This is a genomic window from Pseudomonas sp. MF06569 (assembly GCF_059862735.1).
Genome location: NZ_JCBCUZ010000007.1, coordinates 1 through 54081, shown reverse-complemented (window position 1 = coordinate 54081; position 54081 = coordinate 1). Strand labels below are relative to the sequence as shown.

Annotated in this window: 61 protein-coding genes, 1 tRNA gene and 1 pseudogene (1 of these 63 only partly in view); 35 read left to right on the top strand and 28 right to left on the bottom strand. The window is 57.2% G+C overall.

Features of this window, described 5'->3' with window-relative positions; all coding sequences use genetic code 11:
- Positions 1 to 112, top strand: partial view of a PP2C family protein-serine/threonine phosphatase gene (locus AC19YQ_RS09345; protein ID WP_500594984.1) — the 3' end only. The gene continues 617 nt to the left of window position 1, outside the view; 112 of the gene's 729 nt are visible here — the last part of the coding sequence; its start codon lies off the left edge, out of view; the stop codon is at positions 110 to 112.
- Entirely contained in the window at positions 109 to 1113 is a 1005-nt protein-coding gene (locus AC19YQ_RS09340; protein WP_500594983.1) for a serine/threonine-protein kinase, read from the top strand. The genes AC19YQ_RS09345 and AC19YQ_RS09340 overlap by 4 nt, the downstream gene beginning before the upstream one ends.
- Before the next feature lie 39 nt (positions 1114 to 1152).
- On the opposite strand, the gene AC19YQ_RS09335 is transcribed toward AC19YQ_RS09340, so the two are convergent.
- Positions 1153 to 1314 carry a DUF2986 domain-containing protein gene (locus tag AC19YQ_RS09335; protein WP_133076105.1) on the bottom strand — a complete coding sequence of 54 codons (162 nt, stop codon included), beginning with the start codon at positions 1312 to 1314 and terminating at the stop codon, positions 1153 to 1155.
- A gap of 524 nt (positions 1315 to 1838) precedes the next feature.
- Here AC19YQ_RS09335 and AC19YQ_RS09330 point away from each other — a divergent pair.
- Positions 1839 to 2927, top strand: a complete 1089-nt coding sequence (locus AC19YQ_RS09330; protein ID WP_219261060.1) for a YkvI family membrane protein — start codon at positions 1839 to 1841, stop codon at positions 2925 to 2927.
- A 61-nt stretch (positions 2928 to 2988) separates the two neighbouring features.
- Here AC19YQ_RS09330 and AC19YQ_RS09325 read toward each other — a convergent pair whose 3' ends face one another.
- Entirely contained in the window at positions 2989 to 4326 is a 1338-nt protein-coding gene (locus AC19YQ_RS09325; protein WP_500594982.1) for an MFS transporter, read from the bottom strand.
- A 126-nt stretch (positions 4327 to 4452) separates the two neighbouring features.
- Positions 4453 to 5349: a DMT family transporter gene (locus tag AC19YQ_RS09320; protein ID WP_219261061.1), complete on the bottom strand. Its 897-nt coding sequence runs from the start codon at positions 5347 to 5349 to the stop codon at positions 4453 to 4455.
- Between the two features lie 97 nt (positions 5350 to 5446).
- Between AC19YQ_RS09320 and AC19YQ_RS09315 the strand changes: the two genes are divergently transcribed.
- On the top strand, positions 5447 to 6778 hold the full coding sequence (locus tag AC19YQ_RS09315) for an aminotransferase-like domain-containing protein (RefSeq protein WP_500594981.1): 1332 nt from the start codon (positions 5447 to 5449) through the stop codon (positions 6776 to 6778).
- A 26-nt stretch (positions 6779 to 6804) separates the two neighbouring features.
- Here the strand turns inward: AC19YQ_RS09315 and AC19YQ_RS09310 are convergent, their stop codons facing one another.
- Entirely contained in the window at positions 6805 to 7242 is a 438-nt protein-coding gene (locus AC19YQ_RS09310) for an Lrp/AsnC family transcriptional regulator (RefSeq protein ID WP_133076111.1), read from the bottom strand.
- A 132-nt stretch (positions 7243 to 7374) separates the two neighbouring features.
- Here AC19YQ_RS09310 and AC19YQ_RS09305 point away from each other — a divergent pair, with 132 nt between their 5' ends.
- A complete protein-coding gene (locus tag AC19YQ_RS09305) occupies positions 7375 to 8268 on the top strand; it encodes a DMT family transporter (protein WP_339475180.1) in 894 nt (297 codons plus the stop codon).
- A gap of 62 nt (positions 8269 to 8330) precedes the next feature.
- Here the strand turns inward: AC19YQ_RS09305 and AC19YQ_RS09300 are convergent, their stop codons facing one another.
- Positions 8331 to 8822 (bottom strand): hypothetical protein, encoded by a 492-nt coding sequence (locus AC19YQ_RS09300; protein WP_500594980.1) that lies wholly within the window; start codon positions 8820 to 8822, stop codon positions 8331 to 8333.
- A gap of 252 nt (positions 8823 to 9074) precedes the next feature.
- On the opposite strand from AC19YQ_RS09300, the gene AC19YQ_RS09295 reads away from it, so the two are divergent.
- The 5 genes from AC19YQ_RS09295 to AC19YQ_RS09275 are packed head-to-tail and all read left to right on the top strand — an operon-like array spanning position 9075 to position 13800.
- A complete protein-coding gene (locus AC19YQ_RS09295) occupies positions 9075 to 10655 on the top strand; it encodes an ABC transporter substrate-binding protein (RefSeq protein ID WP_500594979.1) in 1581 nt (526 codons plus the stop codon).
- The gene (locus tag AC19YQ_RS09290) at positions 10640 to 11623 is read left to right on the top strand and encodes an ABC transporter permease (protein WP_500594978.1); all 984 of its coding nucleotides are present in this window, start codon (positions 10640 to 10642) and stop codon (positions 11621 to 11623) included. The genes AC19YQ_RS09295 and AC19YQ_RS09290 overlap by 16 nt, the downstream gene beginning before the upstream one ends.
- Positions 11620 to 12426 (top strand): ABC transporter permease, encoded by an 807-nt coding sequence (locus AC19YQ_RS09285; protein ID WP_500594977.1) that lies wholly within the window; start codon positions 11620 to 11622, stop codon positions 12424 to 12426. The genes AC19YQ_RS09290 and AC19YQ_RS09285 overlap by 4 nt, the downstream gene beginning before the upstream one ends.
- The gene (locus AC19YQ_RS09280; protein ID WP_500594976.1) at positions 12426 to 13217 is read left to right on the top strand and encodes an ATP-binding cassette domain-containing protein; all 792 of its coding nucleotides are present in this window, start codon (positions 12426 to 12428) and stop codon (positions 13215 to 13217) included. The genes AC19YQ_RS09285 and AC19YQ_RS09280 overlap by 1 nt, the downstream gene beginning before the upstream one ends.
- Positions 13210 to 13800, top strand: coding sequence for an ATP-binding cassette domain-containing protein (locus AC19YQ_RS09275; RefSeq protein ID WP_500594975.1), 591 nt, complete (start codon positions 13210 to 13212; stop codon positions 13798 to 13800). Before AC19YQ_RS09280 ends, AC19YQ_RS09275 begins: the two co-directional genes overlap by 8 nt.
- A gap of 104 nt (positions 13801 to 13904) precedes the next feature.
- Here AC19YQ_RS09275 and AC19YQ_RS09270 read toward each other — a convergent pair whose 3' ends face one another.
- The 7 genes from AC19YQ_RS09270 to AC19YQ_RS09240 all read right to left on the bottom strand — a co-directional run bounded on the left by AC19YQ_RS09270 (position 13905) and on the right by AC19YQ_RS09240 (position 21270).
- Positions 13905 to 14237 (bottom strand): DUF6388 family protein, encoded by a 333-nt coding sequence (locus AC19YQ_RS09270; protein WP_133076121.1) that lies wholly within the window; start codon positions 14235 to 14237, stop codon positions 13905 to 13907.
- A gap of 43 nt (positions 14238 to 14280) precedes the next feature.
- On the bottom strand, positions 14281 to 14541 hold the full coding sequence (locus tag AC19YQ_RS09265; protein ID WP_339475193.1) for a helix-turn-helix domain-containing protein: 261 nt from the start codon (positions 14539 to 14541) through the stop codon (positions 14281 to 14283).
- 158 nt (positions 14542 to 14699) lie between these two features.
- Positions 14700 to 16082, bottom strand: coding sequence for a nucleobase:cation symporter-2 family protein (locus tag AC19YQ_RS09260; RefSeq protein ID WP_133076123.1), 1383 nt, complete (start codon positions 16080 to 16082; stop codon positions 14700 to 14702).
- 214 nt (positions 16083 to 16296) lie between these two features.
- A complete protein-coding gene (lpdA, locus tag AC19YQ_RS09255) occupies positions 16297 to 17685 on the bottom strand; it encodes a dihydrolipoyl dehydrogenase (protein WP_500594974.1) in 1389 nt (462 codons plus the stop codon).
- Between the two features lie 2 nt (positions 17686 to 17687).
- Positions 17688 to 18977: a dihydrolipoamide acetyltransferase family protein gene (locus AC19YQ_RS09250; RefSeq protein ID WP_500594973.1), complete on the bottom strand. Its 1290-nt coding sequence runs from the start codon at positions 18975 to 18977 to the stop codon at positions 17688 to 17690.
- The gene (locus AC19YQ_RS09245; RefSeq protein WP_019826497.1) at positions 18978 to 20033 is read right to left on the bottom strand and encodes an alpha-ketoacid dehydrogenase subunit beta; all 1056 of its coding nucleotides are present in this window, start codon (positions 20031 to 20033) and stop codon (positions 18978 to 18980) included. It lies immediately after the preceding gene.
- Positions 20034 to 20037: 4 nt separating this feature from the next.
- On the bottom strand, positions 20038 to 21270 hold the full coding sequence (locus AC19YQ_RS09240) for a 3-methyl-2-oxobutanoate dehydrogenase (2-methylpropanoyl-transferring) subunit alpha (protein ID WP_133076128.1): 1233 nt from the start codon (positions 21268 to 21270) through the stop codon (positions 20038 to 20040).
- Positions 21271 to 21476: 206 nt separating this feature from the next.
- Between AC19YQ_RS09240 and bkdR the strand changes: the two genes are divergently transcribed.
- Positions 21477 to 21965, top strand: a complete 489-nt coding sequence (bkdR, locus tag AC19YQ_RS09235; RefSeq protein ID WP_500594972.1) for a Bkd operon transcriptional regulator BkdR — start codon at positions 21477 to 21479, stop codon at positions 21963 to 21965.
- Position 21966: 1 nt separating this feature from the next.
- On the opposite strand, the gene AC19YQ_RS09230 is transcribed toward bkdR, so the two are convergent.
- Entirely contained in the window at positions 21967 to 22512 is a 546-nt protein-coding gene (locus tag AC19YQ_RS09230) for a histidine phosphatase family protein (RefSeq protein ID WP_500594971.1), read from the bottom strand.
- Positions 22513 to 22629: 117 nt separating this feature from the next.
- Between AC19YQ_RS09230 and copC the strand changes: the two genes are divergently transcribed.
- The gene (gene copC / locus AC19YQ_RS09225) at positions 22630 to 23004 is read left to right on the top strand and encodes a copper homeostasis periplasmic binding protein CopC (RefSeq protein WP_219261068.1); all 375 of its coding nucleotides are present in this window, start codon (positions 22630 to 22632) and stop codon (positions 23002 to 23004) included.
- A 4-nt stretch (positions 23005 to 23008) separates the two neighbouring features.
- Complete coding sequence (gene copD, locus AC19YQ_RS09220) at positions 23009 to 23860, top strand: copper homeostasis membrane protein CopD (protein ID WP_500595054.1); 852 nt, start codon at positions 23009 to 23011, stop codon at positions 23858 to 23860.
- Positions 23861 to 24240: 380 nt separating this feature from the next.
- On the opposite strand, the gene lpxO is transcribed toward copD, so the two are convergent.
- From lpxO to AC19YQ_RS09180, 8 genes are all read right to left on the bottom strand, one after another.
- Positions 24241 to 25140 carry a lipid A hydroxylase LpxO gene (gene lpxO / locus AC19YQ_RS09215; protein ID WP_500594970.1) on the bottom strand — a complete coding sequence of 300 codons (900 nt, stop codon included), beginning with the start codon at positions 25138 to 25140 and terminating at the stop codon, positions 24241 to 24243.
- A 168-nt stretch (positions 25141 to 25308) separates the two neighbouring features.
- On the bottom strand, positions 25309 to 26262 hold the full coding sequence (locus AC19YQ_RS09210; protein WP_500594969.1) for a PfkB family carbohydrate kinase: 954 nt from the start codon (positions 26260 to 26262) through the stop codon (positions 25309 to 25311).
- Positions 26255 to 27718, bottom strand: a complete 1464-nt coding sequence (locus tag AC19YQ_RS09205; protein ID WP_500594968.1) for a purine-cytosine permease family protein — start codon at positions 27716 to 27718, stop codon at positions 26255 to 26257. Before AC19YQ_RS09205 ends, AC19YQ_RS09210 begins: the two co-directional genes overlap by 8 nt.
- Positions 27719 to 27814: 96 nt before the next feature.
- A complete protein-coding gene (locus AC19YQ_RS09200) occupies positions 27815 to 28819 on the bottom strand; it encodes an ADP-ribosylglycohydrolase family protein (protein ID WP_339475213.1) in 1005 nt (334 codons plus the stop codon).
- Positions 28816 to 29529, bottom strand: a complete 714-nt coding sequence (locus tag AC19YQ_RS09195) for a GntR family transcriptional regulator (protein ID WP_133076139.1) — start codon at positions 29527 to 29529, stop codon at positions 28816 to 28818. Before AC19YQ_RS09195 ends, AC19YQ_RS09200 begins: the two co-directional genes overlap by 4 nt.
- Positions 29530 to 29687: 158 nt before the next feature.
- Positions 29688 to 30377, bottom strand: a complete 690-nt coding sequence (locus tag AC19YQ_RS09190) for an endonuclease (protein ID WP_133076141.1) — start codon at positions 30375 to 30377, stop codon at positions 29688 to 29690.
- Between the two features lie 4 nt (positions 30378 to 30381).
- On the bottom strand, positions 30382 to 30633 hold the full coding sequence (locus AC19YQ_RS09185; RefSeq protein ID WP_133076142.1) for a DUF1654 domain-containing protein: 252 nt from the start codon (positions 30631 to 30633) through the stop codon (positions 30382 to 30384).
- A 174-nt stretch (positions 30634 to 30807) separates the two neighbouring features.
- On the bottom strand, positions 30808 to 31890 hold the full coding sequence (locus AC19YQ_RS09180) for an asparaginase (protein WP_133076143.1): 1083 nt from the start codon (positions 31888 to 31890) through the stop codon (positions 30808 to 30810).
- A 440-nt stretch (positions 31891 to 32330) separates the two neighbouring features.
- On the opposite strand from AC19YQ_RS09180, the gene AC19YQ_RS09175 reads away from it, so the two are divergent.
- From AC19YQ_RS09175 to AC19YQ_RS09145, 7 genes are read left to right on the top strand one after another with little or no spacing between them, the layout of a single operon-like run.
- On the top strand, positions 32331 to 33284 hold the full coding sequence (locus AC19YQ_RS09175) for a sugar ABC transporter substrate-binding protein (RefSeq protein WP_500594967.1): 954 nt from the start codon (positions 32331 to 32333) through the stop codon (positions 33282 to 33284).
- A 55-nt stretch (positions 33285 to 33339) separates the two neighbouring features.
- Positions 33340 to 34896 (top strand): sugar ABC transporter ATP-binding protein, encoded by a 1557-nt coding sequence (locus tag AC19YQ_RS09170; protein WP_500594966.1) that lies wholly within the window; start codon positions 33340 to 33342, stop codon positions 34894 to 34896.
- Positions 34893 to 35870, top strand: a complete 978-nt coding sequence (locus tag AC19YQ_RS09165; RefSeq protein WP_133076146.1) for an ABC transporter permease — start codon at positions 34893 to 34895, stop codon at positions 35868 to 35870. Before AC19YQ_RS09170 ends, AC19YQ_RS09165 begins: the two co-directional genes overlap by 4 nt.
- A gap of 3 nt (positions 35871 to 35873) precedes the next feature.
- Positions 35874 to 36908, top strand: a complete 1035-nt coding sequence (locus AC19YQ_RS09160) for a LacI family DNA-binding transcriptional regulator (protein WP_326397696.1) — start codon at positions 35874 to 35876, stop codon at positions 36906 to 36908.
- 10 nt (positions 36909 to 36918) lie between these two features.
- Complete coding sequence (rbsK, locus tag AC19YQ_RS09155) at positions 36919 to 37839, top strand: ribokinase (protein WP_133076148.1); 921 nt, start codon at positions 36919 to 36921, stop codon at positions 37837 to 37839.
- Positions 37836 to 38240, top strand: a complete 405-nt coding sequence (rbsD, locus tag AC19YQ_RS09150; RefSeq protein ID WP_133076149.1) for a D-ribose pyranase — start codon at positions 37836 to 37838, stop codon at positions 38238 to 38240. The genes rbsK and rbsD overlap by 4 nt, the downstream gene beginning before the upstream one ends.
- A gap of 23 nt (positions 38241 to 38263) precedes the next feature.
- Entirely contained in the window at positions 38264 to 39292 is a 1029-nt protein-coding gene (locus AC19YQ_RS09145) for a nucleoside hydrolase (RefSeq protein WP_339475227.1), read from the top strand.
- Between the two features lie 17 nt (positions 39293 to 39309).
- Here AC19YQ_RS09145 and AC19YQ_RS09140 read toward each other — a convergent pair whose 3' ends face one another.
- Complete coding sequence (locus tag AC19YQ_RS09140) at positions 39310 to 39510, bottom strand: hypothetical protein (protein WP_019829192.1); 201 nt, start codon at positions 39508 to 39510, stop codon at positions 39310 to 39312.
- Between the two features lie 165 nt (positions 39511 to 39675).
- On the opposite strand from AC19YQ_RS09140, the gene AC19YQ_RS09135 reads away from it, so the two are divergent.
- Both AC19YQ_RS09135 and AC19YQ_RS09130 read left to right on the top strand, forming a co-directional pair.
- Positions 39676 to 39981, top strand: coding sequence for a hypothetical protein (locus AC19YQ_RS09135; protein WP_133076151.1), 306 nt, complete (start codon positions 39676 to 39678; stop codon positions 39979 to 39981).
- 161 nt (positions 39982 to 40142) lie between these two features.
- A complete protein-coding gene (locus AC19YQ_RS09130) occupies positions 40143 to 40451 on the top strand; it encodes an I78 family peptidase inhibitor (RefSeq protein ID WP_133076152.1) in 309 nt (102 codons plus the stop codon).
- A 73-nt stretch (positions 40452 to 40524) separates the two neighbouring features.
- On the opposite strand, the gene AC19YQ_RS09125 is transcribed toward AC19YQ_RS09130, so the two are convergent.
- Entirely contained in the window at positions 40525 to 40737 is a 213-nt protein-coding gene (locus AC19YQ_RS09125; RefSeq protein ID WP_003179963.1) for a cold-shock protein, read from the bottom strand.
- A gap of 293 nt (positions 40738 to 41030) precedes the next feature.
- Positions 41031 to 41333, bottom strand: coding sequence for a hypothetical protein (locus AC19YQ_RS09120; RefSeq protein ID WP_500594965.1), 303 nt, complete (start codon positions 41331 to 41333; stop codon positions 41031 to 41033).
- Between the two features lie 364 nt (positions 41334 to 41697).
- Here AC19YQ_RS09120 and thrS point away from each other — a divergent pair, with 364 nt between their 5' ends.
- The 9 genes from thrS to AC19YQ_RS09075 all read left to right on the top strand — a co-directional run bounded on the left by thrS (position 41698) and on the right by AC19YQ_RS09075 (position 49140).
- A complete protein-coding gene (gene thrS / locus AC19YQ_RS09115; RefSeq protein WP_133076154.1) occupies positions 41698 to 43620 on the top strand; it encodes a threonine--tRNA ligase in 1923 nt (640 codons plus the stop codon).
- Entirely contained in the window at positions 43620 to 44171 is a 552-nt protein-coding gene (infC, locus tag AC19YQ_RS09110) for a translation initiation factor IF-3 (protein WP_171970586.1), read from the top strand. The genes thrS and infC overlap by 1 nt, the downstream gene beginning before the upstream one ends.
- A 59-nt stretch (positions 44172 to 44230) precedes the next feature.
- A complete protein-coding gene (gene rpmI / locus AC19YQ_RS09105) occupies positions 44231 to 44425 on the top strand; it encodes a 50S ribosomal protein L35 (protein WP_003442181.1) in 195 nt (64 codons plus the stop codon).
- Positions 44426 to 44453: 28 nt separating this feature from the next.
- Entirely contained in the window at positions 44454 to 44810 is a 357-nt protein-coding gene (gene rplT / locus AC19YQ_RS09100) for a 50S ribosomal protein L20 (protein WP_003442184.1), read from the top strand.
- Between the two features lie 109 nt (positions 44811 to 44919).
- On the top strand, positions 44920 to 45936 hold the full coding sequence (gene pheS / locus AC19YQ_RS09095; RefSeq protein ID WP_019829200.1) for a phenylalanine--tRNA ligase subunit alpha: 1017 nt from the start codon (positions 44920 to 44922) through the stop codon (positions 45934 to 45936).
- 26 nt (positions 45937 to 45962) lie between these two features.
- Positions 45963 to 48341, top strand: a complete 2379-nt coding sequence (pheT, locus tag AC19YQ_RS09090; RefSeq protein ID WP_500594964.1) for a phenylalanine--tRNA ligase subunit beta — start codon at positions 45963 to 45965, stop codon at positions 48339 to 48341.
- Positions 48342 to 48344: 3 nt separating this feature from the next.
- Entirely contained in the window at positions 48345 to 48647 is a 303-nt protein-coding gene (gene ihfA / locus AC19YQ_RS09085; RefSeq protein WP_002553164.1) for an integration host factor subunit alpha, read from the top strand.
- The gene (locus AC19YQ_RS09080; protein WP_019829202.1) at positions 48628 to 48984 is read left to right on the top strand and encodes a MerR family transcriptional regulator; all 357 of its coding nucleotides are present in this window, start codon (positions 48628 to 48630) and stop codon (positions 48982 to 48984) included. The genes ihfA and AC19YQ_RS09080 overlap by 20 nt, the downstream gene beginning before the upstream one ends.
- A 79-nt stretch (positions 48985 to 49063) precedes the next feature.
- Positions 49064 to 49140 (top strand) — tRNA-Pro (locus AC19YQ_RS09075).
- Between the two features lie 69 nt (positions 49141 to 49209).
- On the opposite strand, the pseudogene AC19YQ_RS09070 reads toward AC19YQ_RS09075, so the two are convergent.
- Positions 49210 to 50091, bottom strand: a pseudogene (locus tag AC19YQ_RS09070) (tyrosine-type recombinase/integrase); the annotation flags it as partial.
- 71 nt (positions 50092 to 50162) lie between these two features.
- The gene (locus AC19YQ_RS09065) at positions 50163 to 50435 is read right to left on the bottom strand and encodes a helix-turn-helix transcriptional regulator (RefSeq protein ID WP_500594963.1); all 273 of its coding nucleotides are present in this window, start codon (positions 50433 to 50435) and stop codon (positions 50163 to 50165) included.
- A gap of 109 nt (positions 50436 to 50544) precedes the next feature.
- On the opposite strand from AC19YQ_RS09065, the gene AC19YQ_RS09060 reads away from it, so the two are divergent.
- The 3 genes from AC19YQ_RS09060 to AC19YQ_RS09050 all read left to right on the top strand — a co-directional run bounded on the left by AC19YQ_RS09060 (position 50545) and on the right by AC19YQ_RS09050 (position 51535).
- Positions 50545 to 50775 (top strand): hypothetical protein, encoded by a 231-nt coding sequence (locus AC19YQ_RS09060; protein WP_500594962.1) that lies wholly within the window; start codon positions 50545 to 50547, stop codon positions 50773 to 50775.
- A 185-nt stretch (positions 50776 to 50960) separates the two neighbouring features.
- Positions 50961 to 51278, top strand: coding sequence for a hypothetical protein (locus AC19YQ_RS09055; protein WP_401368282.1), 318 nt, complete (start codon positions 50961 to 50963; stop codon positions 51276 to 51278).
- Positions 51275 to 51535, top strand: a complete 261-nt coding sequence (locus AC19YQ_RS09050; RefSeq protein ID WP_500594961.1) for a hypothetical protein — start codon at positions 51275 to 51277, stop codon at positions 51533 to 51535. The genes AC19YQ_RS09055 and AC19YQ_RS09050 overlap by 4 nt, the downstream gene beginning before the upstream one ends.
- Before the next feature lie 148 nt (positions 51536 to 51683).
- On the opposite strand, the gene AC19YQ_RS09045 is transcribed toward AC19YQ_RS09050, so the two are convergent.
- The gene (locus AC19YQ_RS09045) at positions 51684 to 52130 is read right to left on the bottom strand and encodes a hypothetical protein (protein ID WP_500594960.1); all 447 of its coding nucleotides are present in this window, start codon (positions 52128 to 52130) and stop codon (positions 51684 to 51686) included.
- Between the two features lie 550 nt (positions 52131 to 52680).
- Here AC19YQ_RS09045 and AC19YQ_RS09040 point away from each other — a divergent pair.
- A complete protein-coding gene (locus AC19YQ_RS09040; protein WP_500594959.1) occupies positions 52681 to 53016 on the top strand; it encodes a hypothetical protein in 336 nt (111 codons plus the stop codon).
- A 395-nt stretch (positions 53017 to 53411) separates the two neighbouring features.
- Here AC19YQ_RS09040 and AC19YQ_RS09035 read toward each other — a convergent pair whose 3' ends face one another.
- Complete coding sequence (locus AC19YQ_RS09035; protein ID WP_500594958.1) at positions 53412 to 53915, bottom strand: hypothetical protein; 504 nt, start codon at positions 53913 to 53915, stop codon at positions 53412 to 53414.
- Positions 53916 to 54081 lie beyond the last annotated feature (166 nt).

Here is a 54081-nt window from a genome sequence, read left to right as displayed (position 1 = left end):
CGGCAATGCCTTGAGCCTCACCGCCCCGCAAGTTGCGCTGGAGCGATTGTTTGACGGCGCATTGCGGGGCTCGGCTCGGGACAACCTGACAGCTGTAGTGATCCGCCAATGACGGAACACATGCAACCGATCAGCGACCTGCTGGAGAGCGAAGAGCAGGGCAGCAGGCTGACCTGCTTTGCGTTCGCGAAATCGTACAACGCTGACGCTGCGCTGGCGCCAACCAAGGCCAGTACCGGTGAACTACCCGAGGTGCTGGCAGGCCGTTACCGCATCGAGCGTCTGCTCGGTGCCGGCGGTATGGGCGCTGTTTACCGTGCACGGGACTTGCTGAGAGAACAGTTCGGCGATCCCGACCCTTACGTCGCGCTGAAAGTGCTCAGCGAAGAATTTGCCGAGTCGCCGGACGCCAGCGCGCTGCTCTACAACGAGTTCGCCCTGACCCGGTGCCTGCGCCACGACAACGTACTGCGTTTGTACACCTTTGAAGTGGACACGGACTGCCAACGAGCATTTGTCACCATGGAATTCATGCGTGGCCTGACCCTGGATAACTTGCTCTGCGATCGCCCCCTGGGCCTGCCGTGGAAGGAGTTGCACGACATCGTGCTGCCGTTGCTCGATGCATTGGCCTACTCCCATGCCCGCGGCGTGCTGCATGGTGATATGCAGCCGAGCAACGTGATGCTCAGCGAAGAAGGCGTGCGGCTGTTTGACTTCGGACTCGGCCAGGCGCAGAAGGGCATCCTCCCCGGTCTGCCGCACTTGAGCCGCGAGCGCTTCAATGGCTGGACGCCGGGCTATGCGGCCCCGGAACTACTAGAGGGCCAAGCGCTGTCGGCCAGTGCCGATGTGTACGGCGTGGCCTGCGTGATCTACGAGCTGGCGCAGGGCAAGCACCCTTTTCGCCGAGTTCCCTCGAATCACGCCCGCAATCAGCATCTGGAGCGCGAGCTACAAGCGCCTGAGAACATGCCGAAACACTGCTGGTCAGCCCTGCGAACGGCGCTGGCTTTCGATGTGGCAGATCGAACGATCACTGCCAAGCAATTGCGTGATGCTTTCTCTGTCAATTCATCCTGGCTGCAGCGCTTGATTCATTGGCGCAACTGATCTCTATGGGCGCTTGGCAGAGTCAGCGTTTGAAATCCGTCAGCTCTCGGATGAGGTGATCGGGTCCTGGCTGGTCTCGGCAGCCAGCTTCAGCCGGTCAGCTTTGCTGATGTACTTGACCTTGTTTTTCGGTGCCAGCTTGGCACTGGCTTTCTTGGCGTGAGCCTTCAATAGCTGCGTTATTTTCTTGCGACGGTTCATGTCTTCTACTCGGCGTGTAAGTGCTGTTCCACACGGGCGTTGATGGACGCTATGGAGCGGCGTTCTGTAACGACAATTGTCAGTTATTTTTGCAAGGAACGCTCAGTAAATGACGCGTATTTTTTCACTTGGCTTGATTCGAGGGATGGCAGGCCTTAGGCCTCACGCTGCGAGAGTGCGCGCCTGGGGATTTTTGTCGAAATTGGCTAAGTGTTTGATTTGTAAAAGCATACTTGTTTCATAATGTTTCGAGTGTTTTTGCGGTCATTTTCGCCATGTTCTGTATTTATGTGCTGTAAGTTCATGGTTTTTGCGGATTTTGCTCCGTATTTTGTGACTTATATGGTGAAAAGAACTGCTCAACACTTCCTATACTGCGCTCGGCGTCTGCGTACCTGCACCGTTCGAAAAAGCACGATGTTTTTTTGAGCAGCCATGGAGATAGTCGCTCTGCGGAAAGGATAGGGCATTAATGGCCTCACTTTTCCCGTGCACCTAATAAGTCTAAGAATGAGAAAAGTGTAATGAATAAACAGTCGGTCCAGATTGCTCTTGCATACATGTCTGTCGTCATTGGCGGTGGCTTCGCTTCCGGGCAGGAGGTGCTACAGTTTTTCACCGGCTATGGGTTGATAGGCATCGTAGGCACTCTGGTGAGCGGTTTGATGTTCGCATTCCTCGGCATGCAGATCGCTCGATTGAGTTCGAAGATGCAAGCGAACTCCCACAAAGAAGTTCTCTACATCCTGTTTGGCGCTCGTCTGGGGTGGGTTGTTGATGTCGTGCTGTCCTTCTTCCTGTACGGCGTCGGAGTGGTGATGCTGGCGGGTAGCGGTTCGATCTTTGCCCAGCAATACGACCTGTCTCCATTGTTTGGCGGTGCACTGATGGCTGTACTGGTGATCGCTACCCTGTGCATGAACGTCAAACGCATCATTGATTTGATCAGCGCGGTGATGCCTTTCCTGCTGGCGATGGTGTTGATCATCACCACCTACTCGATTTTCAGCTACAACGCCCCGATCGAGACTCTCGATGCAGTGGCCCGCGAAAACAACGAGACGGTCACTGGCAACTGGTTTGTCGGCGCATTGTTGTACGCATCGTTCAATATCGCCGTTGGCTTCCCGATGCTGGCTGTGATTGGCGGCATGACCAAGCAGCCCAAGGCTGCTGCACTCGGCGGCGTACTCGGCGGCCTGGGGTTGGGTGCGCTGATCCTGCTGTTGAATATCGGCCTGTTTGCCAACATCAACCAGTTGCAGGGCATTGAAATGCCATCCCTGGCACTGGCGGGGCGCATCTCGCCAATCCTTTCGGTGGTGATGTCGGTGGCGCTGGTATGTATGGTCTACAGCACGGCGGTGGGGATGTTCTTTGCGTTCAGCGCACGTTTCTCCAAGCCTGAAACGAGTCGCTTCAAAATGATCAGTGCAGTGACGGTGTGCGTGGGGCTGGGCCTGAGCCTGGGCGGCTTCAGCAAGTTGGTAGGCACTGTCTACCCGCTGCTGGGCTACGTCGGTTTCGCCCTGATCCTCGCCATCTGTTTCAACTGGGTGCGTGGTCGTTCCATTGCCAAGGCGCAAAAAGCCGCCCTGGACGCCGTGTCCTGATCTTGCTGGCGCCGAGCCCAGCCTCGGCGCCATCCCTTCTCAGTCCTGTTCTTCCAATCCTTCAGATCGTTGCCGCCGCCGAGCTCCCTTTTTCCGGCGTGGCAACATCATGCAGTGAAATCCGCGAGGTCTCGGGTAATGCCAGGCCGCCAGCCAGAGCCAGCAGTGCCACTGCCATCAGGTAAAACGCAGGCGACAGATTGCTGCCCGTGGAGCTGATCAGCCATGTGGCTACCAGCGGAGCCGTGCCACCGAAGAGGGTGTAGGCCATGTTGTAGGTGATTGCCGACGCGGTGTAGCGAGTGCGTGTCGGGAAGGTTTCCGAGAGCAACGCGGCGGTGACCACGCCACACAACACAGCACCTATGGCCAGGAGCATCACGCCGATGATGGACGCTGTGAACCCTCCGGAGCTGGCCATCATGAACGAAGGGTACACCGCGACGATCAGCAGCACGCATGCCGTCACCACTGTAGCCCGACGCCCGACCCGGTCCGAATAGAGCCCGGCCAGCGGGCATATTGCAGCGGCGAAGATCAGCGCTATCAGCGACACCAGCAAGGCGGTTGCTCGACTCAACCCTCCTGCCACCTGCAGGTAGGTCGCGAAGTAGGTGGTGAACATGTAAAAAGACAGCGCCGTCAGTGACACAAAGGCCCCCAGACAGCAGATGGCCGAGCCATGGTTGCGCAAGGTTTCCTTGAGAGGGGAGTGGGCAATCTCATGTTCCTCGGTCACTGCCTGGAACGCCGGTGTTTCGTCCAGCCTCCAGCGCATGTAAAGCCCCACCAGGCCCAGGGGGGCGGCAATCAGGAACGGCAGGCGCCAGCCCCAGCTGCCCATGGCCTCGGCCGATAATGAAGCCTCAAGTGCGTAGGCCACCACGGCCGCGGCGGCAAAAGCGGAAAATGTCGACACGGGAAGAAAGCTGCCGTACCAGGCCCTTTTATCGTTGGGCGCGTGCTCCATCAGGTAGGCACAGGCTCCCGCATATTCGCCCCCTGCAGAAAACCCTTGGGCGCAACGGATCAGGGTCAGAAGAATCGGCGCTGCAACCCCGATAGCGGCATAAGTAGGCAGCACTCCGATCAAGGTCGTAGCACCGGCCATCAGCAGAATGGTCATGGCGAGTGTGCGCTTGCGCCCGATTCTGTCACCCAGCATGCCGAAGAAAATCCCTCCCAGTGGCCTGAATGCGAAGGCCACGGCAAACACCGCAAACGTCTTGAGCAGCGCGGCACTGGTATCGCCACTGGGGAAAAACTGCTGGGCGATGGTGGTGGCCAGAAAGCCATACACGGCGAAGTCGAACCATTCGACGAAATTACCGATGGTGGCGGCGGCGATTACTTTTCTCAGCGTTTTCGGGCTGACCTGCTCTGTGGATACGCTCGTCATGCTGAACCTCGACCTGTCATCAGTAAGTCGTGATTATCGAGGCAGCGGTTGATGTGATTCGCTCCAAAAGTGTCATCGGCATAGTCAGCACCGACTGATCCGCGGATTAACGCCGTGTGCTACAGGCTACCGGGCAAACTTTTTGGCACCTGCCACGCACAGAATCACCGCCGCGGTGACGCCAAACATGCCCATGCTGACGCTCTCGTGCAGCAACGTGGCCGCCAGTGCCAACCCGAAAAAAGGCTGCAGGAGCTGTAGTTGCCCAACCGCTGCGATCCCGCCCTGGGCCAGCCCGCGGTACCAGAATATGAAGCCGATCAGCATGCTGAATACCGAGATGTAAGCCAGGCCAAACCAGGCCGGAGGGCTGATGCCGGCGAATGAAGACGGGGCGCACAGCCATGCCAGTGGAGCCATGATGGGCAGCGATAGCACCAACGCCCATGAAATTACCTGCCAGCCGCCCAGCGTGCGGGACAGTTTTGCGCCTTCGGCATAACCCAGGCCACAGATCAGGACGGCCAGGAGCATCAGGATGTCGCCTTCGGGAGCCGCTGTCAGGCCCTGGGACAGGGCATAAGCCACCACGAACGCACTGCCCAGGATGGAAAAAACCCAGAACGCAGGCCTTGGACTCTCCCCGCCGCGGACGACGGCGAAGGCTGCCGTGGAGAGAGGCAGCAGGCCGAGAAAAACAATGGTGTGGGCCGACGTCACATGCTGCAAAGCCAGTGCGGTCAACAAGGGAAAGCCGACGACAACGCCGGTTGCCACGAGTAACAGCGGGACCAGATGGCTTCGTTGCGGCCGCCGTGCCTTGAGCAACCCCAGCATGGCCAACGCAATCACACCGGCAATGCTGGCGCGGGCCAGGGTCAGAAACACCGGATCAAACGCCTGCACCGCCACCTTGGTCGCGGGCAGTGAAGCACTGAAAATGACCACGCCAATAAACCCGTTGATCCAGCCGCTCAGGTTTTTTTCAGCACTGGGGTTTTGCAGCTTGGAGGTACGTTCCATCGAGTCTCACGCTCACGGCTAATCGCGGGATTGCATGCAGCACATCCTAGGGCTGATGATTAATGACAATCAAAATATTGTCATGGATACAAGTTCGATGTCTCGATCCCGGTACAAGTCGCTGGTCGACGCGTTTGCAGTTGATATTCGCTCAGGGCGTTTGCCTCCAGGCACGCGGCTGCCTACGCACCGCCAGTTGGCGGCCAGTGAAGGCCTGGCGCTGGTTACGGCCAGCCGGGTGTATGCCGAGCTTGAGGCCATGGGGCTGGTCAGTGGCGAAACCGGGCGTGGCACGTTCGTCAGGGAAACCTCGCTGCCACCCGGCCACGGCATTGACCAGCCCGATGTGACTGCCGGGATGCTGGACCTCAACTACAACTACCCCTCATTGCCGGGCCAGGCCGATATGCTGCGCACCGCGCTGCGTCAGCTTGCGTTATCCGGTGATCTTGAGTCGTTGCTGCGCTACCAGCCCCATGGCGGGCGTCTGCATGAGCGGGCGTCGGTGGCGCGGCATCTGGCCATGAGCGGCCTGAACGTACCTGCCGAACAGGTGCTGATCGTCAATGGCGCGCAACACGGATTGACCGTCGTCCTGATGGCCTTGCTACAACCTGGGGATGTCATCGCAGTCGACGGGTTGACTTATCCGGGCTTCAAGGCACTGGCCCTTGCCCTGCATCTTGAAATACTGCCGATACCGACAACAGAAAACGGGCCCGATCTGGATGCCCTTGCAAAGCTCTGCTGCAGCCGCTCGGTGCGTGCGATCTACAGCATGCCCACCTTGCATAACCCGTTGGGCTGGGTGATGGGCCTTGAGCAGCGCGAGCAGTTGGTAGCGATCGCCCGCAAGCATGACCTGCATATCATTGAAGACGCTGCCTACGCTTTTTTAGTCGAAAACCCACCTACGCCCCTGGCCGAGCTGGCACCTGAAAGGACGGTCTACGTTTCCGGGTTTTCCAAAAGTGTGGCGGCGGGCCTGCGGGTTGGATTTATCGTTGCGCCCGCAAAAAAAGTCGGTGTGCTGGAGCGAATCATCAGGGTGACCGCCTGGAATGCCCCCGGCGTGATGACCGCAATCACCAGCGCCTGGCTTGACGATGGCACCGTAAGCCGCCTGGAGGCGCAAAAGCGCAAGGACGCACAATCAAGGCAGCTTATCGCTGATGAACTACTGGCCGGGCTGCATACAATTCGTCATCCATCTTCCTACTTTGTCTGGCTACCCCTGTCGGAGGACGCCAGGGCGGATCAGGTGGTTGCGGCGTTGCTGCGTGAGCAGGTATCGGTCTCGACCGCCCAGCCGTTTGCCACCTCAGCTCATGTGCCCCATGCGATCCGGCTGGCGCTGGGCTCGGTGGACATGAATTCACTGCGAGAGGGCCTGGCCAAAGTGAAATGGGTGGTTCAAGCCCATGCTTAGGGCGGGCAGGGCCTCAACCGGGAAGTTCACGCCATGGGCGGCAAGCGGCGTTTGACCGGGCTTTTCTTGATAATTGACGTATTGGTTTCGGCATAGGCATTCAGGCCATCGAGCAGACTGTCCAACTGCTCGATTGAACGCACATGCAAACGAGCGATAAAACAGTCATCCCCCGTGACCTTGTCGCATTCAGTGAACTGAGGGGTGTTCTGGATCTGGCGCTCCACCTCCTGCAACTGGCCGGGTAGCGGTCGAATGCGGATGATGGCCTGGAGCTGATAGCCGAAGGCCTTGGGATCAACGTTCACGGTATAACCGGTGATGACTTTGCGCTCCTCCAGCTTGTGTATTCGCTGCGCAACACTGGGTGACGACAGGCCGCTGATGCTGGCAAGGGTTTTAAGGGAGCAGCGGGAGTCTTCCATCAAGGCGCTGATCAATAGCTGATCTATCTCGTCATTCATTTTTTGCTCCTTAGGCAAAACCAGCAGAATGCCTCAACACTAAAGGCAAACAGGTTGATTTGCCTTTTCTGGATTATGGAGCTGCGTGCGTCGAGATTGCCATACTGGTTTCCTACTTTGAAGGAGGCAAACATGGACAAAACAACGCAGCGCGGTTCGCTGGAAATGGTCGCTGCCATGCTGATTTCCGGCACCATCGGCTGGCTGGTCCTGCTCTCCGGGCAAGCGGTACTGGACGTCGTGTTCTGGCGCTGTGTATTCGGTGCGGCAACGTTGCTGGTGATTTGTGCGCTGATGGGTTTCCTGCGTCCCGGCATATTGAATCGTCATAGTTTTCTACTGATTGTGTTGAGCGGGGTAGCCATCGTCGCCAATTGGGTGCTGTTGTTTGCCTCCTACTCACGGGCCTCCATCGCCATTGGCACTGCTGTCTACAACGTCCAGCCGTTCATTTTGCTTGGCCTGGCGGCGTTGTTTCTCGGCGAAAAAATCACCCTGCAAAAACTGGCCTGGCTTGGGGTGTCTTTCGCAGGAATGCTGGCCATCGTCAGCGCCCATCACGGGCAAGGGGAGAGCGGAACGCAATACTTGCTGGGGATTGCCCTGGCGTTGAGTGCGGCGCTGATGTATGCCGTGGCCGTATTGATCATCAAGCGTCTGCGAGGCGTGCCCCCGCACCTGATCGCCTTGATCCAGGTCAGCACCGGAGTCCTGCTGCTGGCACCGATGGCCAACTTTACGGAACTGCCCACGGGCACACAGGCCTGGAGCACATTGCTGACGCTGGGCGTCGTCCACACCGGGCTTATGTACGTACTTCTCTACGGCGCAATCCAGAAACTGCCCACGGCATTGATCGGAGCCCTGAGCTTTATCTATCCCATCGCCGCGATATTTGTGGACTGGTTTGCCTTTGGCCATCGCCTGGAACTTCTGCAATGGATCGGGGTTGGCGCGATTCTGGTCGCTGCTGCCGGGATTCAATTGGGGTGGCGAGTGGGAGGGCGCAGGGTGGTGAATGGATGATTAGCGGCGGTCTACGCGTGCTTGGCCACTACCCTTGTGGCCAAGTACTCGTCAAATCTGGCTTAAATCCCCGACCGACTCATCGGGCTGATCATCCGCACTCCCAAGCTGAGCGCTTGCGTCACCAGTGCTCTGAGGTCAGCGGTGTTTTCGTCCTTGATGCACTGCGCCAGTTTCTCGCCAAGGGTCGGGGCGCAGTCGGTGCCTTCAGGGTAGGCGCGCAAGATCAATAGCCCGCTGTTGGTCAGTACGACTTCGTAAAACGCCACGCCGGACATGCCGTCAAAGTGGATGTAGCCGATATCGGCCAGCCATTTGACGGTGGCCAGGAACAGGTTTTCTTCCTTTTCCAGGGCTTCGCGGTCGCGGTCGCCCATGGTTTTGTAATCGATAAAGCTCTCTGCAGTGAGGGTGATCGGCAAGGGGAAGTTGCGGTAAAGATGGCCCAGGATCAAACCAGTATAGCAGTCGAACAGTTCAATGTTGTTGGACGGCAGGGCGTTGATCGAGTGGACGTTTTTATCTTTGAGGTGACCGGCTAATCCTTTGAACATGCGAACCTCTGTCAGTTGAGTCTGTTTACCGTGACTGAATAATCTTCCCCATTGGTATAGCACAGTCACACGGCTGGAACCTGACCTGGGGCAATTGTTACAAAGTGATGCCGGCAGGCCGGAAAAACCCTAAAAAATCAGATGGATAACTGGCTATTTAGAGTCAGACTGCTATTACTGTTGGGCGCGATGACGTGCGTATAGCCGCTTTTCAGGCTGTCTGGGCGAGCCTATTTCTGATCGGGAGGATTGATGTCAAAGACTGCATGGATGCGTAACACCTTGGTGGCGGCTGCTTTGCTGAGTGTAATGGCAGCGCCGGCTTATTCGTCGCAGGCCCGCACCTTGCAGCTGGCCATTGGCGATGAGCCGACCGAGGGTTTTGACCCTATGTTGGGATGGAGCCACGGCAGTTACTTGCTGTTGCACAGCCCGTTGCTCAAGCAGAACGAAGACTTGTCCTGGAGCAGTTTTCTGCTAAGCGATTATCAGGCCAGTGACGATGGCAAGACCTGGACCCTGAAGCTCAAGCCCGACCTCAAGTTCTCTGACGGCTCGCCCCTGACAGCCAAGGATGTGGCCTACACCTACAACAATGCGGCGGCCAGTGGCGGCAAGGTCGACATGGGTAACTTTCTCAAGGCCGAGGCGGTTGACCCACTCACCGTGCGTATCGAGCTGAAGGCGCCGCAAAGCACCTTCGTCAATGTGCTCGGCTCGCTGGGTATTGTTTCGGCGGATAAATACGATGCCAAAACCTATGCGCAAAAGCCGATTGGCGCAGGGCCCTATCGACTGGTCAGTTATCAGCCGGGCCAGCAGCTGATTGTTGAGGCCAACCCGTTCTACGCGGGGCAAAAGAACGATTTCAATAAACTGGTGTTTGTTTTCCTTGATGAAGACAGCGCTTTTGCTGCCGCCCAAAGCAAGCAGTTGGGCATTGTGCGCATTGCCCCTTCGCTGGCAGTGACTCCGGCACCCGGCATGAAACTGTGGGTGCGCCCCAGCGTTGAAAACCGTGGCATTGTGATGCCGACCATCGCCTCGGGTAAAAAAGATGCCCACGGTTATCCCATTGGCAATGATGTGACGGCAGATGTCGCCATCCGCAAAGCCATCAACTATGCAATCGATCGTCAACTGCTCGCCGATCAGATTCTCGAAGGGCATGCTGTGCCGGCGTATTCCGGCGTCCAGGGCTTGCCGTGGGCTAACCCGGATGCGGCCTTCAAGGACGGCGATATCGCCAATGCCAAGCAGATTCTGGATCAGGCCGGTTGGGTAGAAACCGCCAGCGGTGTCCGTGAGAAAAATGGCCAGCCGGCCAAAATCACCCTGTGGTACGCCAGTGGCGATGCCACCCGTCGTGACCTGGCCCAGGCCGTGCGTTCGATGCTCAAACCCGTGGGTATCGATGTGGACCTGAAGTCTGGCAGCTGGGAGACCGTCGAGCGCAATATGCACGCCAACCCGACGCTCTTTGGCTGGGGCAGTCTTGACCCGATGGAGCTTTACCACCACTACAGCAGCCAGGCGGCGGGCGTCGAGTACTACAACCCCGGCTATTACAAGAATCCGGCAGTCGATCAGCATCTCCAGCAAGCACTGGATGCGCCGACCTGGCAGCAGGCGGTGCCGTTCTGGCAGCAAGTGGAGTGGGATGGCAAGACCGGCGTTGGCGTCAAAGGCGACGCGGCCTGGGCCTGGCTACTGAACGTACAACACACTTATCTGGCCGATGAGTGTGTGGATTTGGGCAAAGGCGCGCCGGAAATCCACGGGTCCTGGTCGCTGCTCAACAGCATCGATGGCTGGAAATGGACCTGCAAGTGATACGCGGGCTCTCGCTCTTCGTTGTGCGTTTGATGGGCTTGCTGCTGGTGACAGCAGCGGGCACCTTTGCGTTGCTCAGCTTTTCTCCGGTGGACCCGATACGCGCCTATATAGGCAACGACTTGCTGCACGTGCCTCCCGAGCAATACCCGTTGATAGCCGCGCGCTGGGGGCTCGACCTGCCGTTGTGGGAGCGCTTCTTGCGCTGGTTCGGCCAAATGCTGCAAGGGGATTTTGGCTACTCGATGCTCTATAACGCGCCGGTCTCGCAGGTGATCGGCGAGCGCTTTGCCACCTCATTCGCCCTGCTGTTCTCGGCCTGGGTATTTTCCGGCATCGTCGGCATGGTCCTGGGCCTGACGGCGGGGCGCTACTTGAACCGTTGGCCTGACCGGCTGATTTCGACCCTGTCCTATGTGCTCGCCTCCCTGCCGACCTTCTGGATTGGCCTGTTGCTCCTGTCGTTGTTTGCCGTAACCCTCAACTGGGCGCCGATCTGCTGCGCCTGGACCCCTGGCAGTAATGCCGAAACCGCCACCTGGGGCGACAAGCTCAGGCACTTGATTCTGCCCATGCTGGCGCTTGGCATGCTGGGCGTAGGCAATATCGCCCTGCATACCCGCTCTCGGGTGGCGGAGGTGATGAACAGCGAGTTCATACGGTATGCCCGTGCCCAAGGCGATAAGGGCTGGCCGTTGATCAACTTCCATATCGTGCGCCATGCCCTGACCCCTGCCGTGTGTCTGCAATTTGCATCCGTGGGGGAGTTGATCGGGGGCGCGTTGCTGGCTGAAAAAGTATTCGCTTATCCAGGCCTGGGGCAGGCCACGATTGATGCAGGGTTGCGCGGTGATATTCCGTTGTTGATGGGGATTGTGATGTTTTGCGCGGTGCTGGTCTTTACCGGCAACAGCATTGCCAACGCGCTGTTATTGCGCCTCAACCGTGGGGCGGCGCACCAGTCATGACGTACGATCCGAATCGCGCCTTGCTCAGGCTCTGCCTCTCGCTACTGATATTGCTGGTGTTGATCGCCTATGGCATTTCGATCATCAATGTCGATGTCTCCATGGACCTGCTGGCGCGGCGTCTGCCACCGTCGGCCGAGTACTGGTTTGGTACCGACAGCCTGGGGCGCGATCTCTGGCTACGGTGCTTTCAGGGGATGACCACCAGCCTGCAGATCGGCCTGACCGCGGCCTTCAGCAGTGGTTTTCTGGCCATGCTGGCCGCCAGTTTGTGTGCGCTGAACAAAACCCTGGATTACCTGATTCGCGGCCTTATCGACAGCATGCTGGCGTTGCCGCATTTACTGTTGCTCGTGCTGATTTGTTTCACCCTGGGCGGTGGCAAGCAGGGGGTGATCCTGGCGGTGGCCCTGACCCACTGGCCGCGGCTGGCATTGATCCTGCGTGGCGAGATCCTGCGTATCCGTGAGACGGATTTCGTGATGCTCTCGCACCGCCTGGGCAACAGCAACTTCTACCGCTGGCGCCATCACTTGCTGCCCTTGCTGTTGCCACAGTGGATCATCGGGACCTTGTTGATGTTCCCCCACGCGGTTTTGCATTCAGCGGCGTTGAGCTTTCTGGGCTTTGGCCTGGCACCCCATGACCCGTCCCTGGGCCTGTTGCTGGCCGATGCGCTGAGGTATTTGAGCAGTGGCGCCTGGTGGCTGGCGTTTTTTCCGGGTCTGATCCTGGTGAATCTGGTGTTGGTGTTTGACCAATTTGCACGGGCATTGCAGCAGCTCTGGATAAGGATTACCTGATGCTCAAATTCGACCAGTTTTCGATCGATGTTGCTCATTACCACTGGCTGGGACACAAAACCTGGCATCCATTGCTAAGCAATATCTCCCTTGAGGTTCATCCCGGCGAGCTGGTGGCGCTGGTGGGTTCCAGCGGTGAGGGTAAAAGCCTGCTGTTGCAAAGCACCCTGGGCTTGCTGCCCGAAAACATGCGCTGTCGCGGTGACATAGTGCTCGACGGGCAGGTACTGGGTGATGCCGGCAAGGTCGATCAGCGCGGTAAAACGGTGTGTTATGTGCCCCAGGGCGTCAGCGCCTTGAATCCGCTGATCAAGGTCGGGCCGCAATTGATGCGTGCCGCACGCTTGAGCGGAGCCAGGCTGGGAATGGGGGATGTGGCTGAGCAACTCAGGCACTACAACTTGCAGCCGGAGTTGGTGGATGAGTTTCCACGTACTCTGTCGGGCGGGATGGCCAAGCGCGTGCTGGCCAGTTGCGCGGCCCTGACCCATACGCGTTATATCCTCGCTGACGAGATCACCTCATGGCTGGATGACGAGCATGCCTGCCAGTTGCTGACTCAGCTCAAGGGTTTTTGCCTGCAGGGGCGCGGCATATTGTGGGTTACCCATGATCTGGCGCTGGCGGCACGTTTTGCTGACAGGATCGCCGTATTGCACCAGGGCGAACTGCACGAAACCCTGAGTGCGACAGAGCTACGGGAGAACGGTGGCAGTCCTTGGTTGCAGTCGCTGTGGGCGGCGTTGCCCGAGCAGCAGTTCCTGGCGCGCAGGGTGCCTGAATATGCTTGAAGTCCAGCAATTGAGTATCGTGCAGGACGGTCGCCGGCTTTGGGATTCGGTGTCGTTTCACGTCCGGCCGGGAGAGCGTCAGGGCATCTCGGCGCCCAGCGGCTATGGGAAAACCACCTTGGGCCGGGTGCTGGCGCAATGGCAGTCGGCAACCTCGGGCCGGGTCACTGTGGATGGCAAGCCCCTGTTGCAAAAGGGTTATTGCCCGGTCCAGTTAGTGCCGCAACATCCCGAGCAGACCTTCAATCCTTATCGCACCACGGGCGAAAGCCTACGCGATGCCTGGTCGCCGGACGCTGCCTGGCTGGCGCGCCTGGCCGTAAATCCCGGCTGGCTGACGCGGCGTCCGGATGAGTTGTCGGGAGGCGAACTGGCGCGTATCGCCTTGCTCAGGGCCCTTGATCCGCGCACCCGCTACCTGATTGCTGACGAAGTCACTGCCCAGCTGGACCCGCACATTCAGGCCCAGGTCTGGCACGTCTTGCTGGAAGAGGCCAGGCATCGTGAGTTGGGGCTGATTGTGTTCAGCCACAACAAGGCGCTACTGGAGAAGGTATGTTCGAGTATCTGGGTGGCGCAGTGAATGTTGCGTAAATCCTGTAGCCGCACCGCAACCCCCCTGTGGGAGCGGGCTTGCTCGCGATGCAGGCGCTGCGGTGTTTCAGGTGACGTGTGGAACCTATGAAATCAGCGCCCTTCAAGGCCATGTAGTTCGCAATATTCTGCCCAGTCCATGCCCGCCATTTGCGCCACTTCGCGGTGAACCTCAAGGCGCTGGGCCTCGAATTCTTCGGCATTTGCACTGGTCAATTGCAGGGTCAGTTCCCAGGCAAAAAAGCCCAGGCGCTCGGCCTCGGCCTCAAAGGCTTCGTTCAAGCGTTCCTGGCGATACTCCTTCATAGACTGGCCGACAGCGCGGGCAGCCAACGGGTTTAACGTTTCAAGTTCTGCGGCCAGCTCCGGGTGTTCGGCGAGAAAGCGATCAAGGGCTTTTTGATGATTTGTTCCGGGTTCGGTCACACAAGACTCCTGATTGAATATGGTCATGTTGCTGAGTTCAAGATCAGTTTTTGGTGAGCTGTCCATTGCCAGCAGGCACAGTGGCAGAGGGGGGGCGATACAGGGTGTGGCGACCGTTCAGGATGTAGAGCACATCAATACCGAGCAGGGTGATCAACGCCAGATAATCGGCTCGGGGCAGGCTCAGGTCCCGCTCATACAGGCTTTGCGTGTTGCGACCGATGCCTCCGGCCAGCGCCAGTTGCTGCTGTGTCAGATTAAGGCGCAGGCGCTCTTCTCTGAGGCGTTTTCCGTAGGTACTCATGTGCGTAACCTGAATAGGAACATGGTCGTCATGCAAAGATTAATTCAAGCTGTGTAAGAGGGAAAGGTCAGCCGTCAACAGCCCCTGCAGGTTGGCTGATTTCAGACAAAAAAAAGGCAGGACGGCGCAAGGCGGTCCTGCCTTTTTCAGAGTGCTGACTACGCCGGGTTTTTCTCGACTGGCGGCAGGAACCAGTTCAACAGCAGCGCGCAGATGCCGCCTGTGGCCACGCCGGATTCCAGCACGTTGCGCAGGGCAGCGGGCATGTGGGCGAGGAACTCGGGCACCTGGGACACGCCCAGACCCAAGGCCAGGGAGACGGCAATGATCAGCAGGGCGCGACGGTCCAGGTGGATGCTGGCCAGAATGTTGATCCCCGAGGCCGCTACGGCACCGAACATCACCATGGCGGCACCGCCCAATACCGGCTCGGGCACGGCCTGAATGGCGCCTGCCACGCTTGGGAACAACCCCAGCAGGATCAGCATGCCGGCGATCCATACGCCGATATGGCGGCTGGCGATACCGGTGAGCTGAATCACCCCATTGTTCTGGGCGAAAATCGAGCTGGGGAAGGTGTTGAAAATGCCCGCCAGAAACGAGTTGGCACCGTTGACCAGTACGCCGCCCTTGATCCGTTGCATCCAGATCGGGCCTTCGACCGGCTGGCGCGACACTTTGCTGGTGGCGGTCACGTCACCAATGGCTTCCAGGGAGGTCACGAGGTAAATCACCAGCATCGGAATAAACAGCGACCAGGAGAAACCCAGGCCGAAATGCAACGGCATTGGCACCTGGAACAGTTCTGCCTCGTGCATGCCGGTGAAATCCAGGCGGCCCAGATAACCCGCCAGTGCATAGCCCACGGCCAGCGCGATGACGATGGCGCAACTGCGCATCCATACCAGCGGGATGCGGTTGAGGATAACGATGATTGCCAGCACCACGCCTGACAGCATCAGGTTTTCGCCGTTGGCGAACGTACCGTTGGCCATCGCGGTAAAGCCGCCGCCCATGCTGATCAGGCCGACTTTAATCAGGGTCAGGCCAATCATCAGCACCACGATGCCGGTGACCAGCGGGGTGATCATGCGTTTTACAAAGGGCAGAACGCGGGAGATACCCATTTCGACAAACGAGCCGGCAATCACCACGCCAAAGATCGCCGCCATAACACCTTCAACTGGGGTGCCTTGCTTGACCATGAGTGCGCCGCCCGCAATCAGCGGGCCGACAAAGTTGAAGCTGGTGCCTTGCACGATCAGCAGCCCGGCGCCGAAAGGGCCGAAGCGTTTGCACTGAACGAACGTTGCGATGCCGGAGATGACCAGCGACATGGAGACAATCAGGTTGGTATCGCGGCTGGACACACCCAGCGCCTGGCAGATCAGCAGACCGGGGGTGACGATAGGCACGATGATCGCCAGCAGATGTTGCAGAGCGGCCAGAAAGCCGATCCATGGCTTGGGCCGGTCTTCAAGACCGAAGACCAGCTCGCTGGTCTGGGACTCGGCTTCAGGCGGGGTGTTGAGAGAGGTCATGGCGAGCGCCCTGGAAAAAAGAGCGCGATTCTACTGGTCTTGGGCCATTACGCCCAGTGCTGGATTCAGGAGATGAACCATGCCCGTTGTGGGCGAGGTGAATGTTTTGCATGCCTGTGGGAGCCGGGCTTGTCCGCGATGGCATCGACGCGGCTTTCCTGACAGACCGCGTTGCCCGCATCGCGAGCAAGCCCGCTCCCACAGTGAGGGTGATTTACAAGTGCAACGCATGCCCCAATGCGCGCAGGGCGGCTTCTTGCACGGCTTCACCCAGTGTCGGGTGGGCGTGAATGGTGCCGGCAATGTCTTCCAGGCAGGCGCCCATTTCCATTGACTGGCCAAAGGCAGTCGACAACTCCGAAACCCCCGCACCCACAGCTTGCCAGCCGACGATCAGGTGGTTGTCACGGCGCGCCACGACCCGCACAAACCCGGTCTTGGATTCCAGGGTCATGGCCCGGCCATTGGCTGAGAACGGAAAGGTGGCGCTGATAAAGTCCAGTCCCGCCGCCTCGGCCTCTGCCGGGGTTTTACCCACCACGACGATTTCCGGATCGGTAAAGCACACGGCAGCGATGGCCGTGGGGCTGAACTCGCGCTGTTTACCGGCAATGATCTCGGCAACCATTTCGCCTTGGGCCATTGCCCGATGAGCCAGCATCGGTTCGCCGGTCAGGTCGCCAATCGCCCACACGTTGCGCATGCTGGTGTGGCAACGGTTGTCGACGCGAATGGCCGGGCCGTTCATGGCCAGTGCCAGGGTTTCAAGGTTGAAGCCCTGAGTGCGCGGACGACGACCGACAGCCACCAGCACCTGATCGGTTTCCAGGGTCTGGCTCTCGCCCATGGCGTTGCGCATGGAAAGGGTTTTGGTGCTGGCCTGGAAACCTTCGACACTGTGGGACAGGTACAGGGTAATGCCCAGAGCCTTGAGGGATTCGGCCACCGGCAGCGTGAGATCCTTGTCGTACGTCGGCAAGATTCGGTCACGAGCCTCGACCACGGTGACTTCGGCGCCGAGCTTGCGGTAGGCGATACCCAGTTCCAGACCGATATATCCGGCCCCGACCACGGTCAGGCGCTTGGGAATGGCGGTGGGCTGCAAGGCTTCGGTGGACGAAATAATCACCCCGCCAATGGGCAGGATCGGCAGGTCGACGGTCTGCGAGCCGGTAGCCAGCAGCAGGTGTTCGCATTCGATGCGCTGTCCGTCGACTTCAACGGCCTTGCCGTCGAGGATCCTTGCCCAGCCGTGTATCACCTTGACGCCATGCTTTTTAAGCAGTGCGCCCACGCCGGTGGTGAGGCGATCAACGATGCCGTTTTTCCATTGCACGCTCTGGCCGATGTCCAGGGTCGGTGCCTGGGTCTTGATCCCCAGCGGCGAGTTGTTGGTGCTGTAGCGCTGGGTGGTATGGAACTGCTCGGCAACGTGAATCAACGCCTTGGACGGAATGCAGCCGACGTTAAGGCAGGTGCCGCCCAGGGACTGGCCTTCGATCAGGACCGTCGGGATCCCCAGCTGACCGGCACGGATCGCCGCGACATAGCCGCCAGGGCCGCCACCGATAATCAGCAGCGTGGTGTGTTGTGTTGGCTGCATGTTCACTCCAGAAACAGGGTGGCAGGTTGTTCGAGCAAGCCACGCATGGCCTGGATAAATTGCGCCGCGTCCATGCCATCGACCACGCGATGGTCGAAGGAGCTGGAGAGGTTCATCATTTTGCGCACCACGATCTGGCCTTTGACCACGACAGGGCGCTCGACGATGCGGTTAACGCCAATAATCGCCACCTCGGGCAGGTTGACCACCGGGGTGCTGACAATGCCGCCCAGCGCGCCAAGGCTGGTCAGGGTGATGGTGGAGCCGGAGAGTTCTTCACGGGTGGCTTTGCCGGTGCGCACGGCGTTGGCCAGGCGTGCGATTTCATCGGCGGCGCCCCACAGGTTCAAGGTTTCGGCGTGGCGAACCACGGGCACCATCAGGCCTGCATCGCTTTGCGCTGCTACGCCGATGTGCGCCGCGCCAAAGCGGGTGATGATCTGGGCTTCGTCGTCGTAACGCACGTTGATCTGCGGGAAGTCACGCAAGGCGACAACCATTGCCCGTACCAAAAATGGCAGCAAGGTCAGTTTGCCGCGGCTGTCACCCCATTTTTGATTGAGCTGGGCGCGCAGTTCTTCGAGCGCGGTGACGTCCACTTCCTCGACATAGCTGAAGTGTGCAGCGCGGCGCTTGGCGTCCTGCATGCGCTGGGCGATCTTGCGGCGCAGGCCGATGACCGGAATCTGCTGCTCGTCATTGCGTTTGGCGTAACCACTGGCCGGTGCGGCGGCGGGGCTGGAGTCCTGCGCCAGATAGGCATCCAGGTCGTCATGCAGCACACGGCCAGCAGGGCCGCTGCCCACGACAAAGCGCAACTCGATCCCGGCATCCCAGGCGCGCTTGCGCACGGCCGGGGAGGCCAGCGGGCGTTCATTGGCTTCACGGGCAACAGGCGCGACCCGCAGCACTGCTGCGGTTTTAATCGCGGGCGCCGAAACCACGGCAACTTCGACCCGGGCTTGTGGCGCGGTTTTAGGGGCGGCGGCAGGTGTTGGTGCAGGTGCAGGTGCAGCAGCAGGCTGGGCGCTTTCACGCAGGTTGCCCGCGCCTTCGACTTCGATGCGGATCAATTCACTGCCCACGGCCATGACTTCGCCGGGCTGGCCACCCAGGGCCAGCACTCTGCCGGCCACGGGGGAGGGAATGTCCACGGTGGCCTTGTCGGTCATGACATCGGCCACTACCTGGTCTTCGCTGACCATGTCGCCGACTTTGACAAACCATTCCACCAGTTCAACTTGAGCAATGCCTTCTCCAATGTCCGGCATCTTGATAACGTGCGTACCCATTCAGACCTCCATAACCCGTTGTAAAGCAGCACCCACTCGCGCCGGGCCGGGGAAGTAGGCCCACTCCTGAGCATGGGGATACGGCGTATCCCAGCCGGTGACGCGTTCGATTGGTGCTTCCAGGTAGTGGAAGCAGTGCTCCTGGACCAGTGCGATCAGCTCGGCGCCAAAACCGCAGGTGCGGGTGGCTTCGTGCACGACAACGCAACGGCGGGTCTTCTTGACGGAGGTGACAATGGCGTCCAGGTCCAGGGGCCACAGGCTGCGCAGGTCGATGACTTCAGCGTCGATGCCGGTTTCTTCAGCAGCCACTTGCGCCACATAGACGGTGGTGCCGTAGGTCAGGATGGTGACTTCGGTGCCGGGGCGCACGATGGCCGCGCAGTCCAGCGGTACGGTGTAATAGCCGTCGGGTACGGCGCTGGCCGGGTGTTTCGACCACGGGGTGACAGGACGGTCGTGATGGCCGTCGAACGGGCCGTTGTACAGGCGTTTTGGCTCCAGAAAGATGACCGGGTCATCGTTCTCGATGGCGGCAATCAGCAGCCCTTTGGCGTCGTAGGGGTTGGATGGCATCACGGTGCGCAGGCCGCAGACCTGGGTGAACATGGCCTCCGGGCTCTGGCTGTGGGTCTGGCCGCCGTAGATCCCGCCGCCGCAGGGCATGCGAATGGTCATCGGGGCGATAAATTCACCGGCCGAGCGATAACGCAGACGCGCCGCTTCGGAAACGATCTGGTCGGAAGCCGGGTAGAAGTAGTCGGCAAACTGGATTTCGGCCACAGGGCGCAGGCCGTAAGCCCCCATGCCCACGGCAGCGCCCACGATCCCGCTTTCGGAGATGGGGGCGTCGAACACCCGCGAGCTGCCGTACTTGGCCTGCAGGCCTTCGGTGCAGCGGAATACGCCGCCGAAGTAGCCCACGTCCTGGCCGAAGACCACCACGTTATCGTCGCGCTCAAGCATGACATCCATGGCCGAGCGCAGGGCCTGGATCATCGTCATGGTGCTGGTACTCACGGCGTTCTCCATCTGAATTTTATTGTTGTCGTTCATCTGGTTATAACCCCAATTCCTGACGTTGCCGACGCAAATGCTCGGGCATTTCCTTGTACACGTCCTCAAACATTGTCGCGGCGCTGGGTATTTGACCGCCGGCCAGGGTGCCGAAACGCTCGGCTTCCTTTTGCGCGCCAATGATTTCGGCTTCGAGTTCAGCGCTGACCGCAGCGTGCTCTTCTTCCGACCAGTTGCCGGTGGCAATCAGGTGCTGCTTGAGACGAATAATCGGATCGCCCAGCGGGAAGTGGCTCCAGTCATCGGCAGGACGGTACTTGGATGGATCGTCAGAAGTGGAGTGCGGGCCTGCGCGATAGGTGACCCACTCGATCAGGGTCGGCCCCAGATTGCGTCGGGCCCGCTCCGCAGCCCAGGCCGAGGCGGCGTACACCGCGATAAAGTCGTTGCCATCAACCCGCAGCGAAGCAATGCCGCAGCCTACACCGCGCCCGGCGAAGGTGGTGGACTCGCCGCCGGCAATGGCCTGGAAGGTCGAAATGGCCCACTGGTTATTCACCACGTTGAGGATCACCGGGGCGCGGTAGACGTGGGCGAAGGTGAGGGCGGTGTGGAAGTCGGATTCGGCAGTGGCGCCGTCGCCAATCCAGGCCGAGGCGATTTTGGTGTCGCCCTTGATCGCCGAGGCCATGCCCCAGCCAACGGCTTGCACGAATTGGGTCGCGAGGTTGCCCGAAATGCTGAAAAAACCGTAGTCGCGTACCGAATACATGATCGGCAATTGCCGACCCTTGAGCGGATCGCGTTCGTTGGACAGCAATTGGCAGATCAGGTCGACCAGAGGTACGTCCCGGGCCATCAAAATGCTTTGCTGGCGATAGGTCGGGAAGCACATATCGTCGATATTCAAGGCCAGGGCCTGGGCGCTGCCGATGGCCTCTTCGCCAAGGCTCTGCATATAGAACGACATTTTCTTCTGGCGCTGGGCGACCACCATGCGGGTGTCGAAAATGCGGGTCTTGAGCATGGCGCGCATACCCGCACGCAACACGTCGGTTGAAACGCCTTCGGCCCACGGGCCGAGGGCTTGGCCCTGATCATCGAGCACGCGAATCAGGCCCTTGGCCAAATCAGCCGTGTCGGCAGGTTCCACGTCGATGGGGGGTTTGCGTACCAGACCTGCATCGGTCAGGCGCAGGTAACTGAAGTCGGTCTTGCAGCCTGGGCGGCCAGACGGTTCGGGAACGTGCAGGCGCAGCGGTGCATATTCATTCATGGCTTTCTCTACGCTCGATCTTGTCGTGTTTATTAGGCGCGGGAGCTAGGTGAAACGTCGAAGACCTGTCTGATATAAGACCAAGATCTTGTCCTACAACAATCATATTCCTGACGCTGAAGAATATTTCTCTGTAGTTCGTTGTGCTTTGAAGCATTTAAGGATAAGAATTCTTTATAAACATAAAAAACAGGTGTTTTTATCTCATGCGTAAGCTGGATCGAACGGATATCGGGATTCTCAACAGCCTTCAGCAGAATGCGCGCATCACCAATGCGGACCTTGCGCGCTCGGTCAATCTGTCGCCGACGCCGTGCTTCAACCGGGTCAAGGCGATGGAAGAGCGCGGCCTGATTCGTGAGCAGGTGACCTTGCTCGACGCCGATATGCTGGGGTTGCACGTCAATGTGTTTATCCATGTCAGCCTGGAGAAACAGGTCGAAGAGGCCCTGCAGCATTTTGAAGCGGCGATTTCCGATCGCCATGAAGTCATGGAGTGCTATTTGATGGCAGGCGACCCGGACTATCTGATCCGGGTGCTGGTGCCCAGTATTCAGGCACTGGAGCGCTTCATGATGGACTTTTTGACCAAGGTTCCGGGGGTGGCCAATATCCGCTCAAGCTTCGCCCTCAAACAGGTGCGCTACAAAACCGCCTTGCCGCTGCCACAGGGTGGGCTAACGCTGGAGGAGTGATTCAAACCCGCAGCCGCCAGCGATCATTGAAGCGCAGGTCAACCACCGACAGCGGTTCTACGTCAATCAGGTTGAAGGAGGACGTGTCCGCTGCGAGTGCATGCAAAATGGCGGCACGGATCACAAAGGGATGAGTCACGACGGCAAAGTGGCCCTCTTCGCGAAACTCATCGAGCCAGGCGCTGACGCGCAGGCAAAGGTCTTGTACGGACTCGCCGCCGTGGGGCACTGAAAACGGGTTGTTGATCCAGTTTGTGAGGACTTGCGGCATGCTTTGTTGCAGGTCCGACAGGCGCAGCCCCTGCCAGTCGCCGACATCGTAGTCGCCCAGGGCGGGTACGATTTCTATTTCGCCGCCCAGTGCCTGGGCGGTTTGCAAGGCCCGGGTTTCAGGCGCACAGAGTATGCGTACCGGTTTTTTTAGCCTGGCACTCAGTTCGGCTGCCAGCAGCAAGCCTTTTGGTTCTGCCGGTTCATCCAGTGCGAAGCGGCCCAGACGCTGGGCTTCAGTGCGGGCATGACAGATAAAACTCAGGCGTGTGGGCATGCTGGGATCCTTGCGGGGGAGGCGTCGGGTCTGGTTCCGGGTTGTTGCGTGCGCTCGCCCTTCAATCAGTTTAGGCGAGTATTATGACCGCGTATTTCACTCTCAAGGTACTGTGCAATGGCTGCTGCTCTCATGAAAAAAGTCCTCAATACCGCTGCATTGCTGACACTGATGGCCGGTGCCAGCGCGGCGTTTGCCCATGCCCATCTGGAACAGTCGACACCCGCTGCCGGTAGCACCGTCAACCGTGCCAGCGAACTGCGTTTGGTTTTTACCGAGGGTGTGGAGCAGGCGTTCACCAAGGTCGTTGTGACCCGTGACCAGGCGCCGGTTGCAGTGAGCAGCATCAAGACCGAGCCTGCCAACAAGAAAGTTCTGATCGTGACCCCGGCCCAGCCGCTGCCAGCGGGTACCTATCAGGTGAAGTGGAATGCAGTGTCAGTCGACACTCACAAAAGCACCGGCGATTACAGCTTTACGGTGAGCAACTGAGTTGATTGTCAGTGAAATGGTCATCTGCCGTTTTGTGCATTTTTGCGCTGTGCTGCTGATGTTCGGGGCCTGTGCTTTCAGGCCCTTGCTGTTGGGTGCCTGGCCATCAGTCGAGATTGATCAACAGCTGCGCAAGGTCAATCGCGTCCTGGCATGGGTCGGGCTTGGCAGTGGCGTGGCCTGGCTACTGTTGACCACCCATTCGATGGCCGGTAGCTGGCCCGAAACCCTGGAGCCCGCCACGTTGTGGCTGGTGCTGGGCAGCACGTTTTTCGGGCAGGTCTGGGCCTTTCATCTGGTGTTCTGCGTTCTGTTGCTGATCACCTTGTATGCCCCCGTCCGTTTTTACCTCACAGGGTTGCTGAGCCTGTTGCTGCTGGCCACGTTGGCGCCGGTTGGTCACGGCGCGATGCTGGATGGCTGGCGCGGTCAATTGTTGATGTTCAATCAACTGATCCACCTGCTGTGTGTCGCCACCTGGCTTGGTGGCCTGATGGGGTTGCTGCTGATCCTTGGACGCCCGGCCGGGCAAGCCGTGACCACGGTTTTGCAGCGCTTCAGCAACCTGGGGTTTGTGCTGGTTGCCGGGATCATTCTGACCGGGCTGATCAATACGCGGGTGTTGACCGGAGCGCTCTGGCCCACGCCATTGTTTGAAGGGTTTGCACTGATCCTGTTGATCAAAGTGGCTCTGGTGGGGGTGATGCTGCTGCTGGCGCTGTTCAATCTGGTCATGAGCCGCCTGGGGCACATCGCAATGTTGCGCAGCAGTGTTGCCCTTGAGTGGCTGTTTGGACTGGCGGCAGTGGCAGCGGTTTCGTTGCTTGGCACTTTGCCGCCGTTGGTGGTGGGTTAAGTGCTGTGGACTCCTGTAGGTACTCTGTTGCCATTCAGCCTTCCCACAGTTGAAGCTTCCTTCAGACCTTGCCGCTGACGAGCCGGGCGCGGCTACGTTCGACTTGGAGCGCCACTGCGACGAAGCAGACGTAAAGTCGGCTTTCACGGTTTATCAGGCACACCGCGTGTTGCGGTTTTGCGACCGCTTCATCGCAGTGGCGCACCATCCCGATCGTAGCCTCGTTCTACTCGTCAACTCCTACAAGAAACGCGGGGCAGACGATGAAACCGGTAGTCGCTGACGAGGCACGAGGCTGCGATAAGGGCCGAAGGACCTTCGAGTTTGCGGGCTGCTACGTACCCTATAGCAGCCTTCGTGCCTCGTCAGCGGCTACAAGCCTAGACCAGTAAAAAAATGGCCAGCAAACCGCCAAACACCAGCCATTTCTCCAGGTAGTAACGTGCGCGGTTGCGCTTTTTCAGCTCCTTGCCGCGCAGGCGGATCTTGTACAGCCGGGTAAACGCGCGGTTCAGGCCACCGGTTTTATCACTGGCACCGTTGGGTGAGCTGGCAGAGGCCATGACCGTGCGGCTGAACCACTGATTGAAGGCGCTGGCCCAGGGATATTTCATCGGGCGCTCTATATCGCAGAACAGGATGATGCGGTTCTTGTCGGTGGTGTTTTCGGCGTAATGAATAAAGGTTTCGTCAAACATCACGGCTTCACCGTCACGCCAGAAGTAGCTCTGGCCGTCGACATTGATATGGCAGCCCGGATCATTCGGCGTGTCCAGGCCCAAATGAAACCGCAGCGAGCCTGCATAAGGGTCGCGGTGGCGTACCAGTTTCGAACCGGGTGGCAACTCGGCAAACATGGCGGCCTTGACGGTTCCAATGCCGTTGAGCAACTCAATGGTTCGCGGGCACAGTTCGATCGCTGACGGGTGATTGTCGCCGTACCACTTCAGATAAAACCGCTTCCAGCCACTTTTGAAGAACGAATTGAACCCCACGTCGTTCGGTTGTTCGGAGCGTTTGATCTGGCCCGCTTGCATCAGGTTTCGCGCTTCCTCGCGGATTTCCTGCCAATGGGCTTGCAGGGGCTGCAATTCGGGGAAGTCTGAAGGTTTGAGGTACGGCTGGCTCGGTACTTTGGAGAACAGGTACAGAAAGCAGTTGATGGGTGCCAGAAAGGTGGAGTGATCGCTCAGCTGACGTCCCAGCTTGTGGCGAACAGAGCCCCGCAGGTGGACATAGGCGATGGACAAAACATAGACAGCAATAATGATGAGTTTCAAAAGTATCGTCACAAGTCAGGTGAAACGCAGCCCTGCATACACGCAAGTCGCCCGACATCCTGTAGGAGTTATCGGGCGCTGGTGTCGCTTGATGGGAGCCAAGGCGTAAGGTTAGTGCAGCACTTTGCGCATTTTCCAGCTTTTCATGATCTTTTTGAACATATCTGCTTACAGTCTTTGGTCGTGTTGCGGGTAAGGTTTTTCCATTTTTCTCAGGAAAGCATCCACCTCGTCAGCGGCCGGTGCTGTGGCGGGGCCGTGGCGGGTGACGGCCAGCGCCGCTGCGGCATTGGCCCGTGTCGCCGCTTGCGCCGAGCTGCAACCGGCCGCCAATGAGGCAATCATCACGCCGGCATGGGTGTCTCCGGCACCGTTGCTGTCGACGGCCTGTACCTTGAATCCGACCATGTGCTGCGGGCCGTGGCCCTCGTTGATCCAGCAGCCCTGCGGCCCATCGCGCACAACCGTGAGGCACTGGTTGGGCAGGCGTGCAGGCAGGAGGGTCAGGGCGTCCGCCAGGGAGGAACTGTGGGTGAAGGCCTGCGCTTCGCTCCGATTGCTGGTCCAGAGGTCGAGGCGGGGCAATAGGAGGTTGAGCAGGTGTGGATCGATATCGGCCAGTAAGGGACCGGGGTCGAACGACAGATGTACGCTGGGGGACAAGCCCTGTATCCAGCTCAATAGCGGCCTGGCCTTGTCTGGATGGAGCAGGCTGTAACCGCTGACGTACACGTAGTCGTCAGGCTGGACGGTGACGTGATCCAGGTCCTGGGCGGATAACCCGCCTTCGGCACCGATGCAGGAAATAAATGTGCGCTCAGCGCTGGCTTCAGTGAGGGCTACGCACAGTCCGGTGTCCTTGTGCGGGTCGATGGGCAAGGCCATCTGTATGCCTTCGGTCTTCATGGCCTGGCGGGCCAGTTCACCGAACTGGCCCTGGCCATGACGCCCCAGGTACACAGTCTGTAGTCCATTGCGCTGGGCCGCGGCCATCACGTTGAAACCGCCGCCTGCGTGAAAGCGGGCGCTGTGGGCCAATGTATCGCCACCGGAACGGGGCAGAGTGTCGAGGGCCATTGCCAGGTCGACGATGACCTGGCCGGTATGCAGCAATCTAGACATGGGCGTTATCCGATGCAGGTTGGCGACGGTCTTTGGCACCGCCCAGCAATGCGTACAAGCCACCTGCCACGACGAATGTCACGACCCAGCCCAAACCGTTATGACCCAACCAGGAGTCGGCCAGTGGTCCGACAAACCAGTCCGCGTCATTGCTGCCCACACGGGTAAAGCAAAAGCCCAGCACCAGGGCCAGCGCCCATGCTCCCAATGCTCTCCATTCAATGCCGCCGTTGTACCAGTAGGCGCTGGTGGGGCTGACGTCCAGCAGGTCCTTGGCGCTGTAGTACTGGCGGTGAACAAGGTCGATGACAAAGATGGCCACCCAGGCAGTAATCGGGATGGCGGTGAGTGAGATAAAGGTGATGAAGGGGCCGTAAAAGCTGCCAGCAAACAGCATGAAGTAGATCGAGCCACAAGAAATCGCCACGATATCGACGACGACCGCCTGAACCCGTTTGATCTTCACGCCCAGGGTCAAGGTGGTCAGGCCTGCGGAATACACTGACAGATGGTTGGACAGTAACAGGCCACCAAATGCGCTTAGCAGGTAGGGAATGGCCATCCAGGAGGGCAACATGTTGCGGATCGCGGCAATAGGGTCGGTGGCGGAGGCCAGGTCGTGGTTGCCGACAGACAGCAAGCCGCCAAGGGTAATCAGCAACACCAGTGGGATCCCGGCCCCCCAGGCCGCGCAGGCGACCAGTTGCGAGGCGCTGACGCTGCGCTTCTGGTAGCGCGACATGTCAGCCCCGGCGTTGGCCCAGCCAATGCCGGTGCCAGCCGCCATGATGCCGATCCCGATAATGACCGCGCTCATGGGGGCAGGGCGGGTGTTGAATACGCTTTGCCAGTCGATGGTGGCGCACAGAAAACCGCCAACCAGCAAGTTTAGCGCGCCGAACACGTAGGTTGCCCATTTCTGGATCAGCAGCAGCGTTGCATGCCCCAGTCCGGAAACGCTTAGGGTCAGCAGCGTGAAAATGCCGATAAACAGCAGGGTAAGCCCCGGTGCGTTTTTGGCTTGCGCAGGGGTGTCGAATACGATGGAGGACAGTGCAAGCAGCACGAATGCGGCGGTAGTGGTGTTCACTGTTTCCCACCCTATACGTGAAATCAGTGAAACCAGTGTGGGGCCAATATTGCCACGTACCCCGAAGATCGCTCGCGACAGCGTCAGGCTTGGTGCTCGGCCCCGTCGTCCGGCAATGGAGATCACGCCGACCACGGCAAACGAGCCGGCAGCACCGATCAGGGCGACGATGACGACCTGCCAAATGGCCAGTTGATGAAAGGCCACCAGGGTCGCACCCAGTGGCAAGCCGAGAATGCTGATATTGGCTGCAAACCAGACCCAGAACAGTTGCAGGGGGTTGCCGTGGCACTCATTTTCGGGAACGGGCTCTATGCCGCGTGTTTCCAGTTGCCCGGCACTGTGCCCGGGGTTAGGAGGTGTCATGGAGAGTGGCTCCTGATGCGGTTGTTCTCGTTATCAGCAGGGTGTGTCCAGGGCGGGACTGCAAGGCCAGTCGCTTTGCTGCCCTTGGCAGGCTGCTTATGGGTTACGAAGGGCCAGCAGTTGGTGGATCAACGGTTCCAGTTGCAGGCTGTTGACCTCGGTGATCTGTTCGATCAGCGCTGCTGGCCAATGATCCAGACCACCACAGGCGCCCAGCATGGCGCCGAGAATGGCGGCAATGGTGTCGGTGTCGCCGCCAAGGCTGGCGGCCATGCACAGGGCGTCAAAACTGCTCATGCTGGCGTTTGCCACGCGCTGTGCGAGGGCGAACGCTGCGACGACAGATTCCTGGGATGCGACTGATGTGCCGATCACGTCATACAACAAGTCGCCAATATTGTCAGGGTTGCACTCGGTACTTGCGTGTCTGGCCCAGCGAATGCGCGGGCCCATGCGGCCGCCCGCAACCCAGTGGCCGTGATGCTCGGCGATGAACGCCATTTCGGTGCCCGCATTGAGGGCGTGCTCCAGTTTTTTGCCATTGATCCCGCTGGAGACCACGGCGGCGACGGCGGCGGCGCTGGCAATCCCCAGGCTGGTGTTGTGAGTGACCTGGCACGCCTGAATAACGGCTTTGATAAAGCGTTCCGGATGGGAGATGTCGCTGGCGATGCCCACCGGGGCGATGCGCATGGCGGCGCCGTTGGTGGTGCCGTAGCGGCCTGACTCTTCGGGGCTGTGGCCCGCGAGGATCATCTCTATCGCGCGCTTGGTGGAGGGGCCGAGCAGGTCTTGAGAGCCTTTGGCCTGCATGGCGGACTCCCAGCTGATCAGGCGCCGGGCAAGCTGGTCGGGGTCAATGCTGCCTTTGCCTTCCACCAGTAATTGCGCCACCAGAATGGCTTGCTCGGTGTCGTCGGTGATTGAGCCCGCCACCATGCCCGGCGCAATGGGTTGATCGGCCGGGGCGTTTTCAAGTGTCGTGATGTGCCCGAACCGGGCCACAATCTGCCCCCGACTGAATGACTGGGTCGGCATGCCCAGTGCGTCACCCAGTGCCAGGCCGTAAAACGCGCCAAGCGCCCGGTCAGTGGGCGTCATGTGGGCGTTCCAAACGAGTGGTACATGCGAAAGTGCACCGGATCAAGCCAGCTTTCGACCAGTTCCATGAAACGTCCGTGGCGGTCGTAAGTGGTGCGCAAGGCCTTGAGGAAAACGGTTCCGGCAGGGCGTCCAAGCAATAGCGCGTCTTCTTCATTGAGAGGTTCGGCGCCAATCCATTGATCGCCCCGGTCGCCGACAAAGCCGTAGGCCGCCAGGGTGATGGTGAGCGAGTCGTCGATCAGCCCTACTCGTGGCAGGCCTTCCAGGCCGCCCGTGGCGGGCATGAAGGAGCGCTCCAGCGAAATCGCGGTGCCATCGTCCCGACGGCGACGTCGCTCCAGGATGACAAATTGACTCAAGCCCAATTGATGGAGCAGATCCGGGCGCTCGATGGCCTCAAGTCGAAGCAGTTCTGTATGGATGCGGGCACCCGTATTGGCCAGCGCCTGGGTCCAGCCGTTGTTTTGGTCCAGCGTAATACCGTCATACGTGACGATGGCGCCGCCTTCTGTTCGCGTAGCGATATATTTTCGCCTTTCCAGTTCGGCCAGTGCTGCGCGCAACGTGCTGTGGCTGACCCGCAGTTCTTGAGCTAATTGGTCTTCTCCCGGTAGCAGATGTCCGTCTGCCAGGAGCCCGCTTTCGATACGATGGACGAGCTCGTCGACCACCCGTTGTTTTTTAGTAAATCGAACCTGTTTGATCATCCCGCAAGTAATAGCTCAGCAATGCAGGTTCGGCAATGTGCGCCCCCCTGAAAAAGCCATAATTCATTGGCTGTTGGTGGACATTCAATGGCAGGAGAAACGCCTTGAGCCTGCGCTGACATCAGGGCTCAAGGCTGTTGCAGTCGAGCAGAGGGGTTTCAGCCACAGGCCTTGAGGTTGACCGGGCCAACAAACTCGTTGCCGCGACCCATCACGCATGCCACCGCCTGATTGCGCTGACGCTCCCAGGACTGAACGGGATAGGACTTGTCCCAGGCTTCGTAGAGCTGCCGGTCCTGCTTTGAAAGGCGCAAGTTATAGCGCTTGCTCATGTAGAAGTAGGTACGAGCGATCATGCCGCGAATGTTGGGGCGGGGCATGACCTTTTTGGATTTGAAATCGACCTGTGTCAGGCACGAACCATACTGGCCCTTTTTCTCGGGCAGCCAGCCAAAGCTGAAGTTGCTTCTGTCCCCGTTGACCTCGCCAATGCTGGGCACCAGGTTGTGCAGGTCAGCTTCGGCCACTTTGAATACCGGGTCGTTACGGGTGCAGTTTTTCCGCCCGCCACTTTGCCAGCATTGGCGCTGATGACCGATTTGCCAGGCAGGAACGATATGTTCCCACTCGATACGAGCGGCACGGTTGGCATTTTTGCGTGGGACGTAGCCGCAGGCTTTCAGGTCGATGCGGTTGCCGTTGTATTTGCAACCGCAGTAAAACTCGGTGGACTGGGGTGCGTAGAGTTTCCAGGCGACTTTTTTGGCTTCGCTGAAGGTTTGTGGGGCAGCAGCATGTGCGCTTGCAACGGTAAAAAGACTGACCAGTGCCAGTAAACAAAACCTCATTGACTCAGTCTTCCTCAAGCACGGTCCAGAAAATATTGACGCTGCCATCATCGCGATGGGCAACGGTGACGTTGTCGTTTTCGGAAATTTCTTCCAGCAGGCGTTCCCAGAACTCGGGATTGTCGCCTTCGAGTCGCTCAAGCACCGCCATTTTGTCTTTTTGGGCTTTGGGCGAACTGATGATTTTTTGTATGCGTGCGCCGAAGATTTCGTAGGGGCTCGGTAGGGTAGGCGCTTTCGCCGCTTTTTTAGCCATGATGCGATCCTTGGTGTGCTGTATGCGCATACAGTATTTAACTGTGTAAGATTTGGCAACTGTTTGGTGCGCGGGCGGGTACATCCGGTGGTTATTCAGCGCCAAATAAAAAGGCCGCCTCCCGGGGGGAGACGGCCTTTTCGAGTTCAAACCGCGAGCGCTGACGCGTGCGACTCAGTACTCCCAGAACATCCGCTGCAGCTCTTTGCTGTCCTGGGTTTTGGTCAGTGCGACCATCGCCAGGATGCGGGCTTTCTGTGGGTTCAGGTCGTGGGCTACAACCCAATCGTTTTTGTCGTCAGGCTGTTCTGCGTTACGCAGTACGAACCCGCCGTTGTTTACGTGGGAAGAGCGAATGATCTGTACGCCATCCTTGCGCAGTGCTTGCAAGGCCGGAACAACGCGGGAAGATACTGAACCGTTGCCGGTGCCCGCGTGGATGATGGCTTTGGCGCCGGATTGTGCCAATGCCTTGTAGGCGGTGTCATCGACGTTGCCATAGGAGTAGGCGATGCCTACGTTTGGCAGGCTCTTGATGTCTTTAATGTCGAATTCCGAATCCATGGTGTGACGCTTGGCTGGCAAGCGGAACCAGTAGGATTTGCCTTCAACGACCATGCCCAGTGGGCCCCAAGGGCTCTTGAATGCTTCGGTCTTGATGTTGATGGATTTGCTGACATCACGGCCGGACTGGATTTCGTCGTTCATGGTGACCAGTACGCCTTTGCCACGGGCGTCTTTGCTGCCGGCAACGGCAACGGCGTTGTACAGGTTCAGCATGCCGTCAGCCGACATGGCGGTGCCCGGACGCATGGAGCCGACCACGACGATTGGCTTGTCGGTTTTTTCGACCAGGTTCAGGAAGTAAGCGGTTTCTTCCAGGGTGTCGGTGCCGTGGGTGATAACGATGCCGTCGACATCATCGCTGTCAGCCAGCTCGGCTACACGGCGGCCCAATTGCAGCAGGTTTTCGTTGGTGATGCTCTCGGATGCAATTTGCATCACCTGCTCGCCACGAACGTTTGCCAGTTGGCTCAGCTCGGGAACACCGGCAATCAGTTTGTCGATACCCACTTTGGCAGCGGTGTACGTTGCGCTGTTTGCAGCGCTTGCGCCTGCACCGGCAATGGTGCCGCCTGTAGCAAGAATGACGACATTGGGCTTGGTGGCGGTTTCTTGCGCCTGAGCAATCGTTGGCAGTGCAAGCAGAAGGGCCAGTGCGCCCGGAACGATGGTTTTCAACACAGCATTTTTCATTGTTTTTTCTCTTATTAGTGAGTGTGCCGGTGTTCGCACACTAAACACGGCACAAGCGATCCATTGGCCGTGAGCGGTGTAGGGGAGCATTATTTATGCCAGTACATGCTCGCTCGGCATCTGCGATAAGTCGTTGATTTATAAGGCAAAAATAAAAGAGTGAAATTTTTTGTATTGAATTAGTACGGTTTCCCGAACAAAAAAGGTTTTTGCGTTCGGAGATTCGAATGACCGTCGGTCTGGCGTCGTCCTTTTTTCACATTGACAAATAACAGCCGGCTTTCCATAGTGAGGTTCAAGCAAACGTTTGCGCGGCGTTTTTTGAACCAGCCCTGGCAGGTTCTGAATCATGACCTATTGCCAGTCACACGGCTTTTGGCAGTCAGGCGTAGCGCGAGCAGGACGTTGCTCACAATAATCATAAGATCGGAGTTACTTCCATGAAGCTGCCATTTGCTGGACGCCTCCTCGCTGTCGCCATGCTGGCTGCGGCATCCCTTACCCTCCCTGTCGCATATGCGGATACGCCTGAAAAACCCAAAGTCGGGCTGGTGATGAAGTCGTTGGCAAACGAGTTCTTTGTCACGATGCAAAAGGGTGGTGAGGACTATCAAAAAGCCCATGCGGCCAGTTTCGACCTGGTCTCCAACGGGATCAAGAACGAAACCGACACCGCAGGCCAGATCGACATCATCAATCAGATGATCATCGCCAAGGTTGATGCGCTGGTGATTGCACCGGCGGACTCCAAGGCTTTGGTGTCGGCCATCAAGAAAGCCAAGGACCGCGGGATCGTGGTGGTCAACATTGACAACCAGCTGGACCCCGACGTGTTGAAAAGCAAAGGCATCGAGGTGCCGTTTGTGGGGCCAAACAACCGCCAGGGCGCCCGTGAGGTGGGTGAGTTCCTGGCGACAAAACTCCAGGCGGGCGATGAAGTAGGGATCATTGAGGGTGTATCGACCACCACCAATGCACAAATGCGCACGGCAGGTTTCAAGGACGCCATGACCGCCGCCGGTATGAAAATTGTGCCGGTGCAGTCGGGTAACTGGGAAATCGACGGTGGCAACAAGGTCGCGGCAGGCATGCTCAGCGAGTACCCCAACCTCAAGGCCATCCTCGCGGGTAATGACAGCATGGCACTGGGCGCGGTGTCGGCCATCCGTGCAGCAGGCAAGGTCGGCAAGGTTCAAGTGGTCGGCTATGACAATATCGATGCGATAAAACCGATGCTCAAAGATGGTCGGGTGCTGGCCACGGCCGACCAGGCAGCAGCCAAGCAGGCGGTTTTTGGCATTGAAACCGCGCTCAAGCTGGTCAAGAAAGAGCCGGTTGAAAACCTGAAGGACGGTGTCATCGATACCCCTGTCGAACTGGTCATCAACAAGTAATTCCACTCGGTGTCGCAGGCACCCGTCCGGTAGGGCGGGTGCCGGGAGAAATGATATGTCTGCTCCTGATGCCGGCGTGGTCCTCACGGTCAGCGGGATTGGTAAAACGTACACGCAGCAGGCGGTGCTGGCCGATATCGATCTGTCGCTGTATCGCGGCGAAGTGCTGGCCTTGACGGGTGAAAATGGCGCCGGAAAAAGCACCCTGTCGAAAATTATCGGTGGCCTGGAAGTTCCGACTCTCGGTCAGATGCAATTCAATGGCCAGGCCTATGCCCCTGGCAGTCGCTCCCACGCCGAGAAACAGGGCGTGCGCATGGTGATGCAGGAGCTGAACCTGCTGCCCACACTGACAGTGGCGGAAAATCTGTTTCTGGATAATCTGCCCAGCCGCTTGGGGTGGATCAGCCGCAAGCAATTACGCACGTCGGCCATTGAGGCCATGGCCCAGGTGGGGCTGGAGGCGATAGATCCCGACACCCTGGTCGGGGAGCTGGGGATTGGCCACCAGCAAATGGTCGAAATCGCCCGCAACCTGATCGGGGACTGTCATGTCCTGATCCTGGATGAGCCCACCGCGATGCTCACGGCCCGTGAAGTTGAAATGCTGTTTGTGCAAATCGAACGGCTTCAGGCCCGCGGCGTGGCGATTGTGTACATCTCCCATCGACTTGAAGAGCTGGCGCGTGTGGCGCAGCGGATTGCCGTACTGCGCGACGGTTGTCTGGTCTGTGTCGAACCCATTGCCGATTACAGCAGCGAGCAACTGGTCAATCTGATGGTGGGCCGTGAGTTGGGAGACCAACTGGATTTGGGGCCGCGCACATTGGGTGATACGGCCCTCAAAGTGAGTGGGATCGGTCGCTCGAACAAGGTTCAAGATGTCTCGTTTGAAGTAAGACAGGGCGAAATATTTGGTATTTCGGGACTGATCGGGGCAGGGCGCACCGAGCTTTTGCGATTGATCTACGGTGCTGATCTGCCCGATAGCGGCACCGTGGCGGTGGGCTCGCCGACGCGGGTGGTCAGTATCCGCTCGCCGGCTGATGCCGTGAAGCAGGGTATCGCCCTGATTACGGAGGACCGCAAGGGCGAGGGCTTGCTATTGACCCAGTCGATCAGTGCCAACATCGGCCTGGGCAACATGCACAGTATCTCCAGCACGGGGGTGGTGAATGGTCAGCAGGAAGCCGCGCTGGCCCGTCGCCAGATCGACGCAATGGGGATCCGCAGCAGCGGCCCGGAACAAGTGGTGTCGCAACTCTCCGGCGGCAACCAGCAGAAAGTGGTGATTGGCCGCTCGCTGGAGCGCGATTGTACGGTCCTGCTGTTTGATGAACCCACTCGCGGTATCGACATCGGCGCCAAGTTCGATATTTACCGACTGTTGGGCGAGTTGACGCGCAAGGGCAAGGCGCTGGTCGTGGTGTCGAGCGACCTTCGAGAATTGATGTTGATCTGTGATCGCATCGGCGTGCTGTCTGCGGGGCGTCTGATAGATACCTTCGAGCGTGACAGCTGGAGCCAGGAACAGTTACTGGCAGCAGCCTTTGCCGGTTATCAAAAACGAGATGCGTTGCTCGCAGAAGCCGCGCCAAAGGAAGCCTCATGAAAGCCACCCTCGTGCCGCAAAAAAATGCACACAACTATTACGGAACGGGCACATATCTGGGATTGGCGGGCGCCTTGCTGGCCATGATTATTCTGTTCTCCAGCCTCAGTGATCACTTTTTCTCCTATGACACGTTGAGCACCCTGGCCAATCAAATTCCGGATTTGATGGTGCTGTCTGTGGGCATGACGTTTGTGTTGATTATCGGCGGCATCGATTTGTCGGTTGGGTCGGTATTGGCCCTGGCCGCGTCAGCGGTCAGTGTCGCGATTCTGGGCTGGGGCTGGGGCGTGATGCCTGCCGCGTTGCTGGGCATGGGGTGTGCAGCCCTTGCGGGTACGATTACGGGCTCAATTACGGTGGCCTGGAAAATCCCCTCTTTTATTGTGTCGCTGGGGGTGCTGGAGATGGCCCGGGGTGCGGCCTATCAAATGACAGGTTCGCGCACAGCCTATATAGGTGATGCTTTCGCCTGGCTTTCGAACCCGGTTGCCTTCGGGATTTCGCCCTCGTTCATCATTGCATTGCTGATTATCGTGATTGCTCAAGCGGTACTGACTCGCACGGTGTTTGGTCGCTACCTGATAGGCATCGGGACCAACGAAGAAGCCGTGCGTCTGGCCGGTATCAATCCCAAGCCCTACAAGATCCTGGTCTTCAGCGTGATGGGATTACTGGCAGGGGTCGCGGCGCTGTTCCAGATCTCGCGGCTGGAGGCTGCGGATCCCAATGCCGGCTCGGGTCTTGAGTTGCAGGTTATTGCGGCGGTGGTGATTGGTGGTACGAGTCTGATGGGCGGGCGTGGTTCGGTCATCAGTACTTTTTTCGGTGTGCTGATTATTTCGGTATTGGCCGCAGGACTCGCTCAAATCGGCGCGACTGAGCCTACGAAGCGTATCATTACCGGTGCTGTCATAGTGATAGCAGTGGTATTGGACACCTACCGCAGTCAACGTGCACAGCGACGGAACTAAGCGATGGCAACTATTAAAGATGTCGCGGCAATGGCGGGCATTTCGTACACGACGGTTTCCCATGTTCTGAATAAAACGCGCCCAGTGAGCGAGCCGGTTCGCTTGAAGGTCGAGGAGGCCATCGCGCGCCTCGACTATGTCCCCAGCGCTGTAGCGCGCTCGTTGAAAGCTAAAACCACGGCGACTATCGGTCTGTTGGTTGCCAATAGCCTGAATCCGTACTTTGCCGAGTTGGCGCGTGGGATTGAGGACTACTGCGAGCGCAACAATTACTGCGTGATTTTGTGCAACTGCGACGACGATCCTGAGAAGCAGCGCAATTACCTGCGTGTACTGCTTGAAAAACGGGTGGACGGCCTGGTGGTCGCTTCCGCCGGTGGCGACCTGGGCATGGCAAGCGGGCTGGTCGGGGTTCGAACGCCGATGGTCATCGTCGACCGCAGCCTTGAGGGTGTCGAGGCTGATCTGGTGCGAATCGATCACGAGCTTGGGGCGTATCTGGCTACACGTCACCTGCTCGACCTGGGGCACCGCGCCATTGCCTGTATTGGTGGGCCGGCAATTACCCGTGTGGCGCAGCTGCGCACGGCCGGGTATCTGCGGGCCTTGGCAGAGGCGGGTGTGATTGCGGACGAGCGCTGGATGGTCGAGAGCGACTTCAGCAGTGTGGGTGGCTATCAGGCCGCTGTCGGCCTGTTGGAGCACAATCGGCCCACGGCTATCTTTGCCTGCAACGACATGATGGGGATTGGTGTATTGCGGGCCGCAGCGGAGCGCAACATCCGGGTGCCGGAACAGTTGTCGGTCATTGGCTTTGATGATGTGCAGATGAGTCGTTATGTCTATCCGTCGTTGACGACGGTCGGGCAGTCGATTCTGCAATTGGGCGAAATGGCAGCACAACTCTTGCTGCGCCGCATTGCATCGCCCGAGCGAGCGGTAGAACAGCGGATCGTGAAGCCTGACATCGTGTTGCGAGAGTCCACCAGAGCCTATGTCGAGGCACCTTTTAAGTATCCCCAAAATATCAATGGATGAGTGCCGATACATGCAAGCAAATGTAGTGGTGGTTGGCAGTCTGAACATGGATCTGGTCACGCGTACCGAGAGACTGCCTCGCCCGGGAGAAACGGTTTTCGGGCAGTCTTTTGGCACCGTGCACGGAGGCAAGGGCGCGAACCAGGCGGTGGCCGCTTCGCGCCTGGGGGCTCGCGTGGCCATGGTCGGGTGTCTCGGCGGTGACGCCTATGGCGTGCAGTTGCGCGAAGGGCTGCTGGCTGACCGGATTGATTGCCTGGCCGTACGCACCGTGCCCGGTACTGCAAGCGGTGTGGCGCTGATAACGGTCGATGCCGACAGCCAGAACACGATTGTGGTCGTGGCGGGAGCCAATGGCTGTCTTGAACCTGAAGATATCAAGGCGTGTGATCAGGTGCTGCAAGGCGCGAAAGTACTTGTTTGTCAGCTTGAAGTGCCGATGGAGACTGTCGGCTGCGTCCTTGGTCGTGGGCGAGAACTGGATAAAATCGTGATTCTTAATCCCGCGCCTGCGAGTGGCCCGTTGCCCAAACACTGGTACGGCGCCATCGATTATCTGATTCCCAATGAAAGTGAAGCCTGGGCGCTGAGTGGCGTGACCGTCGACTCACTTGAATCGGCGGAACTGGCTGCTCGCCGGTTGGTCGAGTTTGGGGCGCGCAAGGTGATTGTGACCCTGGGGGCCAAGGGCGCCCTGTTTGTCAGTGCGCAGCGTGTTGCGCACTTTGCTGCGCCCAAGGTTGAAGCGGTGGATGCCACGGCGGCAGGCGATACATTTGTCGGGGCATTTTCTGCCGGGTTGGCGGCGGGCATGGATCAAGACGACGCCATTCGCTTTGCTCAAGTCGCTGCAGCCTTGTCGGTAACCCGTGCGGGCGCTCAGCCTTCCATTCCCTCATTGCGTGATGTCCAGGGCTTTGCCACACCATGAAAAAAACACCTCTGCTTAATATTGCCCTGTCGCGGCTTGTTGCTTCGCTTGGGCATGGCGACATCGTGGTCATTGCAGATGCCGGATTGCCGGTGCCCAAGGGGGTAGAGCTGATTGATCTGGCTCTGACCCAGGGCATCCCGGATGTCGCCAGTACCTTGCGTACCCTGCTCAGTGAGATGCAGGTGCAAAGCCATGTGTTGGCCAGTGAGCTACTGCTCGCACCTTGTCCGGCTCTCATGTGCATCGAGGCGCTTGCCAGTGCGGGCGAGTTGGGTTCGAGGCTTACGCTTACTCACAGCGCTTTCAAGGAGCTGTGCTTGCAGGCAAAAGTGATCGTTCGTACTGGAGAGTGTCGTCCGTATAGCAATATTGCCCTGGTCTCAGGCGTAACCTTTTGAATGATTTTTACAGGGAGTTGGTCATGTCGCGCTTTAAACAGATTGTTCAGCCATTGCTAAGGAGTGTCCTTTTCTTGTCCGCCATCACGATCTCAAGTGTTCAAGCCGCAGACACGATTGATTTGATTATCGATACCGACCCCGGTGCTGACGATGTTGTTGCGCTGTTGTTGGCCCTGGCTTCGCCCGAGCAGCTGAATGTGCGGGCAATCACAACCGTGGCGGGTAATGTGCGGCTGGACAAGACTTCGCGTAATGCCCGTCTGGCTCGGGAGTGGGCAGGGCGTGAGGACGTGCCTGTTTATGCCGGGGCGCCCAAGCCTTTGGTGCGTTCCCCGATTTATGCCGAGAACATTCACGGTCAGGAAGGTGTGACAGGTGTGCCTGTCCATGAGCCTGCAAAAGGGCTTGAGCCAGCCAATGCGGTTAACTACCTGATCGAGACACTGCGTGCTGCCAAGCCTGGCAGCGTGACCATCGCCATGCTCGGCCCACAGACAAACCTGGCGCTGGCCTTGATCCAGGCGCCTGACATTACTCAGGGAATCAAGGAAGTCGTGGTCATGGGCGGCGCTCACTTCAACGGGGGTAACATTACTCCGGTCGCCGAGTTCAATCTTTATGCCGATCCCCATGCTGCAGAGGTGGTGTTGAAGAGCGGTGTGAAACTGACCTATGTGCCACTTGATGTGACGCACAAGATCCTGACCAGCGAGGCCCGTCTCAAGCAGATCGCAGCGTTGGGCAATACGGCTGGAAAACTGGTCGGCGATATTCTGAATGAATATGTCAAAGGGGATATGGCGCACTACGGATTGCCGGGTGGGCCTGTCCACGATGCCAGTGTTATTGCCTACCTGCTGAATCCGGGGCTGTTTTCCGGGCGTGAGGTCAATCTGGTCGTGGATACCCGTGAAGGCCCCACCTTTGGCCAGACAATTGCTGACTGGTACAACACCTTGAACCAACCCAAAAACGCCTTTTGGGTCGAGAACGGCGACGCGCAAGGCTTTTTCGATTTGCTGACGACGCGCCTGGGCCGGTTGAAGTGATTTGACGGGGCGCAGAGTCAGGTCAGTTTCGACAGTTCAGTCGGTTTGTACTTTTCGAAAACCTGGCTGACAAAAGCTCGGGCAGCCTCTGTCCCAAGCTCCTTGACTAAAAGGTCGATGCCGATGATGGCCAGCTCTTCAGGGCTGCCAGGGCTGTAGGAACATTGCCCTTGATGCCATTTGGCCTTGATATCTGCATCGATGCTGACTGTTGTCATTGGGGGCTCATGATAAGGGGCGTGGAAAAGAGATTTTAGCAAAAAGTCGTCCCGAAGCTATCACGAGACCACCGTAAATCGTGTGACTGATATTTTGGTGCCTCAACTTTCCCATGAGATCCATGCTGCATGCCACACTTGCACTTTTCAAGAGTGGTGCAGGCCATGCAAATTGATCTTAACGACCCTGAAGGTTTAACCCTTGCAGCTGTACGTCAGTTACTGGCTTCGGCCAGTGACGATGCACATACCCAGTTGCGCGTGACCAAGGCGGGTATTGCCTACATTTCATCCGGGGTGGTGGGCGGTGTAGACATCGACGGCCTGCTTTTCAGGCTGGAGACCTGGGCGGCAGGTTCAGGCTATGTCGGGAAAGTTGCGGCAAGTGATGAGGTCTGGGTGATGCAGATCTCCAATGCCCTTAAAGACAATTGGCCTAACCCGCCATTTGACTACATTGATGTGTACTGATTCCTACACATATTTGGCAATGATTGGGTGTGCGCGTTAAATGCCTGCTCGGGCACACTTGTTCGCGCGTTGAGCAATCAGAAGATGCTATCAGGCACCATGAAACCTAATTGCGATATAGCTGTCGCAAGGGTTCGGACTATTTATTTTAAGGAGGCTTCATGTCTTGGAAGCTAGTGTCATTGGGTTCGTTGTTGGCGGTCGTAGCGCTGTCAGGGTGCAGCACGTCGAATTCGGATAAGGACCCCGTCACTGAGGCTGGGCATAGTCGTTGCGATGCTAAAGCTGCAGCATTTGTGATTGGCCAAAAAGCGTCGGCGCAGCTCCTGGAGCAGGCTCGTGTCAAGGCGGGTGCGCAGAATGCACGCCTCTTGTCACCGCACGACATCATGACGCTCGAGTATCGCTCGGACCGCTTGAATCTTAATACTGACGACAATGCAGTCATTACCCGCGTGAACTGCGGCTAAGCAGCACGGCTGGCTTTGTTTCAGGCATAAAAAACCCCGTCACATGGACGGGGTTTTTTTGTTCGAGGGAGATTTACTCCGGACGAACCTGTGCAGCTTGCATACCCTTTTGGCCTTTCTCAGCCACGAAGGAAACGGTTTGGCCTTCTTTCAGGCTTTTGAAACCGTCGCTTTCGATAGCTTTGAAGTGTACGAACAGGTCGTCACCGCCACCTTGAGGAGTGATGAAGCCGAAGCCTTTTTCATCGTTGAACCATTTTACGGTGCCGGTTTGGCGATTAGACATGGTGTATCTCCAAGAAACTTATATTTTCAGTAGTACTGTGCTGCTCAGGCCAACTGGGCACACCGAGGTATCATAGTCGAAATGTGCGCTTTGGGAGCCCCCCTGAGCTGCAGATTGCTGCAATGTTCGCTTTCTTTTACTGTTCAAAACTCTCGAAACCCCCGTTTTACGGGGGGTTGAGGGTTGAAAACACTTAAAAAAAAAGCACGCGCGAATGCATGTTTTTTACGCAAAACAGGTTTTTAGGCCTGTTTTGCCCTCAATCAGGTCCCGATTTGTCATGGGAGTGAGGGCTATTTAGTGGCTCGACAGGCCTGTATTGCATCCAGAGCTTTGGTTCTAAGCTCTGCGCTCGGCTGGGTTGTCTTGCTCATCAGTTGCTGGATTTCGGCAGTCGAAAACTTCTCGGACAACTTGTCCGCTCCGCACGCGCAATGCTGTTGGGCTGTCTTTACGTCGACGCTTTGGCTTGCCGCCGCTACGCAGTCCTTCATGTAGTCTTTTTTTGCGCCGGCTGGCCAGTTGTCGGCCTGGGCGCTCAGGGGTAACAGCATTGCCAAAGGTGCTGCGAAGGCGAGTAAGCTGATCATGCGCATAAGATGCTCCTTGTAAGCATTAAAACCGAGTGTGTATCACTGAGTATCTGAGAGGTTAGTGCAGCTCAAGTTCACCCATCTGTAAAAAACCTCCCTTTATTTTGGATGCGGGGCAGTGCGTATAACAGGGCGCGTGCATCTGTGCTAGCATGCCGCCCTTGGCTATTTTGTGTGTTTGCATGCTCTCAGAGTTGCAGGGCAATGCCATTAACCTTATTGATTTGAACTCCAGTCACTCTGGTTCGGTTTTAGGTTGGCCGCAAGGCTCCTGCCACTGTGAGGCAGGCATACCACCGAATCGCGTACTGGCTCATCCCAACCCACGTGACCTTTGGTAGGGGTCACCACTAGGAGAGGAGGCGCCATGCCAACTATTACTCTTCCCGACGGCAGTCAACGCTCTTTCGATCATCCTGTATCAGTTGCCGAGGTCGCCGCTTCGATTGGCGCTGGCCTGGCTAAAGCTACCGTGGCCGGCAAGGTCAACGGCAAGCTGGTGGATGCCTGCGATCTGATTGAAAACGACGCCACCCTGCAAATCATCACGCCCAAGGATGAAGAGGGGCTGGAGATTATTCGCCACTCTTGCGCCCACTTGGTTGGCCATGCAGTCAAGCAACTGTTTCCGACGGCCAAAATGGTGATCGGTCCGGTTATCGACGAAGGTTTTTATTACGATATCGCTTATGAGCGTCCGTTTACTCCGGATGACATGGCTGCAATCGAAAAGCGCATGCAGCAGCTGATCGAAAAAGATTACGACGTCATCAAAAAAGTGACTCCGCGTGCCGAAGTGATCGAGATGTTTGCCGCTCGTGGTGAAGACTACAAGCTGCGCTTGATCGAAGACATGCCGAACGAACAGGCCATGGGTCTGTACTTTCACGAAGAGTACGTCGACATGTGCCGCGGGCCTCACGTCCCGAACACTCGCTTCCTGAAGTCGTTCAAGCTGACCAAGCTGTCGGGCGCCTACTGGCGTGGCGATGCGAAAAACGAGCAGCTGCAACGTATCTACGGCACTGCCTGGGCTGACAAGAAGCAGCTGGCGGCATACGTCCTGCGCATTGAAGAAGCTGAAAAGCGCGATCACCGTAAAATCGGCAAGCGTCTTGGTCTGTTCCACACCCAGGAAGAAGCTCCGGGCATGGTGTTCTGGCACCCTAATGGCTGGACGCTTTATCAGGTGCTTGAGCAGTACATGCGCAAAGTGCAGCGCGAAAACGGTTATCTGGAGATCAAGACTCCCCAGGTAGTAGATCGCAGCTTGTGGGAAAAGTCCGGGCACTGGGCCAACTACGCCGACAACATGTTTACGACTCAGTCGGAAAGCCGCGATTACGCGATCAAGCCGATGAACTGCCCTTGCCACGTGCAAGTGTTCAATCAGGGCCTGAAAAGCTACCGCGAGCTGCCACTGCGTCTGGCAGAATTTGGCGCTTGCCATCGTAATGAGCCGTCGGGTGCCTTGCACGGCATCATGCGTGTTCGAGGCTTTACGCAGGACGATGCGCATATTTTCTGCACCGAAGAACAGATGCAGGCCGAGTCTGCTGCCTTTATCAAGCTGACGCTGGATGTCTATGCAGACTTCGGGTTCAAGGACATTGAACTCAAGCTGTCGACGCGTCCTGAAAAGCGCGTTGGTTCTGATGAGCTGTGGGATCGTGCTGAAAGCGCATTGGCTTCAGCCCTTGATAGCGCTGGCCTGGCTTATGATTTGCAGCCGGGCGAGGGTGCCTTTTACGGGCCCAAGATTGAATTTTCTCTGAAAGATTGTCTGGGACGTGTCTGGCAATGTGGTACCCTGCAGCTCGATTTCAACCTGCCGATCCGTCTTGGCGCAGAATATGTGTCTGAAGACAACAGTCGCAAGCAACCCGTTATGCTGCACCGTGCGATCCTCGGATCGTTCGAACGCTTCATCGGAATTCTGATTGAGCATTACGAAGGTGCGTTCCCTGCGTGGCTAGCGCCGACTCAGGCAGTGATCATGAATATCACTGATAAACAGGCAGATTTTGCTGCTGAAGTTGAAAAAACTCTCAATCAGAGCGGATTTCGTGCCAAGTCTGACTTGAGAAATGAAAAGATCGGCTTTAAAATCCGCGAGCATACTTTGCTCAAGGTTCCTTATCTCTTGGTTATCGGAGATCGGGAAGTCGAGATGCAGACTGTCGCTGTGCGTACACGTGAAGGTGCTGACCTGGGCTCGATGCCCGTCGCGCAATTCGCTGAATTCCTCGCACAAGCGGTTTCCCGGCGTGGTCGCCATGATTCGGAGTAATTATTATTAAGCGTGAAATGAGACAAGATAAACGAGCTGCACCGAAAGCCCCGATCAACGAGAATATCTCGGCACGCGAGGTTCGGTTAATTGGGGCTGAAGGCGAGCAGCTTGGGATTGTGTCAATTGAAGACGCGCTTCTTAAAGCTGAAGAGGCCAAACTGGATTTGGTGGAAATTTCCGCTGATGCAGTACCCCCAGTTTGCAAGCTGATGGACTACGGCAAATCTATCTTCGAAAAGAAGAAACAGGTTGCCGCTGCAAAGAAAAACCAGAAACAGATCCAGGTTAAAGAAATCAAGTTTCGTCCAGGGACGGAGGAAGGGGATTACCAGGTAAAACTGCGCAACCTGGTACGTTTCCTGAGTGATGGGGACAGGGCCAAGGTATCTTTACGATTCCGCGGCCGTGAGATGGCCCACCAGGAGCTGGGTATGGAACTGTTGAAGCGGGTTGAAGGTGACCTGCTTGAATACGGGACCGTCGAACAGCATCCTAAGATGGAAGGACGCCAACTGATTATGGTCATCGCCCCGAAAAAGAAGAAGTAATCACTAGGGCACGGCAGGCCTTTTGATTATGTTTATCAACTGAATGCGGAGTACCGAACATGCCAAAGATGAAAACTAAGAGTGGTGCTGCTAAGCGGTTTCTGAAAACTGCTAACGGCATCAAGCACAAGCACGCTTTCAAGAGCCACATCCTGACCAAAATGTCGACTAAGCGTAAGCGTCAATTGCGCGGTAGCAGCTTGCTGCATCCGTCTGACGTGGCAAAAGTGAAGCGCATGCTGCGCCTTTGCTAATTTCGGTCAAGAATAGAGGAAGTAACTCATGGCTCGTGTAAAGCGTGGCGTTGTCGCCCGTAAACGTCACAAAAAAATTCTGAAACTGGCTAAAGGCTACTACGGCGCACGCTCACGCGTATTCCGTGTTGCCAAGCAAGCGGTAATCAAGGCAGGCCAATACGCCTACCGTGACCGTCGTCAGAAAAAACGTCAGTTCCGCGCTCTGTGGATCGCTCGTATCAACGCTGGTGCACGTATCAACGGTCTGTCTTACAGCCGTTTCATCGCCGGCCTGAAAAAAGCTTCCATTGAGATCGACCGTAAGGTTCTGTCTGATCTGGCAGTGAACGAAAAAGCGGCGTTTGCTGCGATTGTCGAGAAAGCTAAAGCCACCTTGGCTTAAGTATCCCCGACATTCACCTGGGCTTGCCTGTGTGAGCCCAGGTGCTAAACGTCTTAAATAGGGGAAGAGCCTTCAAGCTCTTCCCCTATTTTGTATCTGGAGTCTGTACATGGAAAACCTGGATGCGCTGGTCTCTCAAGCACTAGAGGCTGTGCAAAGCGCTGAAGATATCAATGCCCTGGAGCAAATCCGGGTTCAATACCTTGGCAAAAAGGGTGAATTGACTCAGGTGATGAAGACCCTGGGCAATCTGCCGGCAGAAGAGCGTCCGCAGGTGGGTGCTCTGATCAACGTTGCCAAGGAACGTGTGACAGAGGTTCTCAATGCGCGCAAGGCACTGTTTGAAGAGGCTGATCTAGCCGCCAAACTGTCTGCCGAGTCCATTGACGTGACCCTGCCTGGCCGTGGCCAGACCTCAGGCGGTCTGCATCCGGTTACCCGGACTCTGGAACGTATCGAGCAGTTCTTCACCCATATTGGCTACGGCATTGCCGAAGGCCCTGAGGTCGAAGACGACTATCACAACTTTGAAGCGCTCAACATCCCAGGCCATCACCCGGCCCGGTCGATGCATGACACCTTCTATTTCAATGCAAACATGTTGTTGCGCACCCATACCTCGCCGGTACAGGTCCGCACCATGGAATCGCAGCAGCCGCCGATCCGCATCGTCTGCCCGGGCCGTGTGTATCGTAGCGACTCCGATATCACCCACTCGCCGATGTTTCACCAGGTTGAAGGTCTGCTGGTAGATCGCGATATCAACTTCGCGGACCTGAAAGGGACCATCGAAGAGTTCTTGCGGGTGTTCTTCGAAAAAGAACTGGCCGTGCGCTTCCGTCCGTCGTACTTCCCGTTCACAGAGCCTTCGGCTGAAGTGGATATGGAATGCGTGATGTGCAGCGGCAAAGGCTGCCGTGTCTGCAAGCAGACGGGCTGGCTGGAAGTCATGGGCTGCGGCATGGTTCACCCGAACGTGCTGCGCATGTCCGGAATCGATCCGGAAGAGTTTTCGGGCTTTGCCTTCGGTATGGGCGTTGAGCGTCTGGCGATGCTGCGTTACGGCGTGAATGACTTGCGTCTGTTCTTCGACAACGACTTGCGGTTCCTCGCGCAATTTCGCTAGTCGTAACGAATTCTTAGGAGAGCAGGATGAAATTCAGTGAACAATGGCTGCGTGGTTGGGTAAACCCGCAGGTAGGTCGCGACGAGCTGGTTGCTCGTCTGTCGATGGCCGGTCTTGAGGTCGACAGCGTTTCGCCGGCCGCCGGTGTATTCAGTGGTGTGGTCGTGGGCGAGGTGCTGAGCACTGAGCAGCACCCCGATGCCGACAAGCTGCGTGTTTGCCAGGTCAGCAATGGTTCTGAGACTTTTCAGGTGGTTTGTGGCGCGCCTAACGTGCGTCCAGGCCTGAAGATTCCGTTCGCCATGATCGGCGCCCAGCTGCCAGGCGATTTCAAAATCAAGAAAGCCAAACTGCGTGGTGTCGAGTCAAACGGCATGTTGTGCTCGCAAGCAGAGCTGCAGGTGGGTGAAGGCAACGACGGCCTGATGGAGCTGCCTGCAGATGCTCCAGTGGGTGAAGATATTCGGGTTTACCTGAGCCTCGAAGACGCCAGTATTGAAGTGGACCTGACCCCTAACCGAGGTGACTGCCTCTCGCTTGCAGGTCTTGCTCGTGAAGTCGGCGCTTTGTACGCGGCACCAGTGACTCGCCCTGTTGTGGCTGTTGTACCGGCTGCACATGACGAAGTCCGTTCTGTCGAGGTTCTGGCTCCTGCTGCCTGCCCGCGTTACCTGGGGCGTGTAATCCGCAACGTTGACCTGTCCCGGCCAACGCCGCTGTGGATGGTTGAGCGTTTGCGTCGCGCCGATGTGCGCAGCATCGATGCGGCTGTCGACGTCACCAATTATGTGATGCTGGAACTGGGCCAACCGTTGCATGCGTTTGACCTTGCCGAAATCAATGGCGGCATTCGTGTGCGCATGGCTGAAGAGGGCGAGAAGCTGGTTTTGCTCGACGGCCAGGAAGTTTCCCTGCGTAGCGACACACTGGTGATTGCAGACCATGCTCGTGCCTTGGCGATTGCAGGTGTAATGGGTGGCGAACACAGCGGTGTAACAGCCAAAACCCGCGATGTCTTCCTTGAAAGTGCTTTCTTTGATCAGATTGCTGTCGCTGGCAAGGCCCGCTCATACGGTTTGCACACTGACGCTTCGCACCGCTACGAGCGTGGCGTTGACTGGAAGCTGGCCCGTGAAGCGATGGAGCGCGCCACTGGCCTGCTGCTGGAAATCACTGGCGGCGAAGCCGGCCCGATCATCGAAACCGTGAATGAGCAGTATCTGCCATCGATTGCGCCGATCACTTTGCGTGCGGCTCGTATCAGCCAGATGTTGGGCATGGAAATGGACTTGGCGGAAGTTGAGCAACTGCTCAGCGCCTTGGGCCTGACCGTTACCGCGGAAGGTGAAGGGCAGTGGCGCGTAGAAGTGCCTAGTCATCGCTTCGATATCAGCCTGGAAGTTGATCTGATCGAAGAGCTGGCCCGCCTGTACGGCTACAACCGCCTGCCGGTTCGTTATCCGCAGGCCCGACTGGCACCGCAAGCCAAGGCTGAAGCACGAAGCGACCTCCCTGAGCTGCGTCGCCTGCTGGTAGCGCGTGGTTATCAGGAAGCGATCACTTACAGTTTCATCGACCCGAAACAGTTCGAACTGTTCAGCCCGGGTGTTGAGCCACTGTTGCTGGCAAACCCGATCTCAAACGACATGGCAGCTATGCGCGCCTCGTTGTGGCCAGGCTTGGTCAAGTCATTGCAGCACAACCTGAACCGTCAGCAAGATCGCGTTCGCCTGTTCGAAAGTGGTTTACGTTTTGTAGGTCAGCTTGAAGGTCTTAAGCAAGAGCCGATGCTCGCAGGTGTGGTTTGCGGCAGTCGTCTTCCTGAGGGTTGGGCGCAAGGGCGCGAAGTCGTTGACTTCTTTGACGTCAAAGCGGATGTAGAGGCTGTTTTGGGTTTTGCTGGTGCACTGGATTCATTCAGTTTCGTGCCAGGAAAGCATCCTGCACTACACCCAGGCCAGACCGCTCGTATTGAACGTGATGGTCGAGAAGTCGGCTATGTCGGTGCCATTCATCCGGAGCTGTCAAAAAACCTGGGCCTTGATCGACCAGTGTTTGTCTTCGAGCTGGTTTTGGCTGAAGTGGCGCTAGGTAAAATGCCTAAATTCCATGAGTTATCGCGCTTTCCTGAAGTGCGTCGTGACTTGGCGTTGTTGGCCGATCGTGACGTTGCAGCCAGTGCTGTACTGGATGTAATTCGTGAAAATGCAGGCGAGTGGCTCACGGAGCTAAGGTTATTTGACGTTTACCAGGGTAAAGGTATTGATCCGCATAGAAAAAGCCTTGCAGTTGGCTTGACCTGGCAGCATCCATCGCGCACTCTTAATGACGATGAGGTGAACGCCACGACGCAAAATATTCTCACCTCGCTTGAAAAAAGGTTGAACGCCACGTTAAGGAAGTGACGTATGGGGGCTCTGACGAAAGCTGAAATGGCGGAACGTCTTTATGAAGAGTTAGGCCTGAATAAACGAGAAGCCAAAGAATTGGTGGAATTGTTTTTCGAAGAAATCAGGCACGCTCTTGAAGACAACGAGCAAGTCAAATTGTCAGGTTTTGGCAATTTTGATCTGCGTGACAAGCGACAGCGGCCAGGCCGCAATCCGAAAACGGGAGAAGAAATCCCGATCACGGCTCGCCGTGTAGTCACTTTTCGTCCAGGGCAGAAGTTGAAGGCCCGAGTAGAGGCTTATGCTGGAACCAAGTCATAACGACGAGCTCCCGCCGATCCCAGGCAAACGCTACTTCGCCATTGGCGAAGTCAGCGAGCTCTGTGCGGTAAAACCGCACGTGCTGCGCTATTGGGAGCAAGAGTTTCCTCAACTCAACCCTGTGAAGCGTCGCGGAAATCGCCGGTATTATCAGCGTCAGGATGTGCTGATGATCCGGCAAATTCGTGCACTGCTTTACGATCAAGGGTTCACCATTGGAGGAGCGCGCTTGCGACTCTCTGGGGATGAAGCCAAAGATGACACCACCCAGTACAAGCAATTAATTCGCCAAACCATTTCTGAGTTGGAAGATGTTTTGCTGGTCCTTAGAAAGTAACTACAGCGTTTAAAATACTTTCGTATTTCAAAAGCTTAAGGTATATTTCTCGACGTTCTAGCAAGTTGTAACGCCTAGTCGGGGCGTAGCGCAGTCCGGTAGCGCACTAGCATGGGGTGCTAGGGGTCGAGTGTTCGAATCACTCCGTCCCGACCATATTATTCAATGACTTAGCCCAACTTTCGCGAGTTGGGCTTTTTCATGCTCAGGGACTTTTGCGGGGGATCACCCGGTTTTCCTCCTCAAGATCGTCAACGCAGGCCCCCGCGAATCAGTTGACGATGCTTTGTTTGCCGCTTCGATCAGTTGCCCAAGCTCTGCGGTAGAATAGTGGCTCGTAATGCTTCCGTTCTTATGCCCAAGCAATGCCTTTCGATCTTCCAATGTCACGCCTGCTGCACGTAGCCTTCTGCCAAAGGTGTGCTTCAGGTCGTGAACCCGGATCGATGCGAAACCGGGCAAAGCAGGGCGCAGGTATTTCTCCTGCCATATCTTCGCTGCGCGTACCCGCGCTTTCTTCCAGGCCGAATCGTTCATCCGATGCATCCCGGTACCGTCATAAGGGAAAACCCATTCCTTACTCAGGCCGCGTTGCTTCTCGATGACTGACTTGGCCACCCCGTTCAGAACGACAAGACGATCCTCGCCGTTTTTCACGCCTGAGGTTTCCCGTCGCCCGCCAAAGCCTGCTGGAATCAGAAAAACACTGGTATCCAACTCGGGCACGCAAATCTCCCAATCCCAACGCAGCTTGCAGACCTCTTGCTCGCGACACCCCGTGTTCACCTTGAACATGGCCATGTGCTGCAAGTGAGCCGGCAGCTCAGCAAACAACACTGATTGCTCTTCCCAAGACAGAGGGTAGGGCTTTCGGCTGTCTGTCTTCTCGTCCAGCATGCTGATCATCGGCACTGACTCAAGCCAGGGCCTTTTCTCAGCGTCCCGCCATTTCCTTGCACACAAGTTCAGCACCCTGACGACTCGTTGCAGGGCAATGTTGACCGTCCTGTTTGATACGCCGGGTTTAACCTTGCCGGTCTTTGTCAGCCCCGGCGTTTGCCTGTCCTTGATGTACTGCGCCAGTGTCCCGTCATCGACGTGGGTTAGGCAGGGGCTTTACCGGCGCGGAGAATGCGCGGCGGGCATTGATCGGCTCTGACTGCTGCGTTTGCCATAGGTCACCCCTTTGCCCGCGGCGGCTCAATGCGCGCTGCCAGTTGTTCGTTGACCCACTGCAACACCTCGGCCTTGATCCAGCGCACAGAGCGACTGCCGAGGTGGACCTTTTTAGGCAAGGAGATTTTGTTCAACATGTTGTAAATGTTGGCGGTCTTGAAACCGGAGATCTTGAACACCTCGGGCAGTGCAATTAGTTCGGTGGGTTGCCCAGGTCGGCGAGACAGTCGATACCGGAAACCTTTCCAGGATTGAGCGGGGCGCTCAACGCGCATCAACATCCTTGGCCGAAAACTTGTGCCGGGTTTTCGATCACGAAATAACCGAAATTCACATCTTGTACCCGGAGCGCTTCAAGGGTTCCGCCGAAGTGGCGGCTTGATTATGTCGACGAGCCCATTGAACCAAGAGCAGACCGTACCGCTGCATCACCTGCTGTTCCTGAAGATCCGCGACGGTGGCGGGGCCAAGGTCGCCCACGGCGTGGCCGAACAGCATGGAATTAGCGTGGATGAATTGAAGGCGCAGTGCCGGCTAGCTGCTGACGAGTTGCTGGTCGAGCGCGGCCACTTGCTGGATTACGAGCTGCTGGCTTTGCAGTGGGCGAAATCCTGAGGCGTGACGCATCACGCGACTGCGAATAACGCCGCTTATGTCAAAAAGGCCCACACACTCAAGCCGAGCGTGGGGGCCTTTTTTTGTGGGCACGGAAACCACACCCCTCCTACACTGGTACGCCATACCCCACCTCTGTGGTTTTACGCACTGTGGGCCACTGACTCTGAACAGGAATACCCGCCATGCCGTTACCTCTCTCGCCATCTTATGAGCGCCGCTTGCGCGACCTGCGCGCACTATCCCCCGAGACTGCCGAACTGGCCGAGCGGATTTCCCTAGACTTAAAACCTGAACTGTTGAGCATTACGTCTGACATTCTTGAGGCCCAGTTGCTGGATTTAATGCAAGAAGTAGCTCAACAACACATCCGCTGCGTAACACGGCTATGGGACTGGTTAAGCGCGGTGGCCAGCATGGGGGGGTTGCCCTTGAAACAAGCAGCAGCTTATGCGTGTGACGCGGCTGCGCTCGGCGGTCCGTCTGGCGTGGTGCCACAATGAGCGGCCATTACGCTAACGAAAGCTATCTGTTCGCCTCGATCAGTACGCCGCCAGAGGTGCTGGCCACACTGCGCAGCCGAATAACTGCCATCGAACACGCCGCCGACACCCTGCAGGTGCATCTGGCCAGCGAGCGGGCGCAAGGTTTTGTCGAGGCGCTGGAAGTGCTCAAGGTGCTTAAAGTGGGGGAGATTGAAAGCTTGTACCTGATCTTGGATGATGCTGCCCAAGCACGGGTAACAGCGTTGCTGCTGTGATTGGGGGTGGGACTCACGCAGGCGCCATGCAGCATCGGGTGCGATGTCATGATTCATCCATTCGATTCGGTGCTGATATCGAATTGCTTTTACTGTCCTCGATGTAAGTTCGTGATTGTCTGTTTTCGCCCCATAGCTGACTGTATACTCAGGCTCCCGTATAAACCTCGTCGATTTTTTTTCCCAACTCTGATGTCGAGGAGGCAGGCTTCTCACGCTTGGAAACACTCAGGACATAACGATAGTGCTCGGCCTGCTCACCATGGCGAACGCGGCATGGTTGTTGACTGACGCTGACATAGCGTCCTCTCGCTTTGTCACCTTCTCTTACCAACTGGTCGATTGTGCTGTTAAAGCTGTCGATGTCTTGTTGCAGGTTCTTCATCTGCGCCTTGAGGTCGGATTCACATTCGTCCTCGCTGGTGAATACGTGGCTATCCTTGTTGATCACGCTGGGGCGATTTAGGCTATCCAGGTAAACGTTGATTTCACCGCCATACCCATCATCGCGTTGAAATACCCTGGCTCCCTGGAATGTCTCGTAGCCAGTTTTGGTGAGCGCGTTGAGTTCTTCGCTGGAGAGCGGCTTATACAAGGTATAGCCATAGACGAGCGGTCCGCTGATTTACGCCTTGTTCGAAGGTGTGGAGCACGCGGTTAATGATGAAGCAAAAATCGTAAGGCTCAATGCGACACAGAGCGTCCTGTTCATGAGTTCATCCTTTGAGTGTTTGTATTACCAATAATCAGCGGTAGAGTACCGGAGATCCGTGCGATCAATGCAGCGCGCGATTTGTGGGGTAGGGTACTGCTTGCCAACGACAGCGGGCTACACCTAGGGTAACGGCTGTCTGAGGCAACTTACAAAGAGAAGGATTAAAGGCAAAAACGTATTGCAGAATTAATTTCTTCGAAAACTCCGATTACCCGCCAGATCTTTACCTGTGCCCTGACTTACCCCTTTTGAATGAACGCTACTAGGCGCGGCAATGAATCGTTAGCTCGTATTGTGCATTGGATTATTTCGATAGATGAATGTCAGCGATAACAAAAGGGTGGGTCATAGGTGTCGAAAGTACGCCCCCTTCGGGTACAGTGTCGCCGCCCGATAATTGGATTCGGGCTCTATTCCATGGAGTAACACCGTGAAGATCTTTAGTAAAATCCTTGCTTCTGCTGTATGTGGTTTGGTCCTTGCGGGTTGCACCGGCACTGCTATGAAGAGTCATCAATACGACAGCAACCAGTACACCGTCGTTGGCCACAGTGAGGCAAGCGCTACGGGCCTGATGCTTTTCGGTCTTATTCCGATTGGTCAGAACAACCGTTTTGTTCGCGCGCAAACCTCTGCAATCCAGAGCAAGGGTGGCGATGCGCTGATCAATACTCAAGTGCAGGAAAAGTGGTTCTGGGCCTGGGTCCTGAACGGCTACACCACTACCGTCTCCGGCGATGTGATCAAGCTGAAAACTGCTGAATAAGCAACTCTAATTTTAAGAAAGCCCGGCTCGCCGGGCCTTTCTGTTTCTGGCGATTGGGAATATGGTGTCTGACAGTGGTGATCTAAAAGCTATTTTTGGCCGGAAGCAGTCCTTCTCAACAGGCTACTATCGGCCAGAAGCAGTGACAGTTTAACCTTAGAAACATGAGCTATTCTTGACCCCACCTGGCTCCGTAGGCGCTACGTTTGACAGGTTGCTGCCCGTTGCTAAAGGGGTGATCGAATTTGGCCCCTTTAGGGAAGGCCTCTTTGGTCAGAAGCGGCATTAGTGCAGGGGCTGGCTCCCGTTTCATTCAAACAAGAGGACAACTGCCTTTAAAAGGAAGCCCTGAATATTAGAATCATCGAATATCGTCCAGCCGCAGCGGAACTAATTCAATAGCTGACAAACTTTATAGAATTATTATCCGAGGTAAACCACTTAGATTTACATGCTGCTGCGCCACCCTCTTTAGCGTCATTAATCTCGACATGCTCAAACCTACCCTTGAAGGGCGGATAGTTTGCGAGTATTTGGCACTGCTTGAAATCTAATTTTTTTAAAGTAATTGAATAGTATCCGTATTCGTAATCTGGCGACTTTTCTGACTGAAGAGTTATATAGTCCGCACCCATAGTGCCATTTTTGAACCAGTTAACACTCTCTGCAAATTTATTATTTAGCTCTTGGTAGCGTGTAGAGCTATCTCGAAACATACTTTCTATATCATTTGACAGAAAAGTTATTTGCACCGGATTTGCAACAGCTGCCTTATAGAACTCCCAGACGTCGTTACCCTTGTTGAGGGTGCTGGCAACCTGTAAAGGGTTAGCGAAAATATTAGCGGTAGCCATACAAAGGATTGGGGCGATGAAAATTCGGGATAGCGAAAATGACATGTGCAATTACTCCATTTTTTTGCAAAGCCAGTATTATACCAGGGCGGTTGCAGGAGCTGAGTGCAACACGGTTATTGAATTGAAGCCGGAGCATCATGCCGCATAGCCAAGGCTTCCTGCATCACCTCTCCCATGACTTCGATCGGGCATTTGAAATCGAAGCGCT

What these genes read in the sequence shown, in the direction of transcription:
- AC19YQ_RS09340 (WP_500594983.1), top strand. Translation starts at nt 109, where the DNA reads ATGACGGAACACATGCAACCGATCAGCGACCTGCTGGAGAGCGAAGAG.
- AC19YQ_RS09335 (WP_133076105.1), bottom strand. Translation starts at nt 1,314, where the DNA reads ATGAACCGTCGCAAGAAAATAACGCAGCTATTGAAGGCTCACGCCAAG.
- AC19YQ_RS09330 (WP_219261060.1), top strand. Translation starts at nt 1,839, where the DNA reads ATGAATAAACAGTCGGTCCAGATTGCTCTTGCATACATGTCTGTCGTC.
- AC19YQ_RS09325 (WP_500594982.1), bottom strand. Translation starts at nt 4,326, where the DNA reads ATGACGAGCGTATCCACAGAGCAGGTCAGCCCGAAAACGCTGAGAAAA.
- AC19YQ_RS09320 (WP_219261061.1), bottom strand. Translation starts at nt 5,349, where the DNA reads ATGGAACGTACCTCCAAGCTGCAAAACCCCAGTGCTGAAAAAAACCTG.
- AC19YQ_RS09315 (WP_500594981.1), top strand. Translation starts at nt 5,447, where the DNA reads ATGTCTCGATCCCGGTACAAGTCGCTGGTCGACGCGTTTGCAGTTGAT.
- AC19YQ_RS09310 (WP_133076111.1), bottom strand. Translation starts at nt 7,242, where the DNA reads ATGAATGACGAGATAGATCAGCTATTGATCAGCGCCTTGATGGAAGAC.
- AC19YQ_RS09305 (WP_339475180.1), top strand. Translation starts at nt 7,375, where the DNA reads ATGGACAAAACAACGCAGCGCGGTTCGCTGGAAATGGTCGCTGCCATG.
- AC19YQ_RS09300 (WP_500594980.1), bottom strand. Translation starts at nt 8,822, where the DNA reads ATGTTCAAAGGATTAGCCGGTCACCTCAAAGATAAAAACGTCCACTCG.
- AC19YQ_RS09295 (WP_500594979.1), top strand. Translation starts at nt 9,075, where the DNA reads ATGTCAAAGACTGCATGGATGCGTAACACCTTGGTGGCGGCTGCTTTG.
- AC19YQ_RS09290 (WP_500594978.1), top strand. Translation starts at nt 10,640, where the DNA reads ATGGACCTGCAAGTGATACGCGGGCTCTCGCTCTTCGTTGTGCGTTTG.
- AC19YQ_RS09285 (WP_500594977.1), top strand. Translation starts at nt 11,620, where the DNA reads ATGACGTACGATCCGAATCGCGCCTTGCTCAGGCTCTGCCTCTCGCTA.
- AC19YQ_RS09280 (WP_500594976.1), top strand. Translation starts at nt 12,426, where the DNA reads ATGCTCAAATTCGACCAGTTTTCGATCGATGTTGCTCATTACCACTGG.
- AC19YQ_RS09275 (WP_500594975.1), top strand. Translation starts at nt 13,210, where the DNA reads ATGCTTGAAGTCCAGCAATTGAGTATCGTGCAGGACGGTCGCCGGCTT.
- AC19YQ_RS09265 (WP_339475193.1), bottom strand. Translation starts at nt 14,541, where the DNA reads ATGAGTACCTACGGAAAACGCCTCAGAGAAGAGCGCCTGCGCCTTAAT.
- AC19YQ_RS09260 (WP_133076123.1), bottom strand. Translation starts at nt 16,082, where the DNA reads ATGACCTCTCTCAACACCCCGCCTGAAGCCGAGTCCCAGACCAGCGAG.
- lpdA (WP_500594974.1), bottom strand. Translation starts at nt 17,685, where the DNA reads ATGCAGCCAACACAACACACCACGCTGCTGATTATCGGTGGCGGCCCT.
- AC19YQ_RS09250 (WP_500594973.1), bottom strand. Translation starts at nt 18,977, where the DNA reads ATGGGTACGCACGTTATCAAGATGCCGGACATTGGAGAAGGCATTGCT.
- AC19YQ_RS09245 (WP_019826497.1), bottom strand. Translation starts at nt 20,033, where the DNA reads ATGAACGACAACAATAAAATTCAGATGGAGAACGCCGTGAGTACCAGC.
- AC19YQ_RS09240 (WP_133076128.1), bottom strand. Translation starts at nt 21,270, where the DNA reads ATGAATGAATATGCACCGCTGCGCCTGCACGTTCCCGAACCGTCTGGC.
- bkdR (WP_500594972.1), top strand. Translation starts at nt 21,477, where the DNA reads ATGCGTAAGCTGGATCGAACGGATATCGGGATTCTCAACAGCCTTCAG.
- AC19YQ_RS09230 (WP_500594971.1), bottom strand. Translation starts at nt 22,512, where the DNA reads ATGCCCACACGCCTGAGTTTTATCTGTCATGCCCGCACTGAAGCCCAG.
- copC (WP_219261068.1), top strand. Translation starts at nt 22,630, where the DNA reads ATGGCTGCTGCTCTCATGAAAAAAGTCCTCAATACCGCTGCATTGCTG.
- AC19YQ_RS09210 (WP_500594969.1), bottom strand. Translation starts at nt 26,262, where the DNA reads ATGTCTAGATTGCTGCATACCGGCCAGGTCATCGTCGACCTGGCAATG.
- AC19YQ_RS09205 (WP_500594968.1), bottom strand. Translation starts at nt 27,718, where the DNA reads ATGACACCTCCTAACCCCGGGCACAGTGCCGGGCAACTGGAAACACGC.
- AC19YQ_RS09200 (WP_339475213.1), bottom strand. Translation starts at nt 28,819, where the DNA reads ATGACGCCCACTGACCGGGCGCTTGGCGCGTTTTACGGCCTGGCACTG.
- AC19YQ_RS09195 (WP_133076139.1), bottom strand. Translation starts at nt 29,529, where the DNA reads ATGATCAAACAGGTTCGATTTACTAAAAAACAACGGGTGGTCGACGAG.
- AC19YQ_RS09190 (WP_133076141.1), bottom strand. Translation starts at nt 30,377, where the DNA reads ATGAGGTTTTGTTTACTGGCACTGGTCAGTCTTTTTACCGTTGCAAGC.
- AC19YQ_RS09185 (WP_133076142.1), bottom strand. Translation starts at nt 30,633, where the DNA reads ATGGCTAAAAAAGCGGCGAAAGCGCCTACCCTACCGAGCCCCTACGAA.
- AC19YQ_RS09180 (WP_133076143.1), bottom strand. Translation starts at nt 31,890, where the DNA reads ATGAAAAATGCTGTGTTGAAAACCATCGTTCCGGGCGCACTGGCCCTT.
- AC19YQ_RS09175 (WP_500594967.1), top strand. Translation starts at nt 32,331, where the DNA reads ATGAAGCTGCCATTTGCTGGACGCCTCCTCGCTGTCGCCATGCTGGCT.
- AC19YQ_RS09170 (WP_500594966.1), top strand. Translation starts at nt 33,340, where the DNA reads ATGTCTGCTCCTGATGCCGGCGTGGTCCTCACGGTCAGCGGGATTGGT.
- AC19YQ_RS09165 (WP_133076146.1), top strand. Translation starts at nt 34,893, where the DNA reads ATGAAAGCCACCCTCGTGCCGCAAAAAAATGCACACAACTATTACGGA.
- AC19YQ_RS09160 (WP_326397696.1), top strand. Translation starts at nt 35,874, where the DNA reads ATGGCAACTATTAAAGATGTCGCGGCAATGGCGGGCATTTCGTACACG.
- rbsK (WP_133076148.1), top strand. Translation starts at nt 36,919, where the DNA reads ATGCAAGCAAATGTAGTGGTGGTTGGCAGTCTGAACATGGATCTGGTC.
- rbsD (WP_133076149.1), top strand. Translation starts at nt 37,836, where the DNA reads ATGAAAAAAACACCTCTGCTTAATATTGCCCTGTCGCGGCTTGTTGCT.
- AC19YQ_RS09145 (WP_339475227.1), top strand. Translation starts at nt 38,264, where the DNA reads ATGTCGCGCTTTAAACAGATTGTTCAGCCATTGCTAAGGAGTGTCCTT.
- AC19YQ_RS09140 (WP_019829192.1), bottom strand. Translation starts at nt 39,510, where the DNA reads ATGACAACAGTCAGCATCGATGCAGATATCAAGGCCAAATGGCATCAA.
- AC19YQ_RS09135 (WP_133076151.1), top strand. Translation starts at nt 39,676, where the DNA reads ATGCAAATTGATCTTAACGACCCTGAAGGTTTAACCCTTGCAGCTGTA.
- AC19YQ_RS09130 (WP_133076152.1), top strand. Translation starts at nt 40,143, where the DNA reads ATGTCTTGGAAGCTAGTGTCATTGGGTTCGTTGTTGGCGGTCGTAGCG.
- AC19YQ_RS09125 (WP_003179963.1), bottom strand. Translation starts at nt 40,737, where the DNA reads ATGTCTAATCGCCAAACCGGCACCGTAAAATGGTTCAACGATGAAAAA.
- AC19YQ_RS09120 (WP_500594965.1), bottom strand. Translation starts at nt 41,333, where the DNA reads ATGCGCATGATCAGCTTACTCGCCTTCGCAGCACCTTTGGCAATGCTG.
- thrS (WP_133076154.1), top strand. Translation starts at nt 41,698, where the DNA reads ATGCCAACTATTACTCTTCCCGACGGCAGTCAACGCTCTTTCGATCAT.
- rpmI (WP_003442181.1), top strand. Translation starts at nt 44,231, where the DNA reads ATGCCAAAGATGAAAACTAAGAGTGGTGCTGCTAAGCGGTTTCTGAAA.
- rplT (WP_003442184.1), top strand. Translation starts at nt 44,454, where the DNA reads ATGGCTCGTGTAAAGCGTGGCGTTGTCGCCCGTAAACGTCACAAAAAA.
- pheS (WP_019829200.1), top strand. Translation starts at nt 44,920, where the DNA reads ATGGAAAACCTGGATGCGCTGGTCTCTCAAGCACTAGAGGCTGTGCAA.
- pheT (WP_500594964.1), top strand. Translation starts at nt 45,963, where the DNA reads ATGAAATTCAGTGAACAATGGCTGCGTGGTTGGGTAAACCCGCAGGTA.
- ihfA (WP_002553164.1), top strand. Translation starts at nt 48,345, where the DNA reads ATGGGGGCTCTGACGAAAGCTGAAATGGCGGAACGTCTTTATGAAGAG.
- AC19YQ_RS09080 (WP_019829202.1), top strand. Translation starts at nt 48,628, where the DNA reads ATGCTGGAACCAAGTCATAACGACGAGCTCCCGCCGATCCCAGGCAAA.
- AC19YQ_RS09065 (WP_500594963.1), bottom strand. Translation starts at nt 50,435, where the DNA reads ATGCGCGTTGAGCGCCCCGCTCAATCCTGGAAAGGTTTCCGGTATCGA.
- AC19YQ_RS09060 (WP_500594962.1), top strand. Translation starts at nt 50,545, where the DNA reads ATGTCGACGAGCCCATTGAACCAAGAGCAGACCGTACCGCTGCATCAC.
- AC19YQ_RS09055 (WP_401368282.1), top strand. Translation starts at nt 50,961, where the DNA reads ATGCCGTTACCTCTCTCGCCATCTTATGAGCGCCGCTTGCGCGACCTG.
- AC19YQ_RS09050 (WP_500594961.1), top strand. Translation starts at nt 51,275, where the DNA reads ATGAGCGGCCATTACGCTAACGAAAGCTATCTGTTCGCCTCGATCAGT.
- AC19YQ_RS09035 (WP_500594958.1), bottom strand. Translation starts at nt 53,915, where the DNA reads ATGTCATTTTCGCTATCCCGAATTTTCATCGCCCCAATCCTTTGTATG.